The sequence below is a fragment of the Paenibacillus barengoltzii G22 genome (assembly GCF_000403375.2).
Classification (GTDB): Bacteria; Bacillota; Bacilli; order Paenibacillales; family Paenibacillaceae; genus Fontibacillus; species Fontibacillus barengoltzii.
In genome coordinates this window covers 303,428-361,098 of record NZ_KE159654.1, presented here as the reverse complement: position 1 = coordinate 361,098, position 57,671 = coordinate 303,428, and the positions used below count along the sequence as shown (strand labels likewise).

Sequence of the window (57,671 nt, the reverse complement as noted above, 5' to 3'; positions counted from 1 at the left end):
CAGCGGGAGAATGAGGGAATCGTATTGGTTATAAGGTGTACGGGTGACTCCTTCCAGCGTATGGATTCGCGGGAATTCATGCATAAACCGAAGCATGTATCTTTTAAACTCCACAGCGCTGTGCCAAGGCTGGAAGGCAAAGGTGGTTGCCCACATGTACCAGAAATTTGTCTTGAAAAAATGCGGGCCAAACCAGTCATTGATCCGCGCAGTGCCCAGGCTCTCTTCAGGGGCCATAATCAGCTTAACCATGGCCATCCGGTCCGTCATATCAAAGCCCATAGAGGTCACGTCCACAACCTGGCCGTCCCGGTTGACTAACCGAGCGTTGGAATGCGTCTGGTGGGCGGTATCGAAAGCGATGATCTCATCCCGCACCGAAAGTCCCGGGTGGTCTATCGAAGGGATGGAGCGCAGCAAATCCCATGTATTTTCATAAGTCTCATCATTCAGCATCCGGCCGCCGCGGATCACATATCCGCGTTCACTGTCTCCGGCACCGTCGTTACTGCCGCCTAGCACCTTCATTTCCTCCAACACATGAATATTCTGACCGGGAAAATCACAGTCCCGAATCAGGAACGCAGCCCCCGCCAGGGAAGCGATCCCTCCGCCAACAAAATAAACGTGATGAGTGTGACGATCTGCAGACATAACTTTCGCCTCCAAAGAATGTGATGAATGGAACAATCCTAATGTAATCCGTCTTGGAGGCGAGCGAAATCCACAATGAAGGGCGACTGTATAAAAAAGCGACACTCCCCAAGGAGTGTCTAGGATTCCGACGGAAAAAGCCTGAATTCGCGCCGCCAAAAGTCTGCTATTCTCACTTCTGTGAAACGGGCGATCGCTTGGCTTTGTGTTCATACCGCTGCAGCGCCTGCTCGAAATGACCCTCTACCAATTCACTGAGCTTTTCGATAATGGCCTCCGGGCGTTCCCTCATCCCGTCCCGCATCCATCCGATGACCAGCCCGGTAAATGCCAGCGTGTAAAAGTTGGCCAAAAACCGTTGATCCTCCGCATCCACTTGCATCCCTGCGGATACTTCTTGTACTACACCCATAACCAGGTTGTTCGTGACGTTATACAGGTAAGCATCCAGATGGCTGCGAGCCAGCGAATTTAGCGTGTTCAAGCAAAAAGCCCGGTTGTCTTCGATATATTTGAAGATTTTTAAGAAGCCTTGGGTCCAGGTCCGATAACTGCGCTTCCCGGCAATGGCATCTACCGCTTCGGTCTGGTAAATCCAGCCGAGCAGCTCGTAAATATCCTGGAAATGGTAATAGAACGTTTGCCGGTTTAATCCGCAGTCGTCCACAAGCTGTTTGACGGTGATTTTGTTTAAGGGGACTGAACTCATCCGTTGCTTTAACGAGGCGGCGAGCGCCTTCTTGGTCAGATGGGAGCTAGACAAGGGAATCACCTGCTTTATGGAAAAAATAGGTAGTTCATCCTGTCTTCATTATACTCTTGCTCCAGCCAGCTATCAAAAAAAAAACCCCGCTAAATCGATAGCGGAGGTTCCGAAAATCAAGGTCTCAGGATTAACTCGTCTTCGACTTATTGTAAATATCGAAGGCGACGGCGAGCAGCAGGACCAGCCCTTTGATGCCTTGCTGCCAATCGACCCCAAGCCCGATCAGCGACATGCCATTGTTCATCACGCCCATCACCAGGCCGCCAATGATGGCGCCGATGACGGTTCCGATGCCGCCGGAGGCCGAAGCACCGCCAATAAAGCAGGCTGCGATCGCGTCGAGTTCAAAGTTCGTCCCGGCTTTTGGCGTTGCCGAATTGAGGCGGGCGGCGAAGATCAGACCTGATAGTGCGGCCAGAGCGCCCATGTTGACAAAGACCCAGAACGTTACCTTTTTGGTTTTGACACCAGACAGTTTGGCGGCCTTCTCATTGCCTCCAAGCGCGTAGATATGGCGGCCGGCCACCATTCGATTCATCACAAACGAATAGATGACGATCAGGAAGAACAGGATGATCAGGATGTTCGGCAGCCCGTTGTAAGTGGCGAGCACAAAAGTAAAGATGTTAATGATAGCAACGAGCAGGACGAGCTTCGTGACGAACACCCAAATCGGCGCGACCTCAAACTGATATTTGAGCTGGGTCCGCCGCTCTTTCCATTCCTGCCAAATGAGGAGAAGGGAGAGCACCAGACCAAGCAGAATCGTCAGAATATGCAGGCTGCCGCCGCCAAACCAGTCGGGAATGAAGCCGGAACTAATCCGTTGGAACGATTTCGGGAATGGCGCAATCGACTGGCCGCCCAGCACGATCATCGTCAAGCCCCGGAACAGCAGCATCCCGGCTAACGTGACGATAAAAGCGGGGATTTTCACATAAGCGACCCAAAATCCTTGCCAAGCGCCGATCAACCCGCCGATTACCAGTGAAATAATAATGGTCAGGAATGTAGGTAACTGAAGATCTACCAACATGATCGCGGCCAAAGCTCCGATAAAGGCGGCGATGGAGCCGACGGACAAATCGATATGTCCAGTGATGATCACCAGCACCATCCCGATGGCCAGCACCAAAATGTAGCTGTTTTGCAAGATCAGATTCGTAATGTTCAGCGGCTTAAGCAGGATGCCGCCCGTTAAAATTTGAAACAAGATGGTGATGAAGATCAAGGCGATAATCATGCCGTATTGACGTATGTTTTTTCTGAAAAGTTCGCTAACTGCTTGCATCGGTCTACCCCCTGCCTCGAGTCATGGATTTCATCAACACTTCCTGGGTGGCGTCCTCGCGCAGCACTTCTCCGGTGATCCGGCCCTCGCTCATGACGTAGATGCGGTCGCACATCCCGAGAATCTCCGGAAGCTCTGAGGAGATGAACAAAATGCCCTTGCCCTCGTCCGCCAGTTGATTGACGATCGAATAAATTTCATATTTGGCTCCGACATCAATGCCGCGCGTTGGCTCATCGAGAATCAAGATTTCCGGTTGTGCGAAGATCCACTTGCTGAGGACGACTTTCTGCTGATTGCCGCCGCTCAGGTTGACCGTTTGTTGCAAAATGCTGGGTGTTTTAATGTTCAGCTTGCTCCGATATTCCTCCGCGACCAGCACTTCCTCCCGTTCATTGATCACGCCGCGGCGGGACAACTTCTTTAACGAAGCCAGCGAGATGTTGCGTTTAATATCGTCGATCAAAATTAAACCGTATTGTTTGCGGTCTTCGGTGACATAAGCGACTCCATGCTTAATCGCTTGACTGATGTCGTAAAATCGGACCTCTTTGCCGTGGAGGAACAGCTGACCTTTAATGTGTCGTCCATAGGATCGGCCGAATAAGCTCATCGCCAGTTCGGTTCGGCCAGCACCCATCAAGCCGGCGATCCCAACGATCTCTCCGCGGCGGATATTGAGATTGATATCGTCGAGTACTTTACGATCCTCTTGCTGCGGATGGGTGACCTCCCAACCCCGGACTTCAAAGATCACTTCACCGATCCGGGGAACCCGCTCCGGATAGCGGTGGGTGAGATCGCGGCCAACCATGCCCTTGATGATGAGATCTTCGGTCACCTGATCGGCTTTCATCTCCAAGGTCTGAATCGTCCGGCCATCCCGGAGAATGGTGATCGAATCGGCAACTTTACTGATTTCGTTTAATTTGTGCGAAATGATGATGGAGGTGATGCCTTGTTTCTTCAGCTCGAGGATCAACTCCAGCAGGTTTTCGCTGTCATTTTCGTTCAATGCGGCTGTGGGTTCGTCCAAAATTAACAGTTTGACCTGTTTTGATAAGGCTTTGGCGATTTCCACCAGCTGCTGCTTGCCGACACCCAGCTCCAAAACGCGCGTGGCCGGGGATTCGTTTAAGCCGACCCGCTTCAGCAACGCTTTGGTTTTGACCGTTGTTTCGTTCCAGTCGATCAATCCGTGCTTGCTCTGTTCATTCCCAAGAAAAATGTTCTCCGCGATGGAGAGATAAGGGATCAGCGCCAGCTCCTGATGGATGATGACGATCCCCAGCTGCTCGCTTTCTTTAATATCTTTGAATTCGCAGACCTTGCCCTCGAATAAGATCTCGCCTTCATAAGAGCCATGCGGATAAACCCCGCTCAGCACCTTCATCAATGTCGATTTACCAGCCCCGTTCTCCCCGCACAGGGCGTGGATTTCTCCGGATCTGACCTTGAGGTTGACATTGCTGAGCGCCTTGACCCCCGGGAACGTCTTCGTAATGCCCCGCATTTCCAAAATTGTATTGCTCACATGCGTCACCTGGCCTTTCACTCACGGTACGTGCATAGCGACGGCCGCCCGAATCCGCGTCCGCCGCTATGCCGGTCACCACAAGTTAATGATGTTTAGAGTCCCAGATCTTCCTTGGAGTAATAGCCGGTGTCGACGAGCGCTTTTTCCACATTCTCCTTGTCGACCGAGACCGGTTCGAGCAGGTAAGAAGGAACAACCTTCACGCCGTTATCATAGGTCTTCGTGTCGTTGACTTCGGCTTCTGTACCTTCCAGAATGCTTTGAACCATAGAGACTGCTTTTTTCGCCAGCTCGCGGGTATCCTTAAAGACGGTTTGGGTTTGCTCTCCAGCAAGGATCGATTTGACCGATGCCAGCTCAGCATCCTGGCCGGTTACGATCGGCATCGGTTTGCTTCCGGAGCCGTAGCCGACACCTTTGAGCGAGGACAGGATACCGATACTGATTCCGTCATAAGGAGAGAGCACGGCGTCGATATTTTCCGTGGTATAGTGAGCGCTCAGCAAGTTATCCATGCGGGCCTGGGCGGTTGCGCCATCCCAACGCAGCGTGGCGATTTGCTCCATCTTGGTTTGACCGCTGCGTACGACGAGCTTGCCGGAATCGATGTACGGCTGCAGCACGGACATGGCACCGTCATAGAAGAAGTAGGCATTGTTGTCGTCCGGAGAGCCCCCGAACAGCTCGATATTGAACGGGCCTTTGCCTTCCTTAAGACCCAGCTTTTCCTCGATGTAGGAGGCTTGTTGCACACCCACCTTGAAGTTATCGAAGGTGGCGTAGTAGTCGACGTACTCGCTGTTCATGATCAAGCGGTCGTAGGCGACGACTTGTATGCCTTGATCGTGGGCTTTTTGCAGCACGTCAGTTAAGGAGCCGCCGTCAATCGCCGCAATGACAAGGACTTTTACGCCTTTCGTGATCATGTTTTCGATTTGTGACACCTGGTTTTCGATGACGTCTTCTCCGTATTGCAGGTCCGTGCCATAGCCAAGAGCCTTAAACTCCTTGACCATATTGTTCCCGTCGTTCACCCAGCGTTCGGACGATTTCGTCGGCATCGCAATGCCAATCGTTCCTTTCTCGCTGTTGCCCGATCCGCTGCTGCTGCCGTTTCCGCCGTTGGCGCAAGCAGCAAGGGCGAAAACCATCACCAAAGCAAGTAAAATGGCCGTTACCTTCTTCAAAGTCGATTCCCCCTATACTCGAAATGAATGCGCTTACAGTTTGGAGTATAGCAAGCGAAGGGGGAGGACGTATTTACAGTGATTTGACTCTTTTTATAAAAATCGAACCTTTATCGGAGGGATTGACTCTAAACCAGGGGGCTAAGAGAGGGGGATTGCGCAAAAAAAGGGGAGATTACTCCCCTTGAGCATCTTCATGTTCAAATGCGCCTTTGCGGTATTGCAGTGGAGAAAGGCCGGTCGCGCGCTTGAACGCCGTGCTGAAATAGTGCTGAGTTTCGTAGCCGACTTGCTCGGCGATTTCAGCTACTGTGAGCTCGGTGGAGATTAACAAGCGGCTCGCCCGACGGATGCGGAGCTGCGTCAAATAGCTGTTAAACGTGGTGCCCAGCTCCTGCTTAATCATGCGGCTTAAATAAGCCGGGGAAGTTTGCAGGGCTTGCGCCATCGCTTCCAGCGTCAGCCCGCTGTCGCCGAAATACTCCAGCATATATTGTTTGGCCCGGCGCACCAGCGGGGAAACGGCGTTCTCCTTGTTTACGGCGGACTTCGCTTTCCGGTATACGGAAGGAAGCTCCAGCACGTCACCAGCGCCCTCGGCCAAATACACCTCGGCAGCGATCTTTAAGTGGGTTCGCACCAAGGTTTCAATGCGGTGAAAATCGGCTTCAGCTTCCACGCCCCACAGCAGGACAACGATGAGGCCGAAGGGGTCTCGGAAGATCGTTTTGGGATACGGAGCGAGCACTTCCGCGGTGATGTTCTCGACCGCAAATCCATACAACTGCCGCTCGTCTTCTTTGAACAAAGCAGGCGAAGCAGCGGGTTCAGGCAACCGGATCACGCCCAGCCAATCCGGGCAGGCGTCCGGCAGCTGTAAGAACCGCAGCTGCTCGGCGATTTCATCTGCGGTCATGCCCCCGTCCAGCCATTGCTGACAAAATCGCTCCCTCAGGAGCGGATAACTGCGGGACAGCTGTTGCGAGGCCTGCTGCCATTGCTGCTGTTTGGATGCTTCTTCCTCCAGCTCTCCGCGCACTTGTCGCAGAACTTTCTCTAACTGCGCGGGATTGGCCGGCTTCAGGATGTAATCTTTGACTTGAAGGCGAATTGCCTTCTGGGCGTATGCAAACTCGTCATGGCCGGTGATAATGACGATTTTACAGTTCGGCAGCCGCTCACGCACCTGCTTCATGAGTTCAATCCCGTCCATGATCGGCATGTTGAGATCAACGAGCATGATATGGACGTCGTGCTGAATCGCCTTCTCCAGCGCCTCCTCGCCATCCTCGGCTTCAGCTACTACCGTAAGGCGTAAGCTTTCCCAGTCCACGCTATCGCGTATCCCTTCGCGAATAATGCACTCATCGTCGGCGATGAGTACTCTCCAATGAGTTTCTGAGTAGGTTCCGCTCATGATTCAATCCTCCTAAGGCGGGTTTGTTCATCCCGAATGATCGGGTGGGTGACCGTAACGACCGTTCCTCGACCTTCCTCGCTTTGGATTGTAAGACCATATTTCGGGCCGAATGTCAAAGCAATCCGTGCTTGCACATTCAGCATCCCGTAACCTTGGCCTCCTTCGCCTGTGCCGGATGTCCCTGCCGGTTCAGCGCTCTTTTCCCGGCCATCCGGGGTACCCGCGGCCTGCAGTTCTTTTTGCAGGCGTGCCAGCTTATCCGGTGGAATGCCTTTGCCATCATCCCGGATGGTGATTACCAACATGCCGCTATCTTCAGCGGCTTCGATGACCACGCGGCCCGGCCCCCGGCGTTCTTTGATGCCATGGTAGATGGCATTTTCCACGATCGGCTGAAGGATCAGCTTCAACACATAGACGCCGCGAATTTCCGGAGCGATGTGCAGTGAGTAATCGAGTTTGCTCTGATAACGGACGTGTTGAATATGCAAGTAACTGCGCACATGCTCGATTTCATCATTTAGGGGGATGATGTCATTCCCCTTGCTCAGGCCGATCCGAAACAGCTTCGACAAGGACTCTGCCATTTCCGCGATATCCTCCGAGCCGTTGCGGCGGGCCATCCAATGAATGGTATCCAGCGTGTTGTACAAAAAATGCGGCTTAATATGCGCCTGCAGGCTTCTTAGCTCCGCCTCCCGCTTCTGACGCTCCTGCAATTCGGTCAGCGAGAGCAGGCGATGGATCTGCTGCAGCATGGCGTTGAAGCGGCGGCCAAGCAGGCCGATTTCGTCGGAACGGTCGCTCCAGTGGCGAATCGTCAGATCGCCGGACTGGGCTTTTTGCATAAAGGAGGCCAGCTGCCCGATCGGCCTGGAAATCGTGTGAGCCAGATAGAAGGAGGCCGTCATCCCCAGCAAACAGACGATAAACACAAAGCTAACCACGTAAAAACGAATTTCTCGCATTTCTGTAGCAGACTCCGCCATGGAAAAGACGCCCACGGTCGTCCAGTTGGTAAACGGCGAATGTCGGTAGATGAACTGCAAATCACGGCCGCCCACCCGTTCTGCGTAAGTTCCGGAGCCGTCCTGACCCAGCCGCTCCAGCGGGATGCGATTGATGTAGGGGGCTGGCGGGGAATAGATGAGTTCCCCGTTGCCGTCCACCACCGTGAGATAGCCCGTTTTCCCCAACCGGACATCCTGAGCGGTCTCGGCTATGACTCGCAGCTTGAGGTCGATTAAGACGACACCTTTGACTTGCTGGGTTTCGGGGTCGAGAATCGCCCTTACGGCGGAGACGACTTCACTATCCTTGTAGTTGACATGCGTCGTGACGTTGCGGTTTCGCGGATGACCGAGGATCTTGAAGATGCCTTTATTGCGGACCGCCTCTTGATACCATTCCTCCTGGGTCAAGTTGTCTGAGGTGCGTGCATACATTTCATTGCTGATATATTCACCGCGGCTGTTGACGATGAGAATGCCTGCAACTTCTGAATACAAGGTGGTGAAGCCTTGCAGAAACTTGCGAATTTCGTAATGATCGGTATCTGGCGGTGTTGTTGTTCGTGGAGGTGTTTGGACTGAAGGTGCCGATAAGATACGTTCCGCCTCGTTGTTGTTTTCGAGAAACTGCAGCACGTCTGAGTTAAAGGAGATGAAGAACGTCATGTTTTGCAAATTCTCCACGTACGTCTCCAACGACCGGTTCACCTTGCCGATTAACTGCAGCGTATTGTTCGTAATCTGGCGTTCGATAATGCGGTCGACGGTCCAATTCGTCAGCACGCCTAGCCCGATTGAGGGAAGGATGCTGATCAACATAAAGTGGACAATGAGTTTGTAGCGGATAGGTAAGTTGTTCAGTGAAAAACGACGGATTTCCCAGGATCGCTGACGATATCTATTTCGCATAGTAATCATTCACATTCTGTCGTGTAACGACGGTGATGCCGGTATCCACGCGTTGGGGAACGCGAGGGCCGGGATGCGAAGCTTCTTCCGAATCATGCTTCAACGAAAAGAGCAGCTGCAGCGACCAATACCCCATGTTCCAGGTGCCCTGGGCCATCGTGGCGGCGATATCTCCGCTTTTGACCAAGTCCAAGGTGCCTTTATCGGTGTCGAAGCTGATGATCTTCGGGCCGGAGGACGCCAAGCTAACGGCCTTGACGGCCTCCGCAACACCGATACCGCCGTTCGCTTCGGTGGTGAATATACCGGCGATGTCAGGGAAGTCGCGCAGGACTTCCTCCGCCGCTTGTCGGGAGTAGAGCTCATCGCCTTTGCCGTTTTTGGTGGCGACAATGTGCATGTTGGGGAATTCCTGCGTAATGGTATCGGTAAAACCTTCGGTGCGTTCCTGATGATTTTGTTGATCCGGCACGGTGACGATGGCGACCTCCCCGCGTCCGCCGGTGAGCTCGGCCATTTTCCGGGCGGCCTCCACGCCGGCGGAATAGTTGTCGGTGCCAAGGAAGGAAAAAGCGCGGCTGCCGGGGGCATCGGAATCAAACAAGACGACCGGAATGCCGGCGTCAACGGCTTTGTTAATCGTGGCGGTGAGTTCGGTCGGATGAATCGCGGAGATCGCGATGCCGGCCGGTTTTTTCGCGATGGCCTGCTCCAGCACCGTAATTTGCTCGTGAATATCGCGCTGGGTGGAGCCGCGGTATTCCACGGAGACGTTCAGCGCCTGGGCAGCGTCTTCGAAGCCTTTCAGCCCGCTTTTCCAATAGTCAATGCCCATTTGAAACGTCACCATCACGTATTTCTCATCAATGGAACCCCGAAGGCCCCCGGAACTCCATTCGTCGTTCATCCGAATCTGGGAGCGGTAATCGAGCACGTATAACGCGAAGCAAGCGAAGAGAAGCAAGTACACGATCCAAATCTTCTTCATTTGAAACCCCTTTCATAGAAAGAGTTACCAAGCAATTCACGTTCGACAACATCATACTATGATTCGTCGAAATTGATAATTAGTAATTTTACAGTTATGGCTCGACTTCTAAATCATATAAAAATTTGATCTGCAAAATTACTAACAAACATATAACAAATCATAACGAAATTAGTATATAATGAACGGTAACTTATAACTTGATGGAGGTCATATGAACAAACATCGTTATCCAATCCAGCATTGGAGCTTCAAAGCAAGTGACGAGACGGAGTGGAAGTCCGCGAGCGTGCCGGGCACGGTGCATACGGATCTGTATCGCAACGGGTTGATCCCTGATCCGTTTTATGGAACCAACGAGCATGATTTGCAGTGGATTGATCGAAAAGATTGGGAGTACGAAGCCTCCTTTGAAGTGGATGAGGCTTGGTTGGCTTTGCGACACTTAGAGCTTGTTTTTGACGGTTTGGACACCTACGCCGATGTCACCGTGAACGGGACGCACGTCTTGTCCGCCAACAATATGTTCCGCGTTTGGCGCGTTGATGTGAAGCCGCTGCTGCGCGAGGGCGTCAACAAGGTAGTTGTCCGCTTTCGCTCTCCCATTGCAGAGGATTTGCCAAAGCTCAAGAAGCTGGGGTATCATCTGCCGGCGACGAACGACCAATCAGAGCTGGGCGGGTTAGGCGACCAGCGTGTCAGCGTATTTGCTCGCAAAGCGCCGTATCATTACGGCTGGGATTGGGGGCCGCGCTTCGTAACCAGCGGGATTTGGCGCGAGGTGCGGCTTGAAGGCTGGAGCGGCCCGGTGATTCGCGACCTGTTCATTCGCCAGGACCGGGTCAACGTCTCGGCTGCGGAGCTTACGGCCGTGGCGGAGATTGAAACCGCTGAGCGCTGGGAAGGGCAGCTGCAGCTCACGGACGGCGGGTTGACCTGGGAGCGTTCAGTGGGATTAGAGCCGGGAGTGAACGTGGTAGAAGTGCCGGCGGTCATTGCGGAGCCGAAGCTGTGGTGGTGCCGGGGGCTGGGGGAACCAGCGATGTACAACTTCCATGCTAAGCTTGTGGCAGACGGCGGGCAGGAGGCGGTCGCCGAAGCTTCTGTTCGAACCGGGCTGCGCGACATTCGGTTAGTTCGGGAGAAGGATGAGGCGGGGGCTTCGTTCCGCTTCGAGTTAAACGGTGTGCCGGTTTTCGCCAAAGGGGCAAATCATATCCCGAACGACAGCTTTTTGACGGAAGTCACTCAGGAGCGTTACCGCCATGAAATCGCCACGGCAGCCGAAAGCGGCATGAATATGCTTCGCGTCTGGGGCGGCGGGATCTATGAGCAGGATATTTTCTACGAGCTGTGCGATGAGTACGGCATTATGGTTTGGCAAGACTTCATGTTTGCGTGCAGTATGTACCCAGGGAATCCCAAGTTTCTGGACAGCGTGACGCGCGAAGCGGAGGACAACCTCAAGCGGCTGCGGAATCATCCTTGTATCGCGCTATGGTGCGGGAACAACGAAATCGATTCGGCTTGGGCTCACTATGTCGAGGATGGGGGCTGGGGCTGGAAAAAGGATTATACCGCCAAGCAGCGTGAACAGATCTGGGCGGATTACGAGGCAATCTTCCACCGAATTCTGCCGCAAGCAGTAGAGCGTCTTGGCGGCGGCGTTGCCTACGTGCCTTCTTCTCCCATCCGTAAATTGACGGGGGATGCCGATCAACATGCGCTTCAAGTTACCGGTGAGGGGGATGTCCATTACTGGGGCGTCTGGCATGCAGTTGAGCCGTTTAATCACTATAACTTGAGGGTCGGCCGTTTTATGAGCGAATACGGCTTCCAATCGTTTCCGGAGCTGAAATCGGTACTGACTTACGCGCCGGAGACCGAGCTGGCACTGGAGTCTAAAATCATGCTGGCCCATCAGAAGAATGGCCGCGGGAACCAGTTGATCAAGGAGTACATGGACCTTTATTTGCCGGAGCCGAAGGATTTCCCTTCGTTTCTGTACATGAGTCAGGTGCTGCAGGCCGAGGCGATCCGCACGGCGATTGAAGCGCATCGCCGTAACAAGCCTTACTGCATGGGGACGTTGTACTGGCAGATGAACGATTGCTGGCCGGTGGCGTCCTGGGCAGGGATGGACTATTACGGACGCTGGAAGGCGTTGCAGTATGCGGTACGCCGCAGCTTCCGCGAGATCATGCTGGCGATCTACGAGCCGGAGGATGGCCCAATTTCGATCAGCATCGTGTCTGATCTGCAGAAGCCGGTGACGGGTCAGTTGCGGTTATCGCTCTATGACTTCCAGGGGGGCTTGTTGAAAGAACAGACGTTGGAAGTTCACGCCCCTGCCGATGCGGTGGTCGAAGCAGGAGTATTCACCCGGGCGGAATGGCTGGAAGGCTATGATCCGCATCAGGTTGTGCTGTATGCGGTTCTGGAGATCGAGGGACAGGCCGTGGACAGCAAACCTTTTTACTTCACTTCAGCTAAAGAGCTTTCGTTGCCGCAGGCAAATATTACATTTCAAGAAGTGGCCGGCAGCGGCGGCAGCCAATATACCCTGATCAGCGACGTCTTGGCGCGTCAAGTGTGGATTTCAGCGGAAGAAGAAGGGATTTTCTCCGATAATTACTTCGATCTCATTCCCGGCGTTCCGGTCACGGTGGAGTTCCGGCGGCGGGGCGGTACAGGCAGCGCAGAGCCCTTTGTCGCGGGCCATCCCGGCAAGCTGACGGTCCGCTCTATGGCAGACTTCGTCTAATTTCGACTCCGGATTTTACCGTGTTATAATAAACGAATAGAAATTGCGTGTTTTGTAAAAACACGGTAAATTCCGGAGAAAAGAGATGGAGATCATACGTAACTCAAGTAACTCAAGTCGAATTCATTTCGTCGTCACGTTTGTGCTGATTGGCATGAAGCTGTTATTGCTGCGTTATTTCTTCTATGGCAGCCTTGGGGTTCAGGGATTGCCCGGAGAGTGGCTGTCGGTGTTGGCGCTGATGTGTTTGGTTGAGCTGTTGACGCCGGCTAAGGTCAAATGGGGAGTGTACTTTGGATTAAATTTGATCATCTCCGTGATTCTGTTTGCCGCGACGGTTTATAATGCCTACTTCGGTACAGTACCAACGTATGCGGTGCTCAGTGGACTCAACCAAGTTCCTGAGGTCAAAGCCAGCGTAGCTTCGCTGTTACGGCCTGAACAATTTCTATATTTCATGGATCTGCCGGTGCTGATTGCCGTTCGTATTCTTCGTGCGGCTCGCGGGCGCCGGGCTTCTCGAGGGTTCAATCTTGCGGGGGGGCTGAGGGGCCTCAGTTTCCGTAACAACCGGCCGCGTGCCCCGCTCGCGTGGAAGGTGGGGGTGGCTTTCGTCTTGATCGTCAGCCTCATGCTATCCGGCCTTTATATCCGTTGGGGCAAAGACATCGACAATGAGCTGGTGCGTGCCGAAAGCGTAGGTTTCTTTAACTTCCAGGTTGATGCAGCGATCCGCAACCAGGAGGAAGAGCGGATGATCGCGGAAGGCAATCTGCAGGAGACGGCAGCCAAAGTACGTCAGCTTGAGAGCAGCTATCCTTACAAAGTGGATATGCCCGGGGTGCCGGCTTATTTTGGCACTGCCCAGAGGATGAATTTGATCATTGTGCAGATGGAGTCGTTCCAGAACTTCCCGTTGCACCTGAAAATAAACGGCCAAGAAATTACGCCCGTCCTTAACGGTTTAGCGAAGGAAGGCTTCTACTTTCCGCACGTGTTCCAGCAGATTGGCCCCGGCAATACGTCCGATGCCGAGTTTATGTCCAATACGTCGATCTATCCAACTGCTGCGGAGGCGATGTCCACCGGGTATGGGGATCGGGAACTGCCTAGTCTGCCGCGCCTGCTGCAAAAATACGGGTACACGGCAAATACGTTCCATATTAACAAGGTGACCTTCTGGGATCGGAACAAAATGTACCCGGCGCTGAACTTCGATAAGTATTACGACAAACCGTATTATGCCAACGATCATTTTAACGATTTTGGCGCGTCCGACGAGGAAATGTATCGGGTTGGCGTCGAGAAGCTGGCCGAGCTCAAAGCGCAAGGCAAGCCGTTTTACGCTCAATTTGTCACCACCTCAAGCCATAATCCGTTTGTGGTACCGGAGGATCGCCGCCAAATCGAGCTGCCGACGGAGATGAAAGGCACGATGCTTGGGAATTATATCGAGGCAGTCAACTACACGGACTATGCGATCGGCAAGCTGATCGATGGATTGAAGCAAACGGGGTTGTGGGAAAATACGATGCTGGTGTTCTACGGGGACCACTTTGGCCTTCAGGAGAAGGATGTGCCCGCCAAGGAGATCAGCGAGAAGCTGGGGATCGCTTACGACGAGCGGATCAGCCGGTTCAACATCCCGCTGATCATTCACATTCCCGGCCAACAACCCGGCCAAGTTGTCGAGCGCACCGGAGGCCAGGTTGATATTTTGCCGACGGTAGCTAATCTTCTCGGAATTTCGCTGGAACATGAGGGGTTCACCGCCTTTGGTCATGACTTGCTGAACCTGGATCGTAACGTGGTGGGGATGCGGTATTATCTGCCGACGGGCTCGTTCTTTAACGATGAAGTCATGTTCGTCCCAGGTGCTGGCTTTGACGACGGCGCAGCGGTTTCTCTGGACACGCTGCAGCCTGTCGCTGATATTGCGCCGTATCGTAGCGATTACGATTACATTTTGCAACTGATGAAGCTCTCCGATGAATATGTTAAGCTCCTTCCGAAACGGGGAAGATAAACGCGACAAGGCCCTGCTAGATACCGCAAGAAATAAGCGGTTCATAGCAGGGCCTTCATTTTTTAATCATTAGCCAAGGATGGTATACCTTGTTTTCGCGCTCTCGGCAACCAGCTCCGGAAGCTCTTGCAGCTGAAGCTCATAAACTTCACGGGTGATGCTGCCATCGTCCAACCGTTTCTGCAACTGCTCCTGTAGTTGGGCAATTTGCAGCTGGACAACCTGATTTGCATCCTGACCATGGGATTCGGCAATCTCTGCCAGCGACTGGCCTTCAAGCAAAGCTTCGTAAACCTCCCGGTCGGAGGAAGCGCCCAGCACTCGGTTCAGCTCGTCCTCCTGACGCTCCGCCTTATTGCTTTGGTTGGATTGCTTGGAGGGATGAGCCGCATAGCTCAGGCTGGTTACAAAACTGGACATGCTGGGGTTTATCGTAATCACAAGGGCCATCGTGCCAAGAATAACAACTTTTTTAAGTTTGAATTTCATAGATTACATTCCTCTCTTTGATGCAAGGGATCGTATTGATTGTAAAAAATCATTGTTGTGAGATCATGGATGTCTACTAGTAATACGGTTCAGGAGCCCGGCAAGTTTCAAATTGGCTCCAATCCCTTGAATGAAAGGGTGGTGCTCAAGGGGGGTGTCCCTTATAATGAAATTTATTTCACGCTGATTTTCGGAACAGAAGGGGCTGAGAGGAATGGGCGATCAGATTCAGATGACAGTGCATTCGCTCAACGTGGGAAAGCCAGTCGAGGTGGAACATCAAGGCAAATTGGTACGAACAGGTATCTTCAAAACACCGGTGACGGAAGCAAGGTATCTCTCGTCGGTGAATTTTGCCGGTGATGAGCAAGCAGACCTTAAATATCACGGGGGACCTGACAAGGCGGTTTGTGTCTATCCGTATGAGCGCTATGCTTATTGGGAAGAGAAGTTGGGAATTACCTTGGCACTTGGGGCGTTTGGGGAAAATATCACAACCGAAGGCATGCTCGAAGATGAGATCTGCATCGGTGACCGGTTCCGTATGGGCGGTACGATGGTTCAGGTCAGCCAACCACGTCAGCCTTGCTTCAAGCTGGGAGTGAAGCATGGTTTGCCTGAACTGCCGCTGGCCATCCAGCATACGGGATATACCGGATATTATTTCCGGGTGCTCCAGGAAGGAGAGGTTCGGCCCGGGGATCAACTGGAGCTTGTCGAGAGGCATCCCGCAGGAGTTACGATGACGTTCGCGAACCGTGTGATGCACGTCGACAAAGAGGATGCCGAAGGGATTCGGCGTATTTTGGCCGTGGAGGAGTTGTCAACCAGTTGGCGTGAACAGTTGACGGCCCGGTTGAATCGATTGACCGGCAAATAACCAGCTTGCAATACATCCGCTGCCCGTGATGGGGGCGGATTTTTTCATGCTTCTAGTCCTAGATAGATGGCGATAGTCCCTGGTTTATCCAGCTTTTCTCGTTCGGGGATAGGCATCCAGGAGTGAAAATTTTTTTACAAGCGGGAAACATAGAAACTTTTGCCTGGCATCGCACGTCAAATGGGAAGAGCTACTTTTTCTATAGCTGTGCATTAGCAAGGGGAGGATGAGATATTTGAAAAAAATTTGGGCTTCGCTCTTAGCCGTACTCTTAATAATACCAATCTTTCAACAGACGACGGCGCAAGCGGCTACGCCGATCAGCATTTACATTGATGGCAACCGTCTGACTACCGACCAGGATCCGGTTATCATTAGCGGACGGGTGATGCTGCCGCTCCGGGCTATCTTTGAAGCGCTGGACGCCAAAGTGAACTACAACCAGACGTTGAAGACCGTTACCGCCTACAAAGACGGTACAACGATCACGCTGAAGCTGATGTCGCGTTCGGCAACCATCAACAATGAGACGGTTTTGCTCGACGTGCCGGCACAAAGCGTGAAAGGCAGAACAATGGTGCCCGTCCGCTTCGTCAGTGAGGCGTTAGGGCAGCAAGTCGGGTGGAACAATTCCGCCAAAATCGTGACGATCAAATCCGGCTTTGGATCAGGCGGCTCGGGCGGCTCGGATAACGGAAGTGATCCTGGTCCGGTAACCTACGTCACGGCCCGTGATGTAGGAAATTACGGGGATGGACGGGATTTGCAAATCAGCTTCTCGAAATCCTCGAACGAATCCCGCGTTGAACAGTATCGCGTGATGGTCGTGAAGGCAGCGAATGCTTCCAGCTTTAATCTGGCAGCCGCCCAGAAAGTCGGCTCGGCCAATTACACCTCGTTGTCTCCGTCAGGATCTGATCCGTCCTTAACGCTGTCGGCCAGTGCACGGGATGTGGACGGAGCAGCGATTCGTGAGGATCAATCCTACGTTGCTTATGTATTGGTGATCGGCAAAGGCAACAGCGCCAATACGTTGTCGAATCCATCACCGGCCTTTACGTTGACCAACACCGTGTCCGTTGCGGCTCCAACGAACGTTAAGGTCAGTGACGTGAGCGATTACGGCGATGGCCGCGACCTGAGCGTCACCTTTACAAGAGCGCAAAATGAAAGTAACATCGCGAACTATCGCGTGTTCGTCGTCAAGACGAAGGACGCTAGCAGCTTTACAGCGAGCACGGCGAACAACCTGTCCAGCTCTTACTACACGCTTGTGTCCAAATCAGGGAGCGGATCGACGTTAACCGGTCAGTTGTCCTCTTCCACACGGGATACGTCCGGTGATCTGATCAAGAACGGCGTGTCCTACACAGTGTTTGTGTTATCCGTGAGCAATAGTACGGGATATTCGAACAAATTGTCGTCCGGCTCCTCGGCGATTACGCTCTCGCAAGGCTCGATTATCGCGCCGGTCATCACGAAGGTGGAAGACTGGAACGACTACGGCGACGGCCGCGACCTGCGGGTGAGCTTCAACCGGATCTCGGATGAAACGCGGATCAGCTCGTACCGGATCTTCGTTGTGAAAGCCAGTGACTATGCGAACTTCAGCCTGGCCAAAGCAAACCAAGTCTCCAGCGTGAACTATACGCAGGTGAACAAGACCGGTTCGAATATTACTTCGTATGCCTTGTCCTCCAATGCCCGGGATGTCGACGGAGCCACGATTCGCAACGGTGTCAGCTATCGGGTATTCGTTATGGCCGTGGGTACCGGGGCTTACGCAGGAACCAATACGCTGTCGTCCGCTTCGGCTGCGATCACGTTAACCAATGGCAGCACGGTGGATATGGTATCGAACGTCACGGTCGAAGACGTGAGCGATTATGGGGACGGCCGCGACCTGAAAGTAACCTTCACTCGGGCTGCGAACGAAACGTATATCAGCAACTATCGGATCCTGGTGGTCAAAACCTCGGATGCGAATAACTTTACGTTAGCCAAGGCTAACAATGTTGGCAGCGCCAATTATACGACGGTGAGCAAGAACGGCTATACACTTTCCACGGTTCTGAAATCGGGGGCGAGAGATGTCGACGGAGCCACGATCCGCAACGGCGTCAGCTATCGGGTGTTTGTCCTGTCGGTAGCCAGCAACGGATATAACCTGAGCAATGCGTTGTCTTCTTACTCCTCGCCGATTACATTGTCGCCAAATACAATTGATGCGGTTTCGAATATTAAAGTCTCCGACGTAAACGATTATGGCGATGGCCGGGATATGCAGGTATCATTCTCACGTGCTTCCAATGAAACGTACATCAGCCAATACCGGATCATGGTGGTGAAATCTTCGAACGTTGGCAGCTTCAACTTATCGAAAGCAAACGCGCTGTCCAGCGATAGATATACGTCGGTCAGCAAAGGCAGCAATACATTGATTGCTACTCTAAACGCAAGTGCGAAAGACGTTGACGGCGACTGGATTAAAAACAACGTCGCTTACCGAGTTTTTGTCCTGTCCGTAGCCAATAACGGTGGGAACAATGTTTTGTCGACGTACTCGAACTTAATTACGTTAAGCGACAATAGCGCTGTTAGTGCAGTTGATGGTTTGTATGCACAATTGAATGGGACGAAAAGCGGTACCTACCGAGATATCGATTTCGGTTTTAATAAGCTGGCAAATGAAAGTAATGTCGTGGAGTACCGGATTCTCGTAGTTCCAGCATCAAAAGCGGGTAACTTTAAACTTACGGATGCCAACAAGGTCAACGATCCAGAGCGATTCACATCGGTAAATCCGAGCGGGAAGAACGTGAAGCAAACCTTGGCACACTCGAAGGACGTTGATGGAAATGAGATCAACAAAGATACCTCGTATCAAATTTTTGTTTTAACTGTAGCCAAGAACGGTGCTAACGCTCTATCTGCCGCGTCTAATGCTGTGAAGCCTGCAGTGGGACCGGATAATATTTCGGTTGCTCCGGTAACTCGACTCAATGCGGTGGCTGAAGGGAACTCCATTAAGGTTGATTTTGAGCAGCCTGACAACAGTAATTACATTCGATCCTATAAGGTTCTCGTAATTTCTGAAGACCAAACTTTAAACTTGGATGCGGCTATCGCTTTGAAAAACAATGGTGTCAATGTACCAGCCGATAATGGCACACTCAGTACTGTGGTTAGCCAAGATATCTATCACAATCCAATTGCTGCCGGAAAATACAGAGTCTATATTTTGTCAGAACCGGATGGGACTAATGCAAAAGGATATGCACTTTCGAACCCTATAACGGTAGAAGTCCCTGTGGTACAATCGGAGCCCGAGGATGAGGGGCAAGGTGCAGAGCCGAAGGATACGGATTCATCTTCACTGTAAATTCGATGTGCATTCACAAGAGCGGTGCGCTTAAGGCGCCGCTCTTTTTTGTGTGTGTAATTGGCCAATACAGGCGGCGGATTGACAATCTTTTCAAAATTTATGTAACATTAAGGTCAAACTAGGGAGCGGAAGGAACCCAAATGCGGAACATCGATGCAGTAGTCAAAGCAGACGGAACGCTGGATGAGAGCAAGATCTGGCGCCGGGAACCTATGTACCAAGGCATGAATGGACAATGGGTGGAGCGGATCTACCTCGCTCCGGGTCAAAGTTATATTTTCAAGCCGCTGACGAACGGGGAATCGGCGGACCGGGAGGCATGGGTGTACCGGAACGTGTTGGCGGAGCTGCCTGAGATTCCAGCGCCGATGCTGCTTGCCGCTTCGCCGGAGGGGAGCGGTGCTAAGAGCTGGGCGATCTTCGAGGATCTGGGGCAGCTGAACCATACCTACCGGCTGGAGTACGCCCGAGCGGCGGTGCGACAGCTGGCTCGCCTGCATGCGGCTCCCGTGGAACAGTGGCCGAGCTTGCCCGCCCAAGGCCCGAAGCCCGGCATCGGAGCCATCGCCGCAGACGTGCTGAATCGGCGGGAGGAGGCACTGGCTGTCTTAGGCGGACAGGGGCTGCCGGTCCAGTGGTTGGATTCCGAGGTCATCTCGGCGGTCCGGGACGGGCCCGGCTTCACGGCCAAGCGGCAGGTACTGTCGCATGGCGATCTGCATCAGGGCAATTACGCCGTGACAGGGGCGGGGCGCGTGGTGTTGCTGGATTGGGAGCATACGCACCGGAATCTCCCCTATTGGGATTTGTACCATCTGATCGACATGTCCCATCCGCGCTTTCCTAAGGTGATGCCGGCAGAGGATCGGATGGAGCTGCTTGAGACGTATCTTGCAGAAGCGGACAAACAGGGCACGCCATGGGTCAAGGATGTGCTGATCCGGGAGTACGCCTGGTTTGCTGCGATCTTTTCCCTATGGATGCTCCTCTTGATTGAAGGAGATTTGCGCCGAGGCGGCGGCGTTTGGACGAAGGAAGGGCTGCTGCGGCAGCGGGAAGAGACGGCGAAAGGCTTGACTGGATGTTTGGAACTGCTGGAGAACCATGGGTAGCCTATGAACACTTGCGATTGCGATCTGTTAACGGACTGTAGTGACCTTATCAGCTCATTTTTCGAATATTTCCTGCAGTAACGGACCTGTAAGCCGCTATTTGGGCTATAAAGAGGTGTTTCTACCGGATTTGCCTACAATAAGGTCTCTCAAGTCCGTTAAACTCGCGTAGCCTCGGATTCATAGCCATTAGCGTCCATTAGGTCCGTTAGCGGTTGACGAAGCAAGACATGACGTGGCAAGCCACATACTACTATATCAACTAGAGGCGGGATCAAATGAAGAAAGTCGGTTTAGTCATGCGAAAAATCCAGTTTGCGGAAGCCCAAGGCCCGCGCGTGTTTGCGGAGCGGCTGCGCGACATCGGCCGGGAACTGGGCGTGGAAGTTGTGTTCATCTCACCGGAGCGCCATGTCAGCGGACACGATTGGCTTCCCGGCTATGAACATGAGAAGGGGGATTTGGTCAATTACGATATCGTGCTGGACCAGATTTACTCGCAGAACATCGAGCACGTGATTTATACGGTATCCGGGTTTACTTTTCTGAAAATGTTCCTCCCCAATAGCGTACTGTTTCCCCACAGCTTCCCTGATCCGGCGCTGACAGGTTACGAAATGATGAAGCCGTTCTATGGCATCGTGGACAAGGCGATCGTACAGACGGAGTTTTTGCGTAAGCAAATGAACGACGTGTTTGGTGTGACGGATGTGGATGTGATCCCGATCGGATTTAATGAAACGTTAGCGGAGCGGTATTATGACCCTGCGGCCATTGTGGAGAATCGGGTATTGTGGATCGGACGGGATGAGGAGAATCGGCGGCCGGACCTGGTGCTGGAATATGCGCGGCAGAACCCGGACAAGGATGTCGTGATGGTGTTTGGCGGGGAGCGTTATAAGGAAAGTGTGAAAAAATACAACATCCCTCGTAACGTTACCCTGAAGTTTGCATTAACCCAGGACAAGGTGTTCGCGCTGATGAACTCGGCCAAGGTGTACTGGAACTGTTCCCGGTTTGATACCTTTGCGATGCCGCTGACCGAAGCGCTGGCGATGGGCAAAATCGTCGTCAAACCAGAGCATCCGTGTTATGGCCACATCAGCTCTCGGCACGCCTTTTCCGGCAACGAGCACAACTGGTTTGAGCTGGTTAACATGGCGGCAGCTTCACCGCTGAAGTTTTCCAGGGACAATCGGGATTACGCCTTTGAGAAGTTTTCGGCGACCGTGATGAAGCGAGGCTACGAGCGGTTCTTTGGGGAGTGGCTCAAATGAGCGAGCGGACGGAAGAAACCAATGCGGCTCGGAATATCATTAATAGTTAATCACGATAAGGACAGTCGATTCACGACTGCCCTTATTTTTTTTGCCTGAGCAGGAATTATTAGGATATAAGCGGAATTACAAACTCAAGAACTATAGGCTTAAGTTCCAACATACACTTGGTATATAAATTCATCGGCCAGAGAAAGGGCTGAAGTTACATGTCACAACCCATGCTTACCGATGGGCAACCGTTTTTCTTTTATGAGCCGCCCTCCACACAGAACCAGGATCAGGGGGAACGCCGTGAGATGATGTATCGCGACCCGGACCAGATCTACGTGGGATTCTGGCGAAGGCTGCTCGCGTATTTGATCGATGCTGCCATTTTAACGCTTGTCAATTGGTTGCTGCCTTTGCCCGATCTGGTCCAGCGGATTCTGGATATCTTGTATTTTGTGATCATGCCCTGCTCTTCCTGGCAGGGGACGGTCGGGAAGCGGGTGATTGGCGCAAAGATTGTAGGTGGTCAAGGAGAACGAATTTCGTTATTACGTTCGCTCTGCAGGTACTTTGCTCAGATTTTATCCGCTTTGATCCTGTTGATCGGTTTTATCATGATTGGTTTTACCCGGGAGAAGCGGGGATTGCACGATTGGATCTGTGACACGTACGTCATTAACCGGGATTCGGAGATTTATCCGTAACCGAAGATACACTTCGGTTATTTTCAATATTCATGTAAGCGTTTTAATTAATTGGAAGAGCAGAAACGGAGGAGAAGGCAAATGACATTGGCAGAGCGATTGGGGTACGGGCGGGAAGCCAAACTGTTGATTGTAAACGCAGACGATTTCGGCATGTGCCATGCGGAGAATATGGCGATTACCCAACTGCTGCAGGAACGGGCGGTATCCTCCGCGACGGTGATGATCCCTTGCTCCTGGGCCAAGGAAGCAGTGGCGTGGAGCGTTGCTAATCCAGAGTACGATGTGGGGGTCCATTTGACGTTCACCAGTGAATGGAACGGGTACAAATGGGGGCCGGTTACCCGGGATGGAGACGTGCGAACTCTGGTGACAGAGGAAGGTTATTTTCCCGAGGACGTCGCCCGCTTCGAATTGCAGGCCACCCGGCCGCAAGTGCGCCTTGAGATGATTAACCAGGTAGAGACCGCGCTGGCGCTAGGCCTGGCACCTACACATCTCGATAACCACATGGGCAGCTTATATGGTTTGGCAACGGGGAACCATTTCCTGGACGTGACGTTTGAGATTTGTGCGGATTACGGCTTGCCCTTCCGGTTGCCTCGTTCGCTGCCGCAAATAGGGAAATTGCCCCCGGAGGCGAATGCCCTCATGCGTCAGGTCACCGAGTTAGCTGACCGGATGGGTGTGATTCTCCTCGACGATCTCATCGGTTTGCCCTTTGGCAAGCAGCCGGGCGAAACATACGAGAGCTACAAACGCGATATGATTGCGGTTCTTAAAGGGCTCCGCCCCGGTGTTTCAGAGATTATCATCCATCCAGCGCTTGCAACGGAAGAGCTGAAGGCTATCCATCACGAATGGGAAAAAAGACATTGGGACTACATGTTGTTCCGTGATCCGGACATTAAGACGGTTCTTGCGGAGGAAGGCATCGAGATGATCCGTTGGAAGGACTTGCAGGACCTGCAGAAGTCACAGCAGCGGCTTTAGGGCCGGCTGGCTGATTGAATAAAGGAGGCAGGGCGAATGATGCGAACCGCAAATCCGGGGAACCGGACGGAGCTTCAAAAGGTAGCCTACAGTTCGGGCAATCTGTCGGTCAATTTGATGTCGCAAGCTTTTGCAACCTATCTCGTCTATTATTACGTCGACGTGCTGGGCGTACGGCCCGCCTGGATCAGCTTGGCGATGATCTTTCACGGCGTGCTGAATGCCGTGCTGAACCCGTTGTTTGGTCATTTGTCTGACCGGACTCGCACCCGGTTTGGCAGACGCCTCCCTTATATCGGGTTTGGAATGGTTCCGCTGGCGGCAGCGTTTGCATTGCTGTGGACGCCCCCGGCGGCGGAAGGAGCGGCCTTCCCATATTTTATTGGCACGGTGATTCTGTATGATGCATTATTCGTCTTGGTTGTTCTGAACTACTCGGCTTTGTTCCCGGAGATGTTCCAGAGTATTAAGGACCGAGCGTATGTCTCTTCATGGCGGCAAATGATGGGGATCGTGGGCATGATTGTAGGTGTCGCGATTCCGCCGCTCCTTTATTCTCAGATTGGTTGGGGTGCGATGGGGGTTATATTCGCTGGATTGTCGGCCATCTTCCTAGCGTTATCCCTTTGGGGCAGCCGGGAGCATCATGATCCGGAACGTGCCACCTTCCGTTTATCCACAGCGGTTCGACATACTCTGGGGAACCGAGCGTTTGTCCTTTACGTGACCGGCAGCTTTCTGGTGCAGTTTACATTTGCACTGCTGCCTGCCGGGATTCCGTTCTACACCAAATACGTGCTGGGCCGCGAGGAGAGCTATAACACCTTGTTGCTAGGGGCCATCTTTATCACCGCGATTCCTTGCGTATTTCTGTGGGGACGGATCACCGCCAAATATGGAGCTCGGCGGGGAATCCTCATTGCGGTGGGCTGCTATGCCGCAGCGTTGCTGCCGTTCGGCTTGGTTACACAGGCAGGCGGGGCGATGGGCACCGCTGCAGCCGTCGGCATCGGATTGGCAGGACTGCTGGTGCTGCTTGATGTCCTGTTGTCTGAGGTGATCGATGAGGATGAGCGGCGTACTGGGGCAAGACGGGAGGGCATGTACTTCGGCATGAACGGATTTATCGTGCGCTGGGGCGTTTCGCTGCAGGCGGCATGCATGGGGCTCATTCTGGAGGCGAGTGGTTACGACGCCGCACTAAATGAGCAGCCGGCATCGGCCGCGATGGGCATCCGATGGATGCTTAGCGGGATACCGGCTGGAGCGTTGCTGCTGGCATGGTTATTTTTTTACTTATTCCCTTTGGGCAAGAGAACGGCATAACCCGAGAGGATCGGGGGCTGTAACGCCCATTAACTTGATTTCAGCAAGCCTTCTACGGCTTCTTCGTTCAGCGGACGGCTGTAATAGTAACCTTGAATTTGATCGCAGCCGTTCTTCTGCAGAAATTCGAACTGCGCTTTCGTCTCGACGCCTTCGGCCAGCACCGTCATACCCAGCGATTTGCCTAACTGGATGATGGAGCGAAGCAGAGAGTTGTCACGTTCGGAGCACGGCGTCTCCTGCACGAAGGTTCGATCGATTTTCAGCACCTGAACCGGGAGCGACTTCAAGTAATGGATCGAGGAGTAGCCTGTCCCGAAGTCGTCTACCGAGAGTGAGATGCCCTTTTGCTGCAAGGCCGTTAAAGTATCCTTGATCATCACATGATCGTTTAACAGCGATTCGGTGACCTCCAGCTCCAAATACTGTGGGGCAAGACCTGTCTCGTCCAGCACCTGTTCAACGGTACGCAAGAATTGCGGATGTCGGAATTGCACCGCTGAGACATTCACCGATACCGGCAGCTTCGGATACCCGGCCTCTTGCCAACGTTTATTGGCTTTGCACGCCTCCAACAGGACCCATTCGCCTAATTCAACGATAAACCCATTCTCCTCGGCGATCGGAATGAAAGAGTTGGGCGGAATGTATCCCTGGACAGGGTCCTTCCAGCGGATCAGCGCTTCAAAGCCGGTCAGCTCTTGGGATAAGGCATTTACCTTGGGCTGGAAGTGAAGCTCAAACTCCCCTCTTGCCAGTGCGCGGATCATTTTTTTCTCTAACGTAATTTGGCTCTGCAGCCGATCCATCAGGTATTGATCATAGTAGTGCGGGCCTTCGAGCGCTTCCTTCTTGGCTTCCTTCATCGCCATTTCTGCATGCTGCAGCAGTTGATGAATGTCAGATCCGTCGTCCGGGTAGAGGCTGATCCCCATTCCGAAACTGACCTGGAACGCATAGTCGGATATTGTGTAAGGCTCTCTAAGCGCTTTATACAAATCTAGTGCAAGTGTATGTATGTATAAGGGATCCGTGATATTCGACACCAATACGAAAAATTCATCTGCAAAATTCCGGCATATCGGTGTTCCATCCGGGAATGAACGACGCAGTCTTTCTGCGACTTGGCGCAGCAGTTCATTGCCTTTGCTCTCGCCATAGCTTTCATTAATCAGCCGAAAACGGTTGAGATTGATACAAATGACAGCGGCCGTGGTATTCTCGGCTTGGGCCGAAACGAGCTCGGTGTACATCAGCTCCTTAAAATAATTGGAATTCAGCAGGTGGGTCACCGGATCGAAATGGGACAACTGACGAAGTCGTTCCCTTGAAGCTTGTTGCTTCTCCATTTCCCGAGTTACGTCGAACTGAAGCCCAATGAAATAGAGCAGATGCCCGTCCGAATCCAAAATGGGACTGATGACAAACTGGTTCCAGAAGGTGCTGCCGTCCTTTTTATAGTTCTTGATGGTTACTGTAGCGGCCCCAATTTCCTTGATTGCTTTCCGAATTACGGCTAGATGTTCTTTGTTGGTCTCTTTTCCCTGAAGGAAACGGAGATTCCGATGGAGAACCTCCTCTCGCTTGTATCCGGTAATCTTCTCAAATCCTTGATTGACATAGACTAATGGATTGTCCGGAAGATTCGGATTTGTAATCGCCAGGCCAACGCCCATCCGATCAATGGCCTGAAACAAGGCCGAAGCGGTGAGCACGGATTCAGGCTGGAATAGGGAGCGTATCTGATCGTCTTCCACAATACAAAGCCTCCTCGAAATGATCCGCTGTAGAAGTAGAATAACAGACGATGTATGTCATACGGGAGAATCTACTAAAGTCATCACTTATGACTCCATCATACATGTGGCACGGTACCGATGGCAATCGATTTTTCCGACAAAGTGCGACAGAAGACGCGCATCCTTTCACCTAAATGCCAGTAGTCGTATGATAGAGGACAAAAGTTTACTTTTATCGATCAGATACAAAAAAAGCGAGCCTGGGGGGTCCCTAAGCTCGCACTTATTTGAATAGGCTGACTATTGAACGTCAGTTACCTCGGATTGCATCATTTCCAGCTTGCGGATGATCTCCTTTTGCCATTGGCGGTCGCCCAAATGGGTGGCAAGATTGAGCAGATCTAAGTAATCATCGATGTTCAGCCTTGTCTTTCTGCGGGCGGCTAACAATCTCATGGGCATTCTCTCCTCTTACACTGTTGTTCGTTGATAAACCAGGTCAGCTCTGAATCAATAATGATAATCATTATCATATAATCCTCATTTTTATTATGCACAAATCTGTATCGCTTGTAAATAGCAGCAATACCGTTTATTTTAGATTTAAACGAAAATGGGGAGTGATGGGATGGCTGCAGCCAACAAGGGATAAACTAACCTCAAAGAACACCATAAAATGAATTAACGGGGGGCGTTATGGAGACTGAATCGCTGTTAAAAGTTGAGGAGCTCGCAATCAAGAAATATAAGATTTTTATGCAAAGTCATATCCGGTATATTGCCAGAGCAATGCTGGCGAGCATGTTTATCGGATTTGGAGTCATCGTTGCGTTTAAGAGCGGGAACTTCTTCTACGTGGAGCATTCGCCGCTGACCTATCCGATGGCCGCCTTGACCTTTGGCGCTGCAATTATCCTTATCGCTTACGGCGGCGGGGATCTATTTACCGGAAATACGTTCTATTATACATACGCGGCTTTAAGGAAACGGCTGAAATGGCTGGATGTCACCAAGTTATGGGTGTTTAGCTACCTCGGCAATATTTTGGGCGCAGCCGCTTTTGCCCTTTTGATTTACTTAACGGGCTTATTTGCCGATGCTTCGGTGAATAGCTTCTTGCTCAACGTAGTTGAGCATAAGATGACGACTCCTGCCACAGAATTGTTTTTCCGCGCCATTCTTTGTAACTGGCTGGTGTGCCTGGCTTTTTTCATTCCGATGGCGCTGCAAGGGGATGGGGCGAAGATGTTTGCGATGATGTTGTTTGTCTTCTGCTTTTTTATCTCCGGTTATGAACATAGTATTGCGAATATGTGTACCTTCGCCATCGCTTTGGTGCTGGACCATCCCACCACAATATCGTTTGGCGGTGTTCTTCACAACTTGATTCCTGTCACCCTAGGTAATTTGGTTGGCGGGGTGCTGTTGATGGGCTTTATGTACTATTTCGCCAACAAGCCGTATCTGGATGCGGAGGATGCTTCCGGTACGTCGAAATAGCCAACAGGTACAGTCAGACATCTTCTCATCAGGAGGTGTCTATTTTTTTTTGTAGAACCATGTAATATGGCATAGGTCTTCTTGTACTCCTATGATAAGATAAAGCAAAATATGCTAATTTTCGTGATTTGATAGTACCTCCACTATCCTAACGTAAAGGGTGTATCGCGAATGAAGCAAATCCGTCTGTTATGGGTGGCATGCCTGCTTGTGGTTTTGGTCACGGCGGGGTTAGGCTCGACAACAGTCGAAGCGGAGCAGAAAGAGGTTCGTTACCAGACGGAGCTGGACTATCCTCCTTATAAGTTCAGTCAAAACGGATTTCTGATGGGCTTCGATCTGGAATTAACCCACATGCTCTTCAAAGAGAAGGACTATACGCTGGTTTACTCCACCTCGGATTGGAAAAACGTGTACCAAGCTCTTACGGAAGGAAAGGCGGATACGTCCGGATTAATGGTGATCCAAGAGAATCGAAGGCAGGATGTGCTATTTTCCAAGCCGGTGATGCGGACTTATATCGGAGTCTATGCGGGAGAACATTTTCGCGGCTCATTAAGGACGGATGAACTCCACCAATATTCCGTTGGCGTAGGCGCCGGACAATATACGGAAGATATTTTACGGACTAAAGTTGGTGTAACGTCTTATCGTACATATCCTACCGTCGAAGCGGCCCTTGCCGCATTAAAACGGGGAGAAATCGACCTGCTGTTTGAGAATGAGAACGTCGTCGATTATTTGATTGTTAAGCAGGACATGACCGGAGAGGTTCACAAGTTGCTGGAAGGTTTGTATCCCTGCGATGTGGCTTATGGGATCAGCAAGCAAATGCCGGAGTTGGTTGAGTATGTGAACCGCCGGATTGATGATGTGAAGCGCTCAGGGGTATATGAGGAGCTCTATCTGAAATATTTCTTCACCCATTCTGAATCCTACTCTTACGCATTACGGAACCGACTGATTCTCATCGGCGGACTGTTGGTCGGAGGGGGAGCCATCGGCTACACTTTACTTCGGACGTACATCAAACGTCTGCGCCGCACGATTCACGGCGAACGGGAATTTTCGAGGGAAGTGCTGGATCATAGCAACCTGTTTATTTGGGCGGTACATGGTGACGGGACAACGGTGCGTTTCAATCGGTACGCCGAGATGATTACCGGTATTCGGGAAGGAGAAGCGATTGGACGGCCATATACGGAGCATGCTCTGCTGCAGCACGCTTGCCGGGAGTTGATTCCGCTGTTGGATCAGGCGCTTGCGTATCGTTTTGTGGATCATTGCGAGATTCATTTATTTTGCGCGGATCAAGGGAAGGATAAGGCGTTCTTGTTCCGCACGACAGTGATTCCCGGACTGAAAGGTGACCCCGATGTTTTCATCATGACTGGTGTAGATATCGAAGAGCGTAAGCAATTCGAAAATAAGCTGCATTGCAGCTATCAGGAGCTGGAGGCTGCGCATTTAGAGTTAACGGCGACTCAGGAAGAATTAAGACAGAACTTCGATATGCTGCTGGATAATCAGGAGCGGCTAAGACGAAGCGAAGAGCGCTATCGCATGGTCACGGAGGCATCCAACGGCGGAATTTGGGAGTGGGATTTGGATCGGAACCATCGGTATTATTCGCCGAGATGGTTTGAACTGCTGGGTTACGAACAAGAGGATTTAATAACCAGCGAGATGATGCAACAGGTGGTCCATCCGGAAGATAATGCGAAAATCCATGAGGAATTTGCGTCCTTACAGGCAGGGGTCAAAGAGGTCTTCGAGTGTGAATATCGGCTGAGGTGCAAAAACGGGGAGTACCGCTGGTTTTTAGGACGAGGGAAGGCGCTGTTTGATGATCAGGGGCGGGCTTATCGGATGGTGGGATCGAATATCGATATTCACCAGTTGAAATTGTACCAGCAGCGGATGCGACATCTCGCCTACTACGACACACTTAGCGACTTGCCGAACCGGTTATATTTGCTTGAAAAAATGGATGAACTGGTTTCCCAAGAGGATGCCAAAGCCGCATTATTTTTCGTAGATACGGATAATTTTAAATTTATTAATGATACGTTGGGGCATAAATTTGGAGATCGTCTGCTGATACAGGCCAGCGCTCGCTTGACCTCCCTGATTGGAGAGGTCGGGATGCTCTTTCGCCTCGGCGGGGATGAGTTCGTGATTTTGATGAATGATGCGGGGAAGGAAGAAGCAACGGGACTGGCCCAAAAGCTGATCCAGGGATTCAAGGAACCGTTCCGGATAGACGACAGCGATTTGTATGTATCGATTAGCATCGGAATATCGTTCTACCCGGAAGACGGACGGAGCCCGGAGGAAATTCTCAAGAATGCCGACGTCGCGATGTACGCGGCCAAAGAGGCGGGGAAAGGCCAATATGCCGTCTTCGCTCCAGCTTTCCTTAAAGCCTTTAATGAGCGAGTGGTCTTGGAAAAGAACCTGCGGCATGCGCTCGACCGGGGTGAGTTCATCATTCACTACCAGCCTCAAATCTCGGTTCGCGACGGCCAAATTTGCGGGTTTGAAGCGCTGATCCGTTGGAACAGTCCGGAACTTGGATTCGTATCACCTTTATCCTTCATCAAAATAGCCGAGGACAGCCGCCTGATCGTCCCAATCGGCGAATGGGTGCTGCGAGAAGCGTGCGCTTTCGCCAAACGTCTTGAGGACGACGGATTTGGAACGTACAAAATTGCTGTGAACATTTCCGTGGTTCAGCTGCTTGAAGAAGACTTTGTTGGCAAGGTGTTGCAGATCCTTCAAGAGACCGGCTTGAATCCTGAATACTTAGAGCTGGAAATTACCGAGTCGATGATTATGGAAACGTTGGAATCACTGGTGCCGAAGCTCAATGAATTGAAAGCCAACGGCATTCAAATCGCATTAGATGATTTTGGCACCGGCTATTCCTCGCTGGGGTCACTTAAGCAGATGCCAATTACAACATTGAAGGTGGATCGATCATTTATCGAGCATTTGCCGGAACAGGATGACAGCCGCTCGCTCGCGAAAGCGATCGTTCTGATCGGACGCAAAATGGGGCTGCAGGTCATCGCCGAAGGCGTAGAAACCAAGCAGCAGATGGAGCATGTACGCCGCGCGAAATGCGATGTCATTCAAGGGTATTATATTAGCAAGCCGCTTCCGGAGGCAGAGCTGCGCGATTTGCTGCGAAGCTTCCCGCTGGATGAGATGGCATAAAAATAACCCGCAGTCTCGTGGAATATAGAACACGAGACTGCGGGTTATTATTTTTGGATCAAAGGCCGGCTGTCGAGCCGCTGACTTGCACAGGAACGGAATCCGGTTCGCTGAGGAACGCAGTAATCGGCATGGAGGCGGCGCCGAGTGCGGTCGATCGGATGCCTAAGTTGGCGAAAGCTACTGCGGATTTCTTCCGGTGATAAGACAAGCTGCGGTTTTCGATGGTGCGCAGCATCGCCTCCTCGATGAGGTCCCCGGCTAGCGACAGACGATTGCCGATGACGATCAGCTCCGGATTGAGGATGTTGACCAAATTGGCGAGTCCAACGCCAAGCTGGGCGCCGATTTCATTCAGGAGCTGGGCCGCCCGGGAGTCGCCGCCACGGGCCAGTTGAAGCATCTCCTCCAAGTCGGGGTGCTGTTCTCCCCACACCTTGGCGGCTCGGTCAAGCAACGCCTTCTCCGAGGCGAGCGTCTCCCAGCAGCCGCGGTTGCCGCAGCGGCAGAGCGGGCCGTTCTCGGCGACGGTCATATGACCCACTTCGCCGGAGAAATTCGACGTGCCGCGGTACAGTTCGCCGCCAACGATAATGCCGGAACCGATGCCGATCCCGATGCTGAGGTAGATCAAGTTTTGGGCCTCGCGTCCGGCCCCAAAGAGCTTCTCGCCAATCGCGCCGGCGTTGGCCTCGTTATCAATATGAAGATTGGCCCCGAATTCGGAGGCCAGCGGTTCAAATAATTCAACCTTGTTCCAGTCCAGGTTGGGAGCGGAGATTACCCGGCTCTTGTCGTCGACGAGCCCAGGTACGCCAATGCCGATCCCCACGATCCCATACGGGGATTCGGGTAATTGCTCGCGAAACTCATGGATGGTCTGGCGAATCTGTTCCAGCACGTGCTCCGGACTGAAGTCGCGAAGCGGCACCAATTTTTCCTGAAGCACGTGGCCCTCCAGATCAACCAGCACGGCCAGTAAATCATTGACGCGGATGTCGATGCCAATGGCATATCCGGCATTGCGGTTAAAGAGCAGTAAGGTCGGCTTGCGCCCGCCGCTGGATTCGCCGGGGCCGATCTCGGTAACCAGATGACTGTCGATCAACTCGGAGACGAGGGACGATACGGTCGCCTTGTTCAAGCCAATCGCAGCGGAGATATCCGCACGAGACAAGGGTTGACGCTGACGAATTGTATCCAGGACGATCGTTTTATTCATTTTTTTGATCAGCTGTTGGTCGCCTGTGATTTTCATGTAAACTCCCTCGTTATACCCAAGCTTGTTAGCATGGCAATATTGTGTCTATACGCATCATAACATAAACGTCCCAGGTAAAATCAATAACTTTGTTAGTTTACTAGACAAACTAAGTGGAACGTGATACGATCTTAGTGTAGACGGCATGCTCGCACAAGTAAATGGGCATGCTACTTAAAATCGACAGGATGTAAAGGCTTACTTTAATTAAATCTCTGGTGGGAGGAATACGTGGTGAGTTATTTCAAGAACATTAGCAAAATTCAGTATGAAGGCGCAGGTTCCGACAATCCGCTAGCATTTAAACATTATAACGAGAATGAAGTTGTACTCGGCAAAACAATGAAGGAGCATTTGCGTTTCGCCGTGGCTTACTGGCACACGTTGACGATGAACGGCAGCGACCCATTTGGTCAAGGCAACATGATTCGTCCTTGGGAAACAGTAAGCGGCATGGATCTGGCAAAAGCTCGCGTTGAAGTTAACTTTGAATTCTTGGAGAAGCTTGGCGCTCCGTATTTCTGCTTCCATGACGTAGACGTTGCTCCTGAAGGCGCAACCCTGAAAGAATCCAATGAAAATTTGGACGTCATCGTAGCGAAAATCAAAGAAGGCATGAAGCAAACCGGCGTGAAGCTGTTGTGGAACACCGCTAACATGTTCTCCAACCCGCGTTACGTGCATGGTGCGGCAACAACCTCCAATGCTGACGTATTCGCTTATGCTGCAGCACAAGTGAAGAAAGGTCTGGAAACGGCTGTTGAGCTGGGCGCTGAAAACTATGTGTTCTGGGGCGGTCGTGAAGGTTATGAGTCCTTGTTGAACACCGATATGGCTCTGGAACTCGACAACCTGGCAAGATTCTTCCAAATGGCGATCGACTATGCCAAAGAAATCGGCTTCAAAGGTCAATTCTTGATCGAGCCGAAACCAAAAGAGCCTACTAAACACCAATATGACTTCGATGCTGCTACGACGATTGCATTCCTGCAAAAATACGGCTTGCAAGATCACTTCAAGCTGAACCTGGAAGCAAACCATGCGACGCTGGCTGGCCATACGTTTGAACACGAACTGCGTGTAGCCCGTATCAACAACATGCTGGGTTCGATCGACGCGAACCAAGGCGACATGCTGCTCGGCTGGGATACCGACGAATTCCCAACAGACCTGTATGCTGTGACGCTTGCGATGTATGAAATCCTGAAAAACGGCGGCTTGGGCTCCGGCGGGGTGAACTTCGACGCGAAAGTAAGACGTACTTCCTTCGAACCGGAAGATCTGTTCTATGCTCATATCGCTGGTATGGACACCTTCGCGAAAGGCTTGAAAGTAGCCGGCAAAATGATCGAAGACAACTTCATTGAAAACCTGATTGAAGAACGTTATGCAAGCTTCAAATCCGGCATCGGTGCGGATATCGTGTCCGGTAAAGCAAACTTCAAAACGCTGGAAGCTTATGCTCTGGAACACAGCAACATCGTGAACAAATCGAACCACCTCGAGCTGGTGAAAGCCCGCCTGAACGAATACATTTTCGGCACGAAATAAGCTTAGAGAGAGACTTGTTTCACAACTATCCAAAAGGGGACGCCTGCCGTCCCTTTTTGTGGTATAAGGCCCCTTAGGGGACATGCGAAGGGAGAGTATCGCAATGAAGTATGTGATTGGCATCGATCTGGGGACCAGCTCGGTGAAGACATTGCTCGTGAACCAAAACGGCGATATCGCCGGGGAGGCGTCCGCAGCATATCCGCTGATCCAAGAGCGTCCGGGGTACAGCGAACAAAATCCGGAGGAATGGGTAAAAGGAACGATAACTTGCTTGCAGCAACTGCTGAAGGAAAGCGGTGTAGCTGCCGAAGACATTGAGGGTGTCTCCTTCTCCGGTCAAATGCACGGCTTAGTGCTGCTGGATGAGCAGAATAATGTACTGCGCAACGCGATTCTGTGGAACGACACCCGTACGACCAAGCAATGCCGCGATATTGAAGCGAAGCTGGGCGATAAGCTGCTTGATATTACGCGCAACGCTGCGTTGGAAGGGTTTACGTTGCCAAAAATCCTTTGGGTACAGGAGCATGAGCCGGAGCTGTTTGCCAAAGCTGCACGTTTTGTATTGCCGAAGGATTATTTGCGTTATCGTATGACCGGCCAAGTGCATATGGAAATCTCTGATGCCGCGGGAACGTTGCTGCTGAACGTACCGGAAGGGAAGTGGAGCGAAGAGATCGCTGCCGCCTTCGGTCTTCCCGCTGGCTTCTGCCCGCCGATTGTGGGCAGCACCGAGTTTACCGGCACATTGCTGCCGGAGTTTGCCGCTGAGTCCGGCCTGGCAGCGGGCACGAAAGTGTTCGGCGGAGGTGCTGACAACGCCTGCGGCGCGGTTGGTGCGGGCATCGTCCGTAAAGGCGACGCGCTGTGCAGCGTGGGAACGTCTGGCGTGGTGCTGACTTACGAAGAAGATAAGAACAAAGATTTTGCCGGCAAGGTGCATTTCTTTAACCATGCGCATCCGGGCGCTTTTTACGCAATGGGCGTGACGCTGGCTGCAGGGTATTCCTTGAGCTGGTTCAAGGATTCGCTGGCACCGGAGCTTAGCTTTGACGAGCTGCTGAAGCCGGTGGGCGACATCGCACCGGGTTCGGAAGGTCTGCTGTTCACCCCGTATCTGGTCGGGGAACGTACACCACACGCGGACAGCGTCATTCGCGGCAGCTTCATCGGCTTGTCCGGCACACATCGCCGCGAGCATCTGGCCCGCGCTGTGATGGAAGGGATCACCTTCTCGCTCCAAGAATCGTTTGATCTGTTTCATGCAGCTGGTATCGAGGTTGAACGCGTCATCTCCATCGGCGGCGGCGCGAAGAATCCGGTTTGGCTGCAAATGCAAGCCGATATCTTCGGTAAGCCGGTCGTGGCGCTCAAGAACGAGCAAGGCCCGGCGATGGGCGCAGCGATGATGGCTGCGGTTGGCAGCGGCTGGTTCGGCAGCCTGAAGGAATGCGCCGATGCCTTCATCGGGTATGCGAAGACCTATGAGCCGATTCCGGCTAATGTGGAGAAATATGCTCGCTTATTCAAGCTGTATCAGCAAGTTTATGCAGCAACTCGCTCGTTGAACGAAGGGCTGCAGGAATTCCGCGGATAAGCTTGCGCAAGGGTCTGTCCATAAACGCCTGTTCCCCTGGGGAATAGGCGTTTTTTCATTTGGATTTGGCGCTGATCCGCCAAGAACTACAAACGCATGCAGTGCCAAAGGCATGGTATAATTGACCTTGTGCGAGGAGGGAAGACATGTTCATCCGGAGCATCTACCGCAATTACTTCAAGAACAATTTGTTCATGAAGATTCTTTTGTTTTTTTCAGTCATCACGATCGTGACGATTATTACATTTTCGTATTTGATGTTTATGTTCATGTCAGAGTCCGCGGTGCAGAGACAGCTCGACATTCAGAAGCGAGCGATCGAAAGTGTCAGCGATTACATCGGGAGCAAATATGAATCCGTACAAACAATGGTGCGGGATATTTATCGGGATGAGGAGCTGGCTTCGAACACTTCTTTTTTCCTGGAGCATCCGTATCAGGATTACGTGAATTACCGTTTGGATCGATTTTATGCGGAAAATAGTTCGTCTACAGACACCGTTCTGTATTTCCGTAACGTTGTCGACGACGATCCGGATATTCGCAGTTTGATGTTATATAGCGCGGATTTGCAGCAACTGTATGCTTTTGGCAGCGATAAGCAATTTAAGATTATCCCTACGAATCAGGCCCGATCCTTTATCCCTGATGTGATGTATCAGGAGGAAGGCGTGAACGTCGGGGCAGCCAACATCTGGGTGCGCAAAACGGTGAGCTTGCCAGATCTTCCGATGTATTCGGTCCGCATCCCCATCAATAACAAGCAGTCGCTTCGCAATATCGGGCAGCTTGACGTGTATTACGATACAGAGAAGATCCGGGGCAGCCTCGCGATGTACGAAGAGGAACTCAAAGGTTCCATCCTGGTGCTGTCCGCTGATGGCAGCGTATTATTTGATTCCTCTGGCACCTATTATGATCAGAAATACCCGTACGCGGAGCAAATTAACTCGATGTACGATTCCGGCGTGCTGGATGACGGATTGATTGCTACCAAGCTGACGCAAAGCCAGGGCGGTTATACCGTGCTTAGTACCGTCCCGAAAGAGGAACTGGCCAAGACCTATCATGGACTTCGCAACACGATCTTTACGATCAGCTCCATTTGTATTTTGTTCGCGATCCTGATTCCGGCGCTGTTCATCAGCAATTTCGCCAAACGCACGCAAAATATTATCCGGTTTACCCGCAGAGTTCGCAACGGGGACCTTACCGCACGGATCGCCGATGTTCGTGAGGATGAGCTGGGGCAGATTTCCAAGAGTTTTAATGACATGCTGGACGAATTGAATGTCTACATCGACCGGGTGTTTAAAGCGGAGATTAAACAGCAGCAAACCGAGCTCGTTGCGTTGCAGGCGCGGATCAATCCCCACTTCTTATACAATACGCTCGAAGTGATCCGGATGCGGGCCATTTCCCAAGGGGCGAAAGACGTGGGCGAAATGATTTACAGCTTGTCCGTTCTGTTCAAGAGCATGGTGCAGCAAAAGAAAAACTATACGCTTAAGGATGAGCTGGAAGCTTGCCGATTATATTTAGAGCTGTTCCGCATCCGTTACCGGGATCGCTTTAGTTATGAGATTCAAGCAGATCCTTCGCTTCTTGGCAAAGCGATAGTCCGTTTGTCTTTGCAGCCTATTGTGGAGAACTATATTGTGCACGGGATCCAAACCGACCAAAGCGACAACCGGATTGCGATCGAGGTGCGGGAAGACGGGGACACGCTGGTGGCGGTGGTCCAAGATAACGGAAAGGGTATCCAACCCGACCGGCTGGCGGAAATCCGCAGGGAGTTGGAGCGGGAAGAAGAAACCGGGCGAATGTTTGGGTTGCGCAGTGTTCATTCACGGCTGCGTTTATTGTACGGCTCGGGCTACGGGATCAAGGTCGAGAGCACACCTGGCAGCGGGACAACCATCACGGTTCGTTTCCCGAATCGGGAAGGAATGGAGGGGGAAGATGTATAAGGTATTTATCGTCGATGACGAACCATTTATCATCGAAGGCTTATACGATATCGTGGACTGGCCGCAGTTTGGCTTGGAAATTGTCGGACATGCCGAGAACGGGCAGCAGGCGCTGGACGCTCTGGCTACGAAGCCGGTGGATGTATTAATCACGGACATCTCCATGCCGGTCATGAATGGGTTAACGCTGATTTCCGAGGCGCGGAAGCTGCACAAGGAATTGAAGGTCATTATTTTAAGCGGGTTTAACGAGTTTGATTACCTCAAAGAGGGGATGAAGCTTGGCATTGAAAACTACCTGCTGAAGCCGATTAATGTCGAGGAGCTGGAATCGACGCTGCGAAACACGGTGCAGAAGCTGGACAGTGTGGAGCCAAACGGACTCTACGACGCTTATGATATTCAAATCCTGAAGGACAACACGCTTTACCGGTGGCTGAACGGGCAGATGGCAGCTGCGGAATTCGAGGAGCGAACCGAACTGCTGGGCCTGCATTTGCAAGGGCCCTATGTCGCTGTGGCTATGCTGCGCACCGAGGGCAATTCAGCCGAGGTATTTGATCGCGCGGAACGTTACCTCGAGGCGTGGCGGGGAATCACCCTGTTCCACGATGTGGATGGTGATATTGGCATCGTGGCTTCCCTTCTTGCCGGGGCAGAGGAGAAGCGAACTTTTGCCGAACTGATGGAGAACCTGTCGCTGGAATTGTCGGTCATGAACCAGATAATTCAAATTGGCGTAGGCAATGTAGGACGGGGACCTGAATCGGCCCCTCTCAGCTATAAACAAGCCAAGCGAGCCCTTGAATATTATTTGATTTATCCCGAACGGCGGACCATGGAATACAAGCAACTGGAAAGCACCCGCGCCAGCGGCGTATTGGAGAATGGCTATCCGCTGGGCTGGGACGATTACGCCAAGCTCATATTGGCGAAAGATAAGGACGGATTGAGAGAACGGATTTGCCAAGATTTCGAGCGGCTGAAGAGAATGGAGGGTATTCGCCCCGAGGATGTGCAGAATGTCGCCCTGGAATTGGTGGTCCGCTTTAAAATGGAGCTTCAGCATATTAAATATTCGGAAGAGACAGACTTGTTTAAGAACACGCTTCAACGTGTCCAGCGCTGTGATTCGTTTCAAGAGCTGGTCCAAACTCTCATAAGTTTGGCAGAGGAGACGGTTTGTTCCCTTTTGCAGGATGCGAAGAATCCGGTGGTACATCAGGTGCTGAACTACATTGACTCGCATTATGCCGACGAACTGTCACTCAAAACGCTGGGGGCGCAGTACCATATACATCCAGTCTATCTCGGACAGTTATTTCACAAAGAGACGGGGGTGTCCTTTGCCGAGTATATTAACAAGTACCGGATCGAAAAGGCGAAGCAACAACTCAAAAACACCAATCTCAAAGTGCACGAAATCGCGCGGAGCGTGGGTTACTGGGAGATCGGTTATTTCTATAAGCAGTTCCGGAAATACGTGGGGATCTCCCCCACCGATTTTAAGGCGCTGCATTAGATCGCATAGGGGAGGGTACCCTGGAGCAAGGAGATTTTTAACCACCTAAAACGGTTGGTATTCCTTGGTTCCAGGGTATTGTCCTTTTCTTTAATTTGTACCTTAATTTTTTAGGTTTATCTTCTTTTTGTAACGGCTTTCATTCGGTAAGGTTAGGTTAGTCAAACTAAACAAAAGAGATTCAAAAGGGAGGATCAGCATGAGTAAAAGCAAAAGAAGTTTTTCTTTCGTCCTTGCCACTTTGATGGCCTTGGTGCTTGTTCTGAGCGCATGCGGCGGAAGCAAGAACACAGACAGCAGCAACAGCGGAGCTGCTGCAGGCAACTCGGAGGAAACGGTTAACCTGATTTGGTACACGATCGGTACGCCTCAAAAAGACGTCGACCGTGTTATGGAAGAAGTCAGCAAGTACACCAAAGAGAAAATCAATGCCACCATTACGATGAAAATGATCGACTGGGGCGATTACGCACAAAAGATGCAAGTAAACGTCGCTTCCGGTGAACCGATGGATATCATCTTCACTTCCGCAGGTGGTTTCGACTACGTGCAAAACGCTAGAAAAGGCGCATTCATGCAATTGGATGAACTGCTCGAGCAATATGGCAAAGATCTGAAGAACGCGATCGACCCTGCGTTCCTGGAAGGTTCCAAAGTTGACGGACATAACTACGGGATCCCAGCGAACAAAGAACTTCCGCAACAAGAAGTATGGCGTTTCAACAAAACGTTCGTGGACAAGTATAACCTGGACATCACGAATGTTCGTTCCTTGGAAAGCATCGAGCCATTGTTGAAAACGATTAAAGAAAATGAACCGGGCGTAACGCCGTTCGCGATGAACAAAGAATACGTTCCGTATGTTCCTTACGATTACGTTATTCAAAACCTGCCAATGGCGGTTAAACTGGATACAACCGATTATAAAATCGTAAACATCCTGGAAACGCCGGAAATGCAAGAAGCTCTGAACGTAATGCACAAATACTATAAAGCAGGTTATGTAGCTCCGGAAGCAGCTACGACGGGTTCCACCAGCGACCTGATGACTTCGGGTCAATGGTTCATGGACCGTGCACAAACTCAACCTTTGGCGGACAACCTGTGGAGTGCAAGCTACGGCTACCCTGTAGTATCTACACCGGCAAGTGATGCAATCATCACCAACACTTCCGTACAAGGTTCGATCATGGCCATCTCCGCGAACTCCGAGCATCCGGAGAAAGCGATGGAATTCCTGAACCTGCTGAACACCGATCCGGTGCTGCGTAACATGGTTGACTCCGGTATCGAAGGCGTTCACTACAAGAAGATCAATGACACTCACTACGAAAACCTGGACGAATCGAAAAACTACGACATGCCTTCGTACTCTTTGGGCAACAACATGCTCCTATACTTGAATGCCAACGACCCAGACGACAAATGGGAGCAATTCAAGAAGTTTAACGCAGAAGGCGTGAACTCGCCAATCTTGAGCTTCAACTTCGACAGCACGAAAGTAGCGACTGAAATGGCCGCTGTACAAAACGTAAAAGAGCAATTCTGGTCCTCGTTGATGACGGGTACCGTTGATCCAGCGGAATACCTGCCGAAAGCAATCGAAAAATTCAAAGAGGCAGGTCTGGACAAGGTAATTGCTGAAGCCCAAGCTCAGCTCGATGCCTGGAGAGCTGAAAATAAATAAGTAATCATTATAGAAATAGAGAGGGATCGGGCGGGTGATAGTTGCGCCCGATCCTTTTTCATTATTTTTGATAGGAGGGGAACATCATGGCTGCATTTTTCAAAAACCTACTTAAGAACAAAGTCATGTTATTTATGGTGTTGCCGGGTGCCGTTTGGTTTTTCTTCTTCTCGTACCTTCCGCTGGTCGGTACAATCACGGCGTTTAAGCAATACCGCTTCAGCCGTGACGGATTCTGGGCAAGTATTGTGCGGAGTGAATGGGTAGGTTGGGAAAACTTCAAGTTCTTGTTCAGTACTAACGATGCTTTTACCATTACCCGCAACACGTTGTTATACAACCTGGCTTTTATCTTCATCGGACTTGTCCTTTCCGTGGCAATGGCGATTCTGTTGTCTGAGTTGGTCGGCAAGACCATGGCCAAAGTGTACCAGACCGGGATGTTCCTGCCTTACTTCCTATCCTGGGTTATCGTCGGCTACTTCGCGTTTAGCTTCCTGAGCATGGACCGCGGGATGATTAACCAGATTTTAGGTTGGTTTGGCGTGGAACGGATTAACTGGTATTCGGAGCCGAAATATTGGCCTTATATTTTGATCTTCGTTAACCTATGGAAAACCATCGGTTACAACAGTGTCGTTTACCTGGCTTCGATCATGGGTATCGACAAATCGCTTTATGAAGCGGCGATGATTGACGGTGCGACCAAATGGCAGCAAGTCCGCAACATCACGGTTCCCCTGCTCTCCCCAATTATTATTATCATGACACTGCTGTCGGTAGGGCGGATCTTCTACGCCGACTTCGGCTTGTTCTACCAAGTGCCAAGAGATTCGGGTACGCTTTATCAAGTCACGAACGTTATTGACACTTACGTATACCGCGGTCTGAAAACAACCGGGGAAATCGGCATGAGTACGGCGGCCGGTCTTTATCAATCGGTGGTAGGCTTTATTCTCGTTATGGTTTCGAACTACATCGTGCGCAAAATTGATAAAGACAGCGCCCTGTTTTAAAACAGCTGAAAGGAGTGTCAAGTTATGGCGGAGATGGCTAGAAAAAGCAAAGATTTTCATCATGTCTCTCGCGGCTGGAACGCCGTATTGCACCTGATCGCCGGTATTTTTTCGTTCATGTGCGTATTTCCCTTTATCTTTGTTGTGATTATTTCCTTTACCGATGAGAAGACGTTGGCAACGGACGGTTACCGGCTGCTGCCGGCCAAATGGAGTCTCGATGCGTACCGCTTCGTGTTTGAGAGCGGTGACTCCCTGCTTCGTTCTTACGGCGTAACCATCGCAGTCACGCTGATAGGTACGATTCTCAGTTTGGTCATGATTTCGCTTTATGCTTATGCGATTTCGCGGAAGAGCTTCCGTTACCGGAGATTTTTCTCTGTATTTGCGATTGTGACTATGCTGTTTAACGGCGGGATGATTCCTACCTATATGGTGGTATCCCAGTTGATGGGTTTGAAAGATTCGTTGTGGGCGCTGATTTTGCCGCTCGCAATGAATGCGTTCTATATCATGATCTTACGTACGTTTTATAGTACAAGCGTTCCGGAGGCGATTATTGAATCGGCGCGGATTGACGGTGCCGGCGATTTCTATATTTTCCTGCGAATCGTCTTGCCGCTGTCGCTCCCAGGTCTTGCAACGATCGGCTTGTTCAGCACGCTGGGTTACTGGAACGACTGGTTTAATGCACTTTTGTATATCGACAATCCGAACTTAGTGCCGCTGCAGTCGATGCTGATGCGGATCGAATCAAGTATTGCGTTTATCCAGCAAAACTCGCAGAATACTTCACTTAGCCTGGCTGCGATGCAATCCATTCCGCAGGACACTTCGCGGATGGCGATGGTCGTGCTGGCGACGCTGCCAATTATTTTTGCATATCCGTTCTTTCAACGGTATTTTGTACAAGGACTTACGGTAGGCGCTGTCAAAGAATAAATATAGCTTCATTGAACCTTCTCGATGCTGAAAAGTAAATTTTTTAGTTTAAATCATTTTTGAACCCTTTTGGAATCAAGGAGAAAATGAAAGGAACGAGGTGGAGATGTTGCTATACAAAGACAGCTCGAAGCCCATCCCGGAACGAGTAGAGCATTTGCTCGGGCTGATGACATTGGAAGAAAAGGCCGGCCAGCTGGTCCAGCCTTTCGGCTGGCAGACCTATGAGCATAAAGATGGAGAGATCAAGCTGACCGAAGCGTTCAAGGAGCAGGTGAAAAGCGGCGGTGTCGGTTCTCTATACGGCGTGCTGCGCGCGGATCCGTGGACGGGCGTGACGCTGGAAACCGGCTTGTCGCCGCGTGAAGGTGCGGAGGCTGTGAATGCCATCCAGCGGTATGCCATTGAGAACTCCCGTCTCGGCATCCCGATCCTGATCGGGGAAGAGTGCTCGCACGGCCATATGGCCATTGGGGCCACGGTGTTCCCGGTGCCGTTGTCGCTCGGCAGCACCTGGAACGTGGAGCTGTATCGCGAGATGTGCCGAGCGGTGGCCCGCGAGACGCGCGCCCAAGGCGGCGCAGTCACGTATTCTCCGGTCCTCGATGTTGTGCGTGATCCCCGCTGGGGCCGGACCGAAGAATGCTTTGGCGAAGACGCTTATTTGATCAGCGAAATGGCCGTGGCTTCGGTCGAAGGCTTGCAAGGGGAGAACTTGGACGGAGAGGACAGCGTAGCGGCTACGCTCAAGCACTTCGTCGGCTACGGCAGCTCCGAGGGCGGCCGAAATGCCGGACCGGTCCATATGGGACGGCGCGAACTGCTGGAGGTCGACCTGCTGCCGTTCCGCAAGGCGGTAGAAGCCGGTGCGGCTTCGATTATGCCGGCCTACAACGAGATCGACGGTGTGCCTTGTACGACCAACGAGGAATTGTTGGACGATATCCTTCGCGGCGAGTGGGGTTTTGACGGCATGGTCATCACCGACTGCGGTGCGATCGACATGCTTGCCTCCGGCCACGATGTGGCAGAGGACGGCCGGGACGCGGCGATCCAAGCGATCCGCGCGGGCATCGATATGGAGATGTCCGGCGTGATGTTCGGCAAGCATCTGGTGGAGGCGGTACGGTCGGGACAGCTGGAGGAGGAAGTGCTCGATCGCGCGGTACGCCGCGTATTGACGCTGAAATTCCGACTCGGGCTGTTTGAACGTCCGTATGCTGACCCCGAGCGGGCCGAGCAGGTTATTGGCAGCACGGAACATGTGGAGCTGGCCCGGAAGCTAGCCAGCGAAGGCGTTGTGCTGCTCAAGAACAAAGACGGCGTGTTGCCGCTGTCGGCAGACGCCGGTACGATCGCCGTCATCGGGCCAAACGCCGATGTGGGCTATAACCAGCTGGGCGACTACACCTCGCCGCAGCCGAAGTCCAAAGTGACGACCGTACTCGGCGGAATCCGCAGCAAGCTGGCGAATACGCCGGAACGGGTGCTGTATGCACCGGGCTGCCGGATCAACGGCAATTCCCGGGAAGGTTTTGACGTGGCGTTGTCTTGCGCGGCGAAGGCGGATACGGTGGTGATGGTCGTTGGCGGCTCCAGCGCACGGGATTTTGGCGAGGGGACCATCGATCTGCGCACCGGGGCTTCCAAAGTGACCGACAATGCGGAGAGCGACATGGATTGCGGTGAAGGCATTGACCGCATGAACCTCAACTTATCCGGCGTACAGCTGGAGCTGATTCAAGAGATTCATAAATTGGGTAAGCCGCTTGTGGTGGTATATATCAACGGACGGCCAATTGCTGAGCCGTGGATCGACGAGCACGCCGATGCCATCCTCGAGGCTTGGTATCCGGGTCAAGAAGGCGGGCATGCGATCGCTGACATCCTCTTTGGCGATGTGAATCCTTCGGGACGTCTCACCATCTCGATTCCGAAGCATGTTGGACAGGTGCCTGTTTACTACCACGGCAAGCGTTCGCGGGGCAAACGGTATCTGGAAGGCGATTCGCAGCCGCGCTATCCGTTCGGATACGGGCTGAGCTATACCGAATTTACTTATAACAATATAGCGTTGGAGTCCGATACAATTCATAAAGACGGCTCAACGAAGGTGACGGTTGAAGTGACGAACACCGGCGAACGTGCGGGGGCAGAAGTCGTTCAACTGTATATTACTGATGTGGCAAGTAAGGTAACCCGGCCGGCGAAGGAGCTGAAAGGCTTCCGCAAAATATTCCTGCAACCGGGCGAAACCCAGACCGTGGAATTTACGGTTGGTCCAGAGCAACTGCAATACATCGGCCAGAATTATAAACCGGTTGTGGAACCGGGTGAATTCCGGGTGCACGTCGGCAAGAATGTCAATGATACGCTGAGCGCCAAACTCTTTGTGCGGGAGGATTAATCGATATGGAACGCATCAGACGTTTTATCCGGGAACTCTCGGAAGCCCAGTGGCTGGATCAAATCCAGTTGCGTGGGTGGGAGATCACCTCTTCCGTGTACCAGGTTCCCGGCAGTTACACGAAGGAAACCGAATATGCGGAAGGACAAGCCTTCGAACGCTTCCCGAGTACGCAGGGAACCACGTATTTCTTCCGTACTCAGCTGGAGATTCCGGAAGAATGGCGCGGTGGCCAAGTGGGTCTTATCTTTGCCTCCGGCGGTGAAGGGTTGCTGCGCATTAACGGCAAATCGGCTCAGGGGCTGGACCGGAACCATACGTTCGTGACGCTTCCGCAAGAGCAAGGCCAAGGCCCGCTCTCGCTGGAGATCGAGCTGTATGACCCGATCCCGGAACCGGTGGATCCGCTCAATCAACAAGCGGTGATTCAGCCGCCGATCTCGCGGATCGACAGCCGCCTGGTGCTGGTGAACCGGCCGGTGCAAAGCTTGATGTATACGGCAACAGTTGTCCGCGATGCTGCGGTATTGCTGCCAGAGCAAGATTTTCGGCGCACCCGCTTGATCGAGGCGCTGTATGCCGCCATGGACGGATACGTGGCGCTGGATGCGGAAGCGATTCGCGAGGGCGGAGCGATTACTGAGCTGGAACAGAAGCTCACCGAGCGGGTGAAGGCAATCGGCGGCAACGCTGAAGGCCTGATCCACATGGTCGGTCAGTCCCATATCGACATCGCTTGGCTGTGGCCGGTGCGGGAGACGGTGCGCAAGACAAGCCGGACGTTCTCAACGGTAGATGCGCTGATGCGCGAATACCCGGAATACCGTTACACGCAGAGCCAGCCGCTGCTGTTCGCCTTCTTGAAGGAGAACGACCCCGAGTTGTACGAACGGGTGAAGGCGCGGATTAAGGAAGGACGCTGGGAATTGGTTGGCGGCATGTGGGTCGAGCCGGATTTGAACTTGCCGAGCGGCGAATCGCTGATGCGGCAGATGCTGTACGGGCAGCGGTTCTATCAGGAAGAGTTCGGCTTTACCTCGGAGATTGAATGGCTGCCGGACACGTTTGGTTACTGCGCCTCTTTGCCGCAAATTTTGAAGCACGGCGGGATTCGCTACTTTATGACGACCAAGCTCGGTTGGAACGATACTAACGTATTCCCGTACGACCTGTTCCATTGGGTTGGTATCGACGGTACGCCGATGCTGTCGTATTTGAACCATGGCGTCAACGAAAATACGTTGCCGAAGGACGTTCATGATCACTGGCAATCGTATCGCCAAAAAGCCGTTCATCCCGAGCAAATGCTGCTCTACGGACACGGCGACGGCGGCGGCGGGGTGACTCGTGAAATGCTGGAATACATTCACCGCAGCGAGCTGATGGTAGGTCAGCCAGCGAGTGAATATAGTACGGCGTCGGAGTTCTTCGCAGGAATCGAAGCCGCGCAGCCGAAGTTGCCGGCATGGCACGGCGACCTGTACCTGGAATTGCACCGGGGAACGTATACGACCCACGGGCGCAACAAGCGCAGCAATCGCAAAGCGGAGATCCTGTATCGCGAGGCGGAGCTGTGGAACGCCTTGGCTGCTCCGGTAATGCCGAAGGATCAGCAACGCGAGGCACAAAGCACGCTGCAGGAAGGCTGGAAGCTGATTCTGTTGAACCAGTTCCACGACATCATTCCGGGTTCAGCGATCACCGAAGCGTACGAGACATCGACGAAAGAATATGGAGAGATTTTTGAGAAGGGGAATGCCGGACTGCGCCAAGGCCTGACGACATTGGCAGAACGGGTATCAACCGCGGGTGAAGGCACGCCGTACATCGTCTTTAACAGCTTGGGTTGGACGCGCGATGTAATCGTGTCCCTGCCGGATCAAGCTGATCGGAGCGGTGTGGCGGCATACGACGAGCAAGGCGCACGGCTTGAGCTGGACGTGCGGACAGATCTTGGCGGAGAGACTGCAGCTTGGGTCCGCGTACCGGAGGTGCCGGCGTTTGGGTACAAGACGATTTGGCTGCGGAACGAAGCGGGAGCTGTTGCCGGTACGAAGGCGGGCTCCCGAGACGGAAGCCGAGCGTTCCAAGGCGAATGGGAAACGGAGTTCTACCGCCTGAAATTTAACGAACGCGGCGAGATCGTCAGCCTGTGGGATAAGGAAGCTGGACGGGAGATCGTGAAAGCTGGAGAAAGCGCCAACCGCTTCCACTTCTATCACGACCGTCCGACGCTTTGGGATGCGTGGGACATTGACCCGCGCTATGAACAGCAGCCAGCCGGTGAAGCAGTATTGCTGGAGAGCGGTCTGGTTGCAAGCGGGCCGGTCCAAGATGTGCTGCGCTTCCGCTGGAGCATCGGTCAATCGGAAATCACACAGGATCTGATTCTGTACCATCATCACAAGCGGATCGATTTCCAAACGAAGGTGAATTGGAACGAAGCGCACAAGCTGCTGAAGGTGGGATTCCCGATCGATGTCGTTACGGACAAAGCGACTTACGAAATTCCGTTCGGAGCACTGGAACGTCCAACCCATCGCAACACGAGCTGGGAGCAGGCGCAATTTGAAGTGTGCGGACACCGATTCGCCGACGTTTCCGAACGCGGTTACGGCGTCAGCCTGCTGAACGACTGCAAATACGGCTACGACATCCAGGGCAGCACGATGCGTCTGTCGCTGTTGCGGGCGCCGAAATGGCCGGACGTGACCGCCGATCTGGGCGAGCATGAATTTACGTATTCGCTGTACCCGCACCAAGGTGACTGGCAGACCGCGCACATCGTGCGCGCGGCAGCAGAGTTGAACCACGCGCCGGTCGTATGGGCGGCCGAAACGCATGAAGGCACGCTGCGTTCCACCGGGGCGCTGCTCGGGTTCACGGGCGAGCACGTGGTGCTCGACACAGTGAAGCCAGCTGAGGACGGCGATGGCGTGATCCTACGCCTGTACGAATCGGCCGGCGGTCGCGAACGCGTAGCGTTACATTGGAACGAGCCGGTTTCAGCGGCGTTCCAATCCGACGCATTGGAGCGTGAGTTGGAGCCGATCACGCTGGCAGACGGCGGACGGATCGAGCTCGATTTTGCCCCGTATGAAATTAAGACGCTGAAGTTGAAGTAAGATATTGGGTGATTTGGGGCGGCGTAAGACGCAGTGGAAGAAGATTAACTGGGAAAAGTACTGTTAATTTCGCCATTTCCCGAGGTTCGGTGCAAGTTAACTGGAATTTCCACCGTTAATTTAGCGAATATCCGCCGATTTGATGCAATCCGACTAATTTAACAGCAAGATTTACCGTTAAATCAATGGACTAACGGAATATCAGCAAATTAACAGCAGGATTTACCGTTAATTTTCAGATTGCTGTGCCGTCCGCCGACCCAACCGCCCTCAAGATCATCATAGAAACAAACCGAAGCCTAATGAAATGACCTGTAAAGGAGCGAGAAGACAAGCGCATGGAACAATTTAGACTCCCGAAAATCCCGATGCCGCCGCTGGAATTGCCGCAATCCATTAAGGATGTACTGGCCGAGGCGGAAACGAAACTGGCGCATCGTCCGAAATTGCTGCAGCTGTTCAAGAATTGTTTTCCGAACACCCTCGAGACGACAACCAAGCTGATGGACGATGGAACAACCTTCGTCATCACTGGCGACATCCCGGCCTCTTGGCTGCGCGATTCCGTAGAGCAAGTGATCCACTATGTGCCGTTCGCCAAGAACGATCCATATTTGCAACGAATCATCAGCGGTCTGATCAAGCGCCATATTCATTATGTTCACATCGATCCGTACGCTAACGCATTTAACGAGTCGGCCAACGATTGGCACTGGAACACAACAGACGAGACCGAGATGTCCCCATGGGTATGGGAGCGCAAATTCGAAATCGACTCCTTGTGCTTCGTGGTCCGCCTGGCCTACACGTATTGGAAGGAAACGGAACAGACCGATATTTTTGATGCCGGATTTAAATCCGCGATGCGGAAAATCTACGAATTGTTCAAAACCGAGCAGCATCACTTCGAGAAATCGCCTTACCGCTTTACCCGCAACAACGGAATCCCAACCGATTCCTTGCGGAACAACGGAATGGGCATGCCGGTGAACTATACGGGCATGATCTGGTCGGGCTTCCGTTCCAGCGACGATGCCTGCGATTTCCATTACAACATTCCGGGCAACATGTTTGCGGTTGTAGCGCTGCGTCAAATGCAGGAATTTGCCGAGTGGGTCTTCCGCGACATGGACTTCCTGGCCGAACTGAAGGAGCTGGAGTTCGAGGTGGACCACGGCATTAAGCTGTACGGGATCTACCGCCATCCGGAATTTGGCCCGATTTACGCTTACGAAACTGACGGCTTTGGCAACTATTGCTTGATGGACGACGCCGGCACGCCGGGCCTGATGTCCATTCCTTACCTGGGCTACGTGAGCGCAGACGATCCGATTTATCAAAATACGCGGCGTTTTGCCCTGAGCAAGGAAAATCCGTTCTACTTCGAGGGCAAAGCAGCCAAAGGCATCGGCAGCCCGCATACGCCGGAGAATTACATCTGGCATATGGCCTTGTCGATGCAGGGTCTCACCGCGCAAACGAAGGAAGAGAAGCTGGAAATGATCGCAATGCTGGAGTCGACCGACGCCGGAACCGGCTACATGCATGAAGGCTTCCACGCCGACGATCCGAACACGTTTACGCGCAAATGGTTTGCTTGGTCGAACAGCTTGTTCTCGCAACTGGTGTACAAAGCGATGCAGGAAGGTATTTTGTAAGACTTCAATTTGCAAGCGGCGCCGAAGTATCCATGAGGATGCGGACGCGCCCCTCATTCATATCCCACATATGTTAAAGGAGACTTGACCATGAGCAAAATTATCGGCGAACCTCTCAAAAATATCCCTTGGCAAGACAAACCGGTCGGCTCGAACGCCCCGGTATGGCGTTACTCCCAAAACCCAATCATCCAGCGTCATGCGATTCCGAACTCCAACAGCGTGTTTAACTCCGCGGTTGTGCCTTTTGAAGGCGGATTTGCCGGCGTATTCCGTTGCGATTCGCGTTCGGTGAGCATGGATATTTTTGCAGGATTCAGTGACGACGGCATCAACTGGAAAATCAACCACGAGCCGATTCAATTCGAAGGCGACGAGGAAGTAACGAAACGGGAATACCGCTACGATCCGCGCGTCTGCAAAATCGGCGACCGCTACTACATCACCTGGTGTAACGGCTATCATGGCCCAACGATCGGGATTGCGTACACAACCGACTTCAAGACGTTCCATCAACTGGAAAATGCCTTCTTGCCGTACAACCGTAATGGCGTGTTGTTTCCGCGCAAGATCGGTGAACGCTACGCGATGCTTAGCCGCCCAAGTGACACAGGTCATACGCCATTTGGCGATATTTTCTACAGCGAAAGCCCGGATCTGACTTTCTGGGGCAAACACCGCTATGTAATGGGTACGATTAACGGGGATGCTTCGGCATGGCAATCGAAAAAAATCGGCCCAGGACCGGTTCCCATCGAAACCGACCAAGGCTGGCTGCTGATCTACCACGGCGTAATCAATACTTGCAACGGCTTTGTTTACCGCATGGGCTGCGCCCTGCTGGACATCGACAAACCTTGGATCGTCAAAAAGCGTTCACGCAACTATATCCTCGGCCCAGAAGAGCTGTACGAATTGGTTGGCGACGTGCCGAACGTGACGTTCCCTTGCGCCGCTCTGACGGATGCCGAAACCGGCCGTATCGCGATCTATTACGGCTGTGCGGATACCGTAACCGGTCTGGCCTTCACTACCGTGGACGAGCTGCTGAAGTACATGGAAGAATATCCGCTGGAAACGGAAGCCTAAGCATCCAGAATTGTATCGGATATAGGATCATAAACCACGGAGGAAAGCGGGAGGTTAGAGAAAATGAGCAAGCAAAGAACGGCCCATATCGTCTCCCATACACACTGGGACCGGGAATGGTATTTGCCGTACGAGAAGCATCACGTTCGTCTGGTTGAGCTGGTGGATGCACTGCTCGATAAGCTGGACGGAGACTCAGCGTTCCGCAGCTTTTATCTCGACGGTCAAACGATCATTATCGAAGATTATTTGCAAGTACGACCAGAGAATAAGGAACGTCTGGAAAAATACATCCGCGAAGGCCGCATCCTTATCGGACCTTGGTACATTTTGCAGGATGCATTTCTGACGAGCGGGGAAGCGAATATTCGCAATATGCAAATTGGTCATCAGGACGCGTTGAAATACGGCGTGCCCGCGAAGATCGGCTACTTCCCGGACACCTTCGGCCTCGTTGGGCAAATCCCGCAATTGATGCTGCAGTCTGGGATTCGCAACGCGTTTTTTGGCCGCGGTGTGAAGCCGACCGGCTTCAACAATACCGTATCCGATGGCGGGTATGAGTCCTCCTTCTCCGAGCTGATCTGGGAAGGTCCGGACGGCTCCAAGGTGCTGGGAATCCTGTTCGCCAACTGGTATTCCAACGGTAACGAGGTGCCGGTGGATGAAGCGGAAGCGAAGGCGTTCTGGGACCGCAAGCTGGCAGATGCGGAGAAATACGCTGCTACCAGCGAGCTGCTGTTCATGAACGGCTGCGACCATCAGCCGCTGCAGCTGGACCTGCCGGAAGCAATTCGTACGGCGGAGAAGCTGTACCCGGACACGAAGTTCATTCATTCGAACTTCCCGGATTATTTGCGCGAGTTGGAAGCAGCACTGGAAGGCCGCGAGCTGTCTACCGTTAAGGGCGAGCTGCGCAGCCAGCGCACTGACGGCTGGGGGACGCTGGTGAACACAGCCTCCTCGCGAGTGTATCTGAAGCAGATGAACCAAGTCGGCCAGGCCCTGCTGGAGAAAGTCGCCGAGCCGCTTGCCTCCATGGCCAATCTGCTTGGGAAGGATTACCCGCATCACCTGTTTACGTATGCGTGGAAAACTTTGATGCAAAACCATCCGCACGACAGCATTTGCGGATGCAGCGTAGACGAGGTGCACCGCGAGATGGTCACCCGCTTCGCGAAGAGCCGCCACGTTGCCGAGGCGCTCATCGACGACAGCAAGCGGGTGATCGCGGATGCGGTGAACACCTCCGTCTTCGCCCAGTATGGCGAAGACCCGTTGCCGCTGGTCGTGTTTAATACGACCGGCTGGAGCCGCACGGGCACCGTGTCCATTGAGCTGGACGCTGCCCGGCTGTATTTGCGCGAAGGCCTCGGTCTCGAGGAGACCGGCCGCCGCATGAAGGCGGTCGACCTGTCGGGCCGTGAGCTGGTCGACGAGCAAGGGAACACCGTGCCTTGCACGGTCGAGGATCTCGGGCTGTTGTTCGGCTATGATTTGCCGGACGACAAGTTCCGCCAGCCGTACATGTGCCGCCGTGTGAAGCTGACGTTCCAGGCCGCTGATGTAGCTGCACTGGGTCTGCGCACTTACGCGTGGGTGCGCCGGAAATCGGCGGCAGCTGCTTCAAAGCCGGCCTCGTTGTTCACGGGCAACCGGGTCATGGAGAACGAGAAGCTGAAGGTGGAAATTGCGGAAGACGGATCCTTTACATTGACCGATAAAGGAACTGGGCAAGTGTACCGGGACCTCGGTATCTATGAAGACACCGGAGATATCGGGAACGAGTACATGTACAAACAGCCGGAAGGCGAAAAGCCGCTGACCACCAAAGGACTGGCTGCACAAATCCGCGTCATTGAGGACGAACCGTACCGCGCTTCCGTGGAAATCTGCCACGACTGGGAGATCCCGGCGTCCGCTGATGAGAAGCTGGACGAAGAGATGCGCGAGCTGGTGTACTATCCTTATCGGAAAGCGCAACGCAGCAGCAAGCTGACAACGCTGAAGCTGCGGACGGTCATATCGTTGGAGGTAGAGGGCAAAGGCGTTCATATTGAAACGACGATTGATAACACGGCGAAGGATCATCGCGTCCGTGCCCTGTTCCCAACCGATCTGAATGCCACGGTACATCAAGTAGATTCGATGTTTGAAATCGCTGAACGGAGCATTGAACCGGCACCGGAGTGGGAAAACCCAAGCAACACCCAGCATCAGCAAGCATTCGTGGACGTGAGCGGTGAAGGAGCCGGTTTGACCGTCGCCAACCTGGGCTTAAACGAATACGAAGTGCTGCGCGACGGTCGGAACACGATCGCCGTGACGTTGCTCCGCTCTGTGGGCGAGCTCGGGGACTGGGGCTTGTTCCCGACGCCGGAAGCACAGTGCCTGGGCGTGCACACCGCCCGGATGGAGCTGATTCCGCATAACGGCGACGGTATGACGTCCGGCGCGTTTACGGAAGCTTACCAGTTCCAAATTCCGTGGACGCTCAGCCAAACAGAAATGCACGAAGGGAACTTGCCCCCGTCGTATACACCGTTCCTATGGGAAGGCCAGGAGCTGGCATTTTCCTCGCTCAAAATGAACGAGAAGACCGGCGATCTGCTGCTGCGTTGGTATAACATGAGCAAGCAGTCATCCGAGCTGACGCTCGGCTTGAACATCCCATACGATCATTTCTATAAAACAACGATTCTCGAGGAAGAAGCGGCACCGCTGGCCAAGAACGCCGCAGGCGGACTATCCCTGCTAGCCGGCCCATGCGAGATCGTAACCATCGGAGTTCGTCGGTAATCAGGGGAGCGCTTGAACCTGTACCGGAAAAGAACAAAGGTTATCCCGCCATTGTCTGTTTGAATGGCAGGATAACCTTTTTTTGTCTCTGGAGCCTCCTTTACGTGATTATCCCTTTCGTTCAGAGAGAGGTGGGGGATGGAGTGGTGATTGGTTCTCTGAGTTGCCACCTGATTAATAGGGATAGTCATGCTAAAGGGATCTGCCATGTAGTCACGGAGCCTCCTTTACGTGATTATCCCTTTTGTTCAGAGAGACACGGGGGGGGGGGGCAGAGTGATGGTTGGTTCTCTGAGTTGCCACCTGATTAATAGGGATAGTCATGCAAAGGGACCTGCCATGTAGTCACCGAGCCTCCTTTACGTGATTATCCCTTTCGTTCAGAAATAGAGAAGTTGAAAAGAGTTAAGGGGATTCAAATGGTGAGTGAAGCGCAAGCAGAATAGGGATGGCATGGGTAGGAGTAGGTGAGTTAGAAAGTGGCCATATGCTTGTCTCTAGATAGTCACCCACCTGATTCAAGGGGATAATCATTAAAAAGAGCCCACATGCAGTAAGGGGCTCCTCGATCCAGCTCATACAAGCTATTAAAAAAGTGAGGTATACCAACGTATACCTCACTTCACTCAACCGCGCTGTTGTCCGGGGGCGAGTTGAGTTCGAGTATAGCCTATACTTCGTCCCAGATCCGCCGGACGTTGTCGAAGGCGATGCGGGTGCCTTGGCGGCAGTCTTCCATGCCTTCGTATTCGATGGAGAGGTAGCCGTCGTAGCCGGACGACTTCACGATGCGCAGGATCTCCCATAGGTCGAGATCGCCCTGGCCGGCGATGGCGCCGCGCAGGTACTGGCCGCCTGCGCTGCGGAACCAGCCGGCGCCGGGGTTGCGGTTCTCGGGCCGGATGTAGAAGTCCTTAACGTGAACCATCGAGGCGTAGCTGATGTTCTTCTTCACGGCGACAACAGGGTTCTCGTCAACGCAAACGAAGTTGCCGACGTCAAGCGTCGTCTTGTAGTTTGGCCGGTCGACGGCATGGATTACCGCTTGCACCCGGTCGCTGTCCTGCACGTAATAGCCGTGGTTTTCCAGGCTGGTTGTGATGCCATACTGTGCGGCATAGTCGGCGATTTCTCGGCAGGCGTCCGCGATCCGCGGCAGGTCCTCCTGAAACCGGACGATCGAGGTGTCCTGCCGGGAGGCGACGTCGTGCCGCATCAGCTTGACGCCAAGCGCATGGGCATGGTCGACCTCGCGTTTGACGCGGGCGATCTCCGCCCGGTAAGCCTCCTCCGAGTCGACGATGAAGTTGGCGCCGATCGCGTAGTTGGACACGACGATACCAGCCTTCGCCGCCCGCTCACGGATCTGCTCGATGAGACCCGGATCATCGTTGAAGTTAAAGCCCAGCGGCACAATTTCGATATGCTCGCCGCCGATCTCGGCGACCCAATCGATGACTTCCAGCAGCGACATCGATCCGGCCTGCATCGCTTGATAGAGGCTGTATGAACTGACTCCCAGTTTCATAAAAAGGGTCCATCTCCTTTAGTGATAGTTCCAAGCTAACGGACTCCAGAGGCGCTATTTGCCTGCTTTAGGGCGTTATACTCACGTAACGGACCGAGGAGGCCTTATTTCGGATGGAGCCGATCAAATCGCCGCAGTAGAGAGTCCATAAGGTCGCTGGAGTCCGTTACGGCGGGAAATCATCGGGAAATAAGCTAATAAGGTCATTTGGGTCCGTTACGTGAGGCAGAGAGATCGGCTGATTTCCCGAGAGGCAACTATCCCCGGAACGACTGGATAAACTTCACAGCCTGACGGATATCCTCTTCTGGATTGTCGCCGACTTCGCGTTCAATCGTCAGGTAGCCGGTGTAGCCGATTTCCTGCAGGGCGGCGAAATATGCCGGGAAGTCAACGCTGCCCTTGCCCAGCGGTACTTCCTCGAAGCCTGCACCGGAGGCGGCCATATCGGCGATTTTTTCGTGGCTCATGGCATCGTAGCCGAGGAAGCCGTACACGTCCCGCGGATCCACCGGGCGATGGCGGACGCCGTCCTTGACGTGCGTATGGACGATGTATTCCCGCAGCGTTTTGACGCCTTGAACCGGGTCATCTCCCGTGACCATCACCATGTTGGCCGGGTCGAAGTTGACGGAGACGCCGTTGGTGCTGAGGGTGTCCAGGAAGCTTTTTAGATGAGCAGCAGGCTCGGGTCCGGTCTCGATCGCAAAATAAGCGTTCAGACTCTTCGCATACACGCCCAGCTCCTCACACGCCTCTTGCATGGCTGCGTAAATGGGGCTGTTGGTGTCCTCCGGCACGATGCCGATATGCGTAGTCACCACGTTGGTGCCCAGTTCCACCGCCAGATCGAGAATGCGCTTGGACTTTTCGATTTTGGCGGGGTTGGCGGTAGCATCCTGAAATCCATGGCCGGCCAGGTCGCCGCACAAGGCGGAGATTTCAAGCCCCAGGCTGTTGATGTAATCGCGCAGCTCTTTGCGCTTGGCTCCGGTTAGAACCTCGGGATCCATCTCGCCGGAAACGGCATAGATCTGTACGCCGTCGGCACCGGCTTCCTTCGCTTTCTTTAAGCCTTCCTTCACGCCTACGCCAAAGCTGTCAACGATAATGCCAATTTTGTTATTTAGCTTCATCGTGCTCACGCCTCCTTGGACTTCATAAGATTAAAAATGAATTTCCCGGCCTTCGGCAGCCGAATCGTAAATTGCGTTCAGGATTTTAATCATTTCCACACCGTCTTCCACCGGGCTGATCGGCGGAATGCCATCCAGGCAGCTAGCGACAAAATGGTCGATTTCATTCTGGAAGGCCCCGCTGAAATCAAAGCCTGGCGTACTGATCTGCGGTTCGATATTCACGATGGTGTTGTGGCGCTCCGTCACGATCGACAATGTCGGTTCAATTTCGGCGCCGCCCTTGTCGCCATAGATATTAATCAGTGCGGAATTTTGCTTCGCATGCAAGGAGAAGCTGACGTCTACAAGCAGTGACGCACCGTTCTCGAAGCGAATCAACGCATTGGCCATATCCTCCACCGTGTTGAGGGAGGCATCGTAGTCTGCTGCTTGGTAAAACGAGTAGTTCTCGATGTTCGAACGATTCCCCAGTTTCGCATAGGTGTTGCCGCTCACCGATTTGACTTTCGGCCGGCCCATCAGATACCAGCACAGATCGATGGCGTGCACGCCGATGTCGATCAGCGGGCCGCCGCCGGAGCGCGACTTGTCGGCGAACCAGCCGCCGGGATTGCCAAGCCGACGCAAGAGGCTCGCTTTGGCATAATAAATCTCGCCGAGGTCTCCGGCATCGATAAATTTCTTCAGCACCGCGATGTTGGAGGCGTGCCGCCGTACATAACCGACTTGCAGCAGGTTACCGGTCCGCTCGACGGCTTGTTGTACTTGCAGAGCCTCGTCCACCGTAATGCAGAGCGGCTTCTCGCAGAGAACCTGCTTGCCGGCCTCTAAAGCGGCGATGCTAATCGGGGCGTGGGTGTTGTTCCAGGTGCAGATGCTGACTGCCTGGACTTCCGGATTAGCGAACATCTCGCGGTAATCCGTGTAAACGTGCGGGATGTCGTATTTGCTTGCCATGCTCCGAGCCCGTTCCTCGTTCACGTCACAGATGGCGAGCAACTTGGCTCGCGGGTTGGCACGGTAGGCTTGCAGATGGGACTCGGAAATGGAACCTGTGCCGACCAGGCCGATGTTCAGTTGGCTCATTTTTCGCAAGTGCACCCTTTCGTTCTCCGCGCGAGTTTGCTACAATGAGAGCATTCATTCGCTAGGATATGTTTTATTTATTCAAATCTATGTTTAGGCACCCCTAATTTAGCACAGGGATTTA

Annotated in this window: 38 protein-coding genes (1 of these 38 cut by a window edge); 23 read left to right on the top strand and 15 right to left on the bottom strand. The window is 52.7% G+C overall.

Features of this window, described 5'->3' with window-relative positions; translation table 11 throughout:
• From C812_RS16515 to C812_RS16480, 8 genes are all read right to left on the bottom strand, one after another.
• Positions 1-654 carry the start of an oleate hydratase gene (locus C812_RS16515; protein WP_016313794.1) on the bottom strand. 927 nt of this gene lie to the left of the window's left edge, so the window shows 654 of its 1,581 coding nt (coding positions 1-654); the start codon lies at positions 652-654; the stop codon falls past the left edge of the window.
• Positions 655-826: 172 nt separating this feature from the next.
• Positions 827-1,426, bottom strand: coding sequence for a TetR-like C-terminal domain-containing protein (locus C812_RS16510; protein WP_244268343.1), 600 nt, complete (start codon positions 1,424-1,426; stop codon positions 827-829).
• Positions 1,427-1,547: 121 nt separating this feature from the next.
• Positions 1,548-2,711, bottom strand: a complete 1,164-nt coding sequence (mmsB, locus tag C812_RS16505; protein WP_016313792.1) for a multiple monosaccharide ABC transporter permease — start codon at positions 2,709-2,711, stop codon at positions 1,548-1,550.
• 4 nt (positions 2,712-2,715) lie between these two features.
• Complete coding sequence (gene mmsA / locus C812_RS16500; RefSeq protein WP_016313791.1) at positions 2,716-4,245, bottom strand: multiple monosaccharide ABC transporter ATP-binding protein; 1,530 nt, start codon at positions 4,243-4,245, stop codon at positions 2,716-2,718.
• A 95-nt stretch (positions 4,246-4,340) separates the two neighbouring features.
• Positions 4,341-5,399 carry a multiple monosaccharide ABC transporter substrate-binding protein gene (chvE, locus tag C812_RS16495; protein ID WP_208855768.1) on the bottom strand — a complete coding sequence of 353 codons (1,059 nt, stop codon included), beginning with the start codon at positions 5,397-5,399 and terminating at the stop codon, positions 4,341-4,343.
• A 211-nt stretch (positions 5,400-5,610) separates the two neighbouring features.
• Positions 5,611-6,852, bottom strand: coding sequence for a response regulator transcription factor (locus tag C812_RS16490; RefSeq protein ID WP_016313789.1), 1,242 nt, complete (start codon positions 6,850-6,852; stop codon positions 5,611-5,613).
• Positions 6,849-8,774: a cache domain-containing sensor histidine kinase gene (locus C812_RS16485; protein ID WP_016313788.1), complete on the bottom strand. Its 1,926-nt coding sequence runs from the start codon at positions 8,772-8,774 to the stop codon at positions 6,849-6,851. The genes C812_RS16490 and C812_RS16485 overlap by 4 nt, the downstream gene beginning before the upstream one ends.
• On the bottom strand, positions 8,764-9,762 hold the full coding sequence (locus tag C812_RS16480; RefSeq protein ID WP_016313787.1) for a substrate-binding domain-containing protein: 999 nt from the start codon (positions 9,760-9,762) through the stop codon (positions 8,764-8,766). Before C812_RS16480 ends, C812_RS16485 begins: the two co-directional genes overlap by 11 nt.
• A 214-nt stretch (positions 9,763-9,976) precedes the next feature.
• Here C812_RS16480 and C812_RS16475 point away from each other — a divergent pair, with 214 nt between their 5' ends.
• The gene (locus tag C812_RS16475) at positions 9,977-12,526 is read left to right on the top strand and encodes a beta-mannosidase (RefSeq protein WP_016313786.1); all 2,550 of its coding nucleotides are present in this window, start codon (positions 9,977-9,979) and stop codon (positions 12,524-12,526) included.
• An 85-nt stretch (positions 12,527-12,611) separates the two neighbouring features.
• Positions 12,612-14,552, top strand: a complete 1,941-nt coding sequence (locus C812_RS16470; protein WP_016313785.1) for an LTA synthase family protein — start codon at positions 12,612-12,614, stop codon at positions 14,550-14,552.
• A gap of 69 nt (positions 14,553-14,621) precedes the next feature.
• Here C812_RS16470 and C812_RS16465 read toward each other — a convergent pair whose 3' ends face one another.
• The gene (locus C812_RS16465) at positions 14,622-15,041 is read right to left on the bottom strand and encodes a hypothetical protein (protein WP_016313784.1); all 420 of its coding nucleotides are present in this window, start codon (positions 15,039-15,041) and stop codon (positions 14,622-14,624) included.
• Between the two features lie 214 nt (positions 15,042-15,255).
• Here C812_RS16465 and C812_RS16460 point away from each other — a divergent pair, with 214 nt between their 5' ends.
• The 7 genes from C812_RS16460 (at position 15,256) to C812_RS16430 (ending at position 24,709) form a co-directional block, all read left to right on the top strand.
• Positions 15,256-15,921, top strand: coding sequence for an MOSC domain-containing protein (locus C812_RS16460; protein ID WP_016313783.1), 666 nt, complete (start codon positions 15,256-15,258; stop codon positions 15,919-15,921).
• Between the two features lie 226 nt (positions 15,922-16,147).
• Positions 16,148-19,303: a copper amine oxidase N-terminal domain-containing protein gene (locus C812_RS16455; protein ID WP_244268342.1), complete on the top strand. Its 3,156-nt coding sequence runs from the start codon at positions 16,148-16,150 to the stop codon at positions 19,301-19,303.
• A gap of 143 nt (positions 19,304-19,446) precedes the next feature.
• Positions 19,447-20,418, top strand: a complete 972-nt coding sequence (locus C812_RS16450) for a phosphotransferase family protein (RefSeq protein ID WP_016313781.1) — start codon at positions 19,447-19,449, stop codon at positions 20,416-20,418.
• A gap of 278 nt (positions 20,419-20,696) precedes the next feature.
• A complete protein-coding gene (locus C812_RS16445; RefSeq protein WP_016313780.1) occupies positions 20,697-21,695 on the top strand; it encodes a glycosyltransferase in 999 nt (332 codons plus the stop codon).
• A 209-nt stretch (positions 21,696-21,904) separates the two neighbouring features.
• The gene (locus tag C812_RS16440; protein ID WP_016313779.1) at positions 21,905-22,390 is read left to right on the top strand and encodes an RDD family protein; all 486 of its coding nucleotides are present in this window, start codon (positions 21,905-21,907) and stop codon (positions 22,388-22,390) included.
• An 81-nt stretch (positions 22,391-22,471) separates the two neighbouring features.
• Positions 22,472-23,383: a polysaccharide deacetylase family protein gene (locus C812_RS16435; RefSeq protein WP_016313778.1), complete on the top strand. Its 912-nt coding sequence runs from the start codon at positions 22,472-22,474 to the stop codon at positions 23,381-23,383.
• 36 nt (positions 23,384-23,419) lie between these two features.
• Entirely contained in the window at positions 23,420-24,709 is a 1,290-nt protein-coding gene (locus C812_RS16430) for an MFS transporter (protein WP_016313777.1), read from the top strand.
• Between the two features lie 29 nt (positions 24,710-24,738).
• On the opposite strand, the gene C812_RS16425 is transcribed toward C812_RS16430, so the two are convergent.
• Together C812_RS16425 and C812_RS22590 are read right to left on the bottom strand one after the other, a co-directional pair.
• The gene (locus C812_RS16425) at positions 24,739-26,466 is read right to left on the bottom strand and encodes a putative bifunctional diguanylate cyclase/phosphodiesterase (RefSeq protein ID WP_016313776.1); all 1,728 of its coding nucleotides are present in this window, start codon (positions 26,464-26,466) and stop codon (positions 24,739-24,741) included.
• Positions 26,467-26,748: 282 nt separating this feature from the next.
• Complete coding sequence (locus tag C812_RS22590; RefSeq protein ID WP_016313775.1) at positions 26,749-26,904, bottom strand: hypothetical protein; 156 nt, start codon at positions 26,902-26,904, stop codon at positions 26,749-26,751.
• A 240-nt stretch (positions 26,905-27,144) separates the two neighbouring features.
• On the opposite strand from C812_RS22590, the gene C812_RS16420 reads away from it, so the two are divergent.
• Together C812_RS16420 and C812_RS16415 are read left to right on the top strand one after the other, a co-directional pair.
• Positions 27,145-27,948 carry a formate/nitrite transporter family protein gene (locus tag C812_RS16420; protein ID WP_016313774.1) on the top strand — a complete coding sequence of 268 codons (804 nt, stop codon included), beginning with the start codon at positions 27,145-27,147 and terminating at the stop codon, positions 27,946-27,948.
• A gap of 171 nt (positions 27,949-28,119) precedes the next feature.
• Positions 28,120-31,167 carry an EAL domain-containing protein gene (locus C812_RS16415; protein WP_016313773.1) on the top strand — a complete coding sequence of 1,016 codons (3,048 nt, stop codon included), beginning with the start codon at positions 28,120-28,122 and terminating at the stop codon, positions 31,165-31,167.
• 58 nt (positions 31,168-31,225) lie between these two features.
• On the opposite strand, the gene C812_RS16410 is transcribed toward C812_RS16415, so the two are convergent.
• Positions 31,226-32,425, bottom strand: a complete 1,200-nt coding sequence (locus C812_RS16410; RefSeq protein ID WP_016313772.1) for an ROK family protein — start codon at positions 32,423-32,425, stop codon at positions 31,226-31,228.
• A 237-nt stretch (positions 32,426-32,662) separates the two neighbouring features.
• Between C812_RS16410 and xylA the strand changes: the two genes are divergently transcribed.
• The 12 genes from xylA to C812_RS16350 all read left to right on the top strand — a co-directional run bounded on the left by xylA (position 32,663) and on the right by C812_RS16350 (position 53,794).
• On the top strand, positions 32,663-33,979 hold the full coding sequence (gene xylA / locus C812_RS16405; protein WP_028537509.1) for a xylose isomerase: 1,317 nt from the start codon (positions 32,663-32,665) through the stop codon (positions 33,977-33,979).
• A gap of 103 nt (positions 33,980-34,082) precedes the next feature.
• Positions 34,083-35,579 (top strand): xylulokinase, encoded by a 1,497-nt coding sequence (gene xylB / locus C812_RS16400; RefSeq protein WP_016313770.1) that lies wholly within the window; start codon positions 34,083-34,085, stop codon positions 35,577-35,579.
• A gap of 146 nt (positions 35,580-35,725) precedes the next feature.
• Positions 35,726-37,549, top strand: coding sequence for a sensor histidine kinase (locus C812_RS16395; RefSeq protein ID WP_016313769.1), 1,824 nt, complete (start codon positions 35,726-35,728; stop codon positions 37,547-37,549).
• Positions 37,542-39,071 (top strand): response regulator transcription factor, encoded by a 1,530-nt coding sequence (locus C812_RS16390; protein ID WP_016313768.1) that lies wholly within the window; start codon positions 37,542-37,544, stop codon positions 39,069-39,071. Before C812_RS16395 ends, C812_RS16390 begins: the two co-directional genes overlap by 8 nt.
• A 199-nt stretch (positions 39,072-39,270) precedes the next feature.
• Positions 39,271-40,758, top strand: coding sequence for an ABC transporter substrate-binding protein (locus C812_RS16385; protein ID WP_016313767.1), 1,488 nt, complete (start codon positions 39,271-39,273; stop codon positions 40,756-40,758).
• 86 nt (positions 40,759-40,844) lie between these two features.
• A complete protein-coding gene (locus C812_RS16380) occupies positions 40,845-41,774 on the top strand; it encodes an ABC transporter permease (protein WP_016313766.1) in 930 nt (309 codons plus the stop codon).
• A gap of 24 nt (positions 41,775-41,798) precedes the next feature.
• The gene (locus C812_RS16375) at positions 41,799-42,716 is read left to right on the top strand and encodes a carbohydrate ABC transporter permease (RefSeq protein ID WP_016313765.1); all 918 of its coding nucleotides are present in this window, start codon (positions 41,799-41,801) and stop codon (positions 42,714-42,716) included.
• A gap of 106 nt (positions 42,717-42,822) precedes the next feature.
• The gene (locus C812_RS16370; protein WP_016313764.1) at positions 42,823-45,123 is read left to right on the top strand and encodes a glycoside hydrolase family 3 N-terminal domain-containing protein; all 2,301 of its coding nucleotides are present in this window, start codon (positions 42,823-42,825) and stop codon (positions 45,121-45,123) included.
• A 5-nt stretch (positions 45,124-45,128) separates the two neighbouring features.
• A complete protein-coding gene (locus C812_RS16365; protein ID WP_016313763.1) occupies positions 45,129-48,248 on the top strand; it encodes an alpha-mannosidase in 3,120 nt (1,039 codons plus the stop codon).
• A 338-nt stretch (positions 48,249-48,586) separates the two neighbouring features.
• Positions 48,587-49,906, top strand: a complete 1,320-nt coding sequence (locus tag C812_RS16360) for a glycoside hydrolase family 125 protein (protein ID WP_016313762.1) — start codon at positions 48,587-48,589, stop codon at positions 49,904-49,906.
• A gap of 90 nt (positions 49,907-49,996) precedes the next feature.
• Entirely contained in the window at positions 49,997-50,995 is a 999-nt protein-coding gene (locus C812_RS16355; RefSeq protein ID WP_016313761.1) for a glycoside hydrolase family 130 protein, read from the top strand.
• Positions 50,996-51,058: 63 nt separating this feature from the next.
• A complete protein-coding gene (locus C812_RS16350) occupies positions 51,059-53,794 on the top strand; it encodes an alpha-mannosidase (protein ID WP_016313760.1) in 2,736 nt (911 codons plus the stop codon).
• A gap of 670 nt (positions 53,795-54,464) precedes the next feature.
• Here C812_RS16350 and C812_RS16345 read toward each other — a convergent pair.
• The 3 genes from C812_RS16345 to C812_RS16335 all read right to left on the bottom strand — a co-directional run bounded on the left by C812_RS16345 (position 54,465) and on the right by C812_RS16335 (position 57,547).
• The gene (locus tag C812_RS16345) at positions 54,465-55,322 is read right to left on the bottom strand and encodes a sugar phosphate isomerase/epimerase family protein (RefSeq protein WP_016313758.1); all 858 of its coding nucleotides are present in this window, start codon (positions 55,320-55,322) and stop codon (positions 54,465-54,467) included.
• A gap of 257 nt (positions 55,323-55,579) precedes the next feature.
• Positions 55,580-56,458, bottom strand: a complete 879-nt coding sequence (locus C812_RS16340; protein WP_016313757.1) for a sugar phosphate isomerase/epimerase family protein — start codon at positions 56,456-56,458, stop codon at positions 55,580-55,582.
• A 30-nt stretch (positions 56,459-56,488) separates the two neighbouring features.
• Positions 56,489-57,547, bottom strand: a complete 1,059-nt coding sequence (locus tag C812_RS16335) for a Gfo/Idh/MocA family protein (protein WP_028537522.1) — start codon at positions 57,545-57,547, stop codon at positions 56,489-56,491.
• Positions 57,548-57,671 lie beyond the last annotated feature (124 nt).

Excerpts from the sequence above, each read along its gene's own strand:
- C812_RS16485 (WP_016313788.1), bottom strand. The coding sequence starts at position 8,774 with ATGCGAAATAGATATCGTCAGCGATCCTGGGAAATCCGTCGTTTTTCA.
- C812_RS16335 (WP_028537522.1), bottom strand. The coding sequence starts at position 57,547 with ATGAGCCAACTGAACATCGGCCTGGTCGGCACAGGTTCCATTTCCGAG.
- C812_RS16340 (WP_016313757.1), bottom strand. The coding sequence starts at position 56,458 with ATGAAGCTAAATAACAAAATTGGCATTATCGTTGACAGCTTTGGCGTA.
- C812_RS16470 (WP_016313785.1), top strand. The coding sequence starts at position 12,612 with ATGGAGATCATACGTAACTCAAGTAACTCAAGTCGAATTCATTTCGTC.
- C812_RS16455 (WP_244268342.1), top strand. The coding sequence starts at position 16,148 with ATGAGATATTTGAAAAAAATTTGGGCTTCGCTCTTAGCCGTACTCTTA.
- C812_RS16435 (WP_016313778.1), top strand. The coding sequence starts at position 22,472 with ATGACATTGGCAGAGCGATTGGGGTACGGGCGGGAAGCCAAACTGTTG.
- C812_RS16355 (WP_016313761.1), top strand. The coding sequence starts at position 49,997 with ATGAGCAAAATTATCGGCGAACCTCTCAAAAATATCCCTTGGCAAGAC.
- C812_RS16450 (WP_016313781.1), top strand. The coding sequence starts at position 19,447 with ATGCGGAACATCGATGCAGTAGTCAAAGCAGACGGAACGCTGGATGAG.
- C812_RS22590 (WP_016313775.1), bottom strand. The coding sequence starts at position 26,904 with ATGAGATTGTTAGCCGCCCGCAGAAAGACAAGGCTGAACATCGATGAT.
- C812_RS16415 (WP_016313773.1), top strand. The coding sequence starts at position 28,120 with ATGAAGCAAATCCGTCTGTTATGGGTGGCATGCCTGCTTGTGGTTTTG.
- C812_RS16350 (WP_016313760.1), top strand. The coding sequence starts at position 51,059 with ATGAGCAAGCAAAGAACGGCCCATATCGTCTCCCATACACACTGGGAC.
- C812_RS16360 (WP_016313762.1), top strand. The coding sequence starts at position 48,587 with ATGGAACAATTTAGACTCCCGAAAATCCCGATGCCGCCGCTGGAATTG.
- C812_RS16490 (WP_016313789.1), bottom strand. The coding sequence starts at position 6,852 with ATGAGCGGAACCTACTCAGAAACTCATTGGAGAGTACTCATCGCCGAC.
- C812_RS16420 (WP_016313774.1), top strand. The coding sequence starts at position 27,145 with ATGGAGACTGAATCGCTGTTAAAAGTTGAGGAGCTCGCAATCAAGAAA.
- C812_RS16410 (WP_016313772.1), bottom strand. The coding sequence starts at position 32,425 with ATGAAAATCACAGGCGACCAACAGCTGATCAAAAAAATGAATAAAACG.
- C812_RS16375 (WP_016313765.1), top strand. The coding sequence starts at position 41,799 with ATGGCGGAGATGGCTAGAAAAAGCAAAGATTTTCATCATGTCTCTCGC.
- C812_RS16440 (WP_016313779.1), top strand. The coding sequence starts at position 21,905 with ATGTCACAACCCATGCTTACCGATGGGCAACCGTTTTTCTTTTATGAG.
- chvE (WP_208855768.1), bottom strand. The coding sequence starts at position 5,399 with ATGGTTTTCGCCCTTGCTGCTTGCGCCAACGGCGGAAACGGCAGCAGC.
- C812_RS16480 (WP_016313787.1), bottom strand. The coding sequence starts at position 9,762 with ATGAAGAAGATTTGGATCGTGTACTTGCTTCTCTTCGCTTGCTTCGCG.
- xylB (WP_016313770.1), top strand. The coding sequence starts at position 34,083 with ATGAAGTATGTGATTGGCATCGATCTGGGGACCAGCTCGGTGAAGACA.
- mmsB (WP_016313792.1), bottom strand. The coding sequence starts at position 2,711 with ATGCAAGCAGTTAGCGAACTTTTCAGAAAAAACATACGTCAATACGGC.
- C812_RS16445 (WP_016313780.1), top strand. The coding sequence starts at position 20,697 with ATGAAGAAAGTCGGTTTAGTCATGCGAAAAATCCAGTTTGCGGAAGCC.
- C812_RS16430 (WP_016313777.1), top strand. The coding sequence starts at position 23,420 with ATGATGCGAACCGCAAATCCGGGGAACCGGACGGAGCTTCAAAAGGTA.
- C812_RS16395 (WP_016313769.1), top strand. The coding sequence starts at position 35,726 with ATGTTCATCCGGAGCATCTACCGCAATTACTTCAAGAACAATTTGTTC.
- C812_RS16475 (WP_016313786.1), top strand. The coding sequence starts at position 9,977 with ATGAACAAACATCGTTATCCAATCCAGCATTGGAGCTTCAAAGCAAGT.
- C812_RS16370 (WP_016313764.1), top strand. The coding sequence starts at position 42,823 with ATGTTGCTATACAAAGACAGCTCGAAGCCCATCCCGGAACGAGTAGAG.
- C812_RS16365 (WP_016313763.1), top strand. The coding sequence starts at position 45,129 with ATGGAACGCATCAGACGTTTTATCCGGGAACTCTCGGAAGCCCAGTGG.
- C812_RS16390 (WP_016313768.1), top strand. The coding sequence starts at position 37,542 with ATGTATAAGGTATTTATCGTCGATGACGAACCATTTATCATCGAAGGC.
- C812_RS16345 (WP_016313758.1), bottom strand. The coding sequence starts at position 55,322 with ATGAAACTGGGAGTCAGTTCATACAGCCTCTATCAAGCGATGCAGGCC.
- C812_RS16385 (WP_016313767.1), top strand. The coding sequence starts at position 39,271 with ATGAGTAAAAGCAAAAGAAGTTTTTCTTTCGTCCTTGCCACTTTGATG.
- C812_RS16465 (WP_016313784.1), bottom strand. The coding sequence starts at position 15,041 with ATGAAATTCAAACTTAAAAAAGTTGTTATTCTTGGCACGATGGCCCTT.
- C812_RS16380 (WP_016313766.1), top strand. The coding sequence starts at position 40,845 with ATGGCTGCATTTTTCAAAAACCTACTTAAGAACAAAGTCATGTTATTT.
- C812_RS16460 (WP_016313783.1), top strand. The coding sequence starts at position 15,256 with ATGGGCGATCAGATTCAGATGACAGTGCATTCGCTCAACGTGGGAAAG.